Here is a 56,981-nt window from a genome sequence, read left to right as displayed (position 1 = left end):
GGGCGAACAGCACCACCAGTCCGGCGATGCCGCCGCAGACGAAGGCGATCAGCGACAGCGCCACCGTCCATTTGGCGCCTTCGGCCAGGCTGTCGAGCAATGCCCAGATCGAAAATTGCGTCAGCATGGCTCACGCTCCCCTGGTCTGCGGCTTGCGCGCGACGATCACGCGGCGGCCGAACACGTTCAGCGCGTAGCGCACCATCCAGGCCATCGCAAAGTACATCGCCGTCACCACCAGATAGGTCTCGAAAGCGCGGAAGTTGCGCGACTGGATGAAGTTGGCGGCAAAGGTCAGGTCCTCGGCGGCGATCTGCGAGCACACCGCCGAGCCGAGCATGACGATGACGATCTGGCTCGACAGCGCCGGCCACACCTTCTGCAGCGCCGGCCGCAGCACGACGTGGAAGAAGATCTGCAGCCGGCCCATCGCCAGCGACTGCGCCGCCTCGATCTGCCCGCGCGGCGTGGCCTGGATGCCGGCGCGGATGATCTCGGTGGTGTAGGCGCCCAGGTTCACCACCACCGCGAGGAAGCTCGCCTGCCATTCGCTGATCTGCACGCCCAGCGAGGGCAGGCCGAAGAAGATGAACAGCAGCTGCACCAGGAAGGGCGTGTTGCGGATCAGTTCGACGTAGGCGCCGAACAGCCAGTCGAGCGGATGCAGCTTCCAGGCCCGGCACATGCCACCGGCGATGCCGATGGCCGTGCCCACCACCGCGCCCACCGCCGTCATCGCCAGCGTGAATGCAGCGCCCTTCAGCAGCATGTCGCCGTAGTCGAACACCGCCAGGAAATCGAACTGATAAGCCATGGGAGGGATTCCGGTACGTGCGCGCCGATCAGATGCTCGCCGGCAGCGGCTCCTTCAGCCAGCGCAGCGAGAATTCGTTCAGGCGGCCGTCGGCCCGGGCCTTGGCGATGATCGCGTTCACCTTGTCCAGCAGCGCCGTTTCGCCCTTGGCGACGCCGATGTAGCAGGGCGTGTCCTCGACCGCGAACTTGGCCGCCATCGGCCGCTGGCCGGTCTTGTCATTGACGGCGTTGGCGACGATGTTGCCGACCGTCACCAGTTCCACCTGGCCGGTCAGGTAGGAGGCGATGGTGGCGTTGTTGTCCTCGTAGCGCTTGATGCTGGTGCCCTTGGGGGCGAGATCGGTCAGCGCCAGATCCTCGGTCGAGCCGCGGGTGACGCCCACGACCTTGCCGGCGAGGTCGGCCGGGCCGGCGATGGCGGCGTCCGGCGGGCCATACACGCTCTTGACGAAGGGTACGTAGGGCGCGGAGAAGTCGATGACCTTGGCGCGCTCGGGATTCTTGCCCAGGCTGGAGATGACCAGGTCGGCCTTGCCGGTGGTCAGGAAGGGGATGCGGTTGGTGCTGGTCACCGGAATCAGCTCGACCTTGACGCCCATCTCCTCGGCGATCAGGTTCGCCATGTCGATGTCGTAGCCCTGGAGCTTGAGATCGGCGCCGAGCGAGCCGAAGGGCGGAAAGTCCTGCGGAATGGCAATCTTGATCACGCCCGCCTTCTGCACCTTGTCGAGCGCGTCGGCCTGCGCCGCGAACGGCATCGACAGCATCAGCGCGGCAGCGGAGGCGAGACCCAGGTGCTGAAGGAAGGAACGGCGTTGTGTTTTCATGGATGACTCCTGTCGGGGGAAGGGGGACAGGAGCCATCAGCAGGAGTCGTGCCATCCTGCGCTTCGGGCGCAGAAACGCCGTTTGCGGGGCAGGAGGCTAGCGTTCGCCGGGTCGCCGATGCACCGAACGGGTGAGCGGCACGCGGCCGTGCCTGCTCATGGTGCGCTGCAGCGCGAAAAGCGTGAGAGTCAGAGTGCGACCAGCGTCTGCCGGCCCCACCAGCTTTCCCCGGGGGCGAGGCGCACCGGCGTGTGCACCGCAGCGGCTTCGACGCAGAGCATGCGGCGGAAGCCGTCGTCGGGCATGTCGGCGATGGCAGCGCAGCGCTCGACCCACGGGTTCCACACCACCACGTCGGTGAAGCCGTCGGCGTTGATGCCCAGGCTGCGATCGTGTTCGCGCAGCAGCAGCGGGCGTTCGACGCGGCGGTAGATGCGGTCGAGCTCGGCCTCGACCAGCAGCGCGTCGCCGCTGTCGCGCTGGACGCGGCCGGCTTCGAGCTGGTCGGTATAGCTGTAGCCGTGCAGGCCTTCGAGACGGGATTCCTCGACTTCGCGCACCGCCAGATAGGTGTGCAGCGCGGCGGTGAAATCGAAGCTTTCGCCGCCGGTGTTGTTCACCTCGAATTCGAGATCGAGCCGGCTGTCCTCGAGCAGGATGCTGAGTTCGGCGGCGAAGGCATGGGGCCAGCCGGCATGCTTCGCATCGTCGGTGTTCAAGCCCAGCGTGAGCAGCGCGTAGTCCTTGCTGCTGCGCTCGGTCAGCACGCTCCACGTCGCCGTGCGGGCGAAGCCATGGCGCGTCAGCGGGCCGCGGTCGGAGAACTGCGGGAAGCAGACCGGAATGCCGCCGCGGATCGGCGTGCTGCCGTCGAACACCGCCTGCGGGCTCAGGTAGAGGCGTTCGCCGCCGCCGGGCGGTGTCCATGACAGCACCTGGCCGCCGAACAGGCTCACCACGGCGGCCGCAGCGTTGCCGGTGGCCAGCCGCAGCGCGGGCTGGCCGTGGAAGTCGATGCGTTCGATACCGGCTGCCATCGCCATCAGTCCTGCAAGGCCAGCACGCCGAGCTTGACGGTGTTGTCCTCGGGGTCGTTGCTGAGCACGAAGCCGAGCTTCTGCACGAACTTGAGCATGCGCTCGTTGTTCGACAGGAAGACGCCGTTCATGTAGGCGATGCCGCGGCTGCGGGCGGTCTCGATCAGCACGCCCATCAGCTTGCGCGCCAGGCCGCGGTGCTGCCAGTCGTCGGCCACCACCACGGCGAACTCGCAGGATTCGCCGTCCGGGTTGACCGCGTAGCGGCAGACGCCGATTTCCTTTTCCGCGCCATCGACTTCGAGCGTGGCGACGAAGGCCATTTCGCGGTCGTAGTCGATCTGCGTCAGGCGCGCGACCATCGCCGGCGGCAGTTCGCGCATGGTGTTCATGAAGCGGTAGTACTTGGTCTCGGACGACAGGTTGCGCACGAATTCGACTTCGAGGTCGGCGTCCTCGGGCTTGATCGGCCGGATCGTCACGGTGGTGCCGTCGGGCACGATCCAGGTCTGCGTCAGGTGCGAGGGGTAGGGGTGGATCGCCATGTGGTCGTAGCGATCCGCCGTCGGCGAGACGTTGTCCACGATGATGCTGGCGTCGACCGCGACCGCGCCGTTTTCGTCGACGATCAGCGGGTTGATCTCCATCTCGGTGATCCACGGCAGTTCGCAGACCATCTCCGACACCCGTAGCAGCACCAGTTCCAGCGCCGTCATGTCGATCGCCGGCAGGTGGCGGAATTCGCCCAGGCGGTGGTAGATCCGCGTCGAGCGGATCATGTCCTTGACCAGGTAGCTGTTCAGCGGCGGCAGGGCGACGGCGACGTCGCGATTGGCCTCGACCAGGTTGCCGCCTTCGCCGAAGGTGATCACCGGGCCGAACACCGGGTCGCGCTTGACGCCGACGACCAGCTCGCGGCCGTTGCGCTTCTGGATCATCGGTTCGATGGCGATGCCGTTGATGACCGCGTCCGGCTGCACGCGCTTCACTTCATCCAGGATCTCCTGGTAGGTCGAGCGCACCGCCACCAGGCTGCGGATGTTCAGGCGCACGCCGCCGACGTCGGACTTGTGCACGATGCTCGGCGAGTCGATCTTCATCACCACCGGCAGGCCGATCTCGGCGGCGAGCACCATCGCCTCCGCTGCCGAGCGCGCCACCACGGTCTGCGCGATCGGGATGCGGAACGCGGCCAGCAGCGCCTTCGATTCCATCTCGTTGAGCTTCTTGCGGCGCTCGGACAAGGCCATCTCGATCACCAGCCGGGCGCTCTCGATCGACGGCGGAGTCAGGTGCGACAGCGAGGACGGCGTCTGCATCAGCAGCTTTTGGTTGCGGTAGTAGGCCGAGATGTGGCTGAACAGCTCGACCGCCGGTTCCGGCGTGCGGAAATGCGGAATGCCCGCGGCGCTGAATTTCTGGCGCGACTCGGTGACCAGCTCTTCGCCCATCCAGCAGGCGACCACCGGCTTGTCGGCGGTCTTCTCGATCTCGATCAGCGCGTCGGCGACGGCGCTCGGGTTGGTCATGCCCTGCGGCGTCAGCATCACCAGCACGCCATCGACGTTGGGGCCTTCCAGCGTGGCCTTCACCGCCTTGCCGTAGCGTTCGGCATCGGCGTCGCCCAGGATGTCGACCGGGTTGCCGCGCGACCAGTTGGCCGGCAGCACCGCGTTGAGCTTTTCCATCGTGCCTTCGGTGAATTCCGACAGCGGAATGCCGATGTCGGCCGCGCGGTCGGCCGCCATGATGCCCGGCCCGCCGCCGTTGGTGATCACCGCCAGGCGGTTGCCGCGCGGGCGGAAGTGCGAGAACAGTGCGTTGGCGGCGGCGAAGAGCTGGCCGAGGTTGTACAGGCGGATCACGCCGGCGCGGCGCAGCGCGGCGTCGAACACCGCGTCGTCGCCGATCGGCGCCGCCGAATGCGACAGGATGGCGCGCGAGGCCTCGGGGTGGCGGCCGGCCTTGATCAGCAGCACCGGCTTGACCCGCGCCGCGCCGCGCAGCGCGCTCATGAAGCGGCGCGCGTCGCGGATGCCTTCGACGTACAGGAAGATGCTTTCGGTGCGCGGGTCGGAAATCATGTATTCCAGCACGTCGCCGAAGTCGATGTCGGACGAGGTGCCCAGCGACACGACCGCCGAGAAGCCGACGTTGTTGGGCTTGGCCCAGTCGAGGATCGCGGCACAGAGCGCGCCCGACTGGGAGATCAGGCCGATGCTGCCCTTCTGCGCGCGGGTATGGGCGAAGGTGGCATTGAGGCCGAGCTGCGGGCGCATGATGCCCAGGCAATTGGGGCCGAGCAGGCGGATGCGGTGGCGCTGCGCGGCGTCGACGACCTGGCGTTCGAGCAGTGCGCCGCGCGGACCCGCTTCGGAAAAGCCGGAAGACAGCAGGATCGCGGCCTTGACGCCGGCGCGTCCGCAGGCGTCGAGGATGGCCAGCACCTTTTCCGCGCGTACCGCGATCACCACCAGATCCAGGCGCTGGGGGACGTCCTCCACCGACTTGTAGCAGGCGATGCCGCGCACCGATTCATGCTTGGGATTGATGGCGAACAGCTTGCCCTTGTAGCCCGCGTCGAGCATGTTGCGGACCAGCACATCGCCCAGTGAACCCTCGCGTTCGCTGGCACCGATGATCCCCACCGAGCGCGGTTCGAGAAGCGGAGTGAGGTAGTGCGTTTCTTTCATGGCTGCAACCTGTCTGGATGAAATGGCTGGCGCAACCGCCTGTCGTTTCGGGCGTTTGCAGAATCGAGTGTATCGACCGCAGAATTATACTGCAGTGCACAAAATCCGTATCGTTGCCGACGATTAAAGCCTAAAACCTCGTCAAAGGCCGGGCACAGCGTCACGCTCGCACCTCATCGCCCGAGCGTGAACAGGAAGCGGCTGCCTTCGCCCGGTGTGGACTCGGCCCGGATCGTGCCGTCATGGCGCTGCACGATGCGCTGCACCGTCGCCAGGCCGATACCCGTACCCGGGAAAGCCTCGGCACCATGCATGCGGTAGAAGGGCCTGAACAGGTTGCCGGCGTGGCTCATGTCGAAACCGGCGCCGTTGTCGGAGACGCAGAACACGCGGCGGCCATTGATGCGTTCGGCGCTCAGCGCGATCCGGGCCGGTGTGCAGTGCGCGGTGAACTTCCAGGCGTTTCGCAGCAGGTTGTCGAGCAGCGAGAAAGTCAGGGCGCGATCGGCGATGACATCGAGTCCTTCGGTGATCTGGATCGTGACTTCGCGCCCGGGCTCTTCGGCCTGCAATTCCTCGACGATCTGGCGGGCCAGCTCCGACAGGCTGAAGCTTTCCTTCTGCAGCGGCTGCCGCGCCAGCAGGGCGAGATTGATCAGCGCGTCGATCAGGTTCGCCATGCGCTCGGTCGCCTTGCGAATGCGCGAAAGATGCGCGAAGGTATGCGCTTCGGCCTTGCCGTCGAGCTCGTCTTCGATGATGCGGGCGAAGCCGTCGATGGCGCGCAGCGGCGCCCGCAGATCGTGCGAAACCGAATACGAGAAGGCCTCGAGCTCGCGGTTCGAAGCTTCGAGCTCGGCAGTCCGCAGCCGCACGCGCGCCTCCAGTTCCTGGTTGAGGTTGCGCAGGCTCAGTTCGGCCACCTTGCGTGCGGAGATGTCGTCCACCGTGCCGGTCAGGCCGCCTTCGCCCGGCCTCGTGTCCGGCGCCCGATGCGCGGTGACCTCGATCCAGCGGATTTCTCCGCTGCGGGTCCGAAGCCGGAACTCGCGCTCACAGTCGGCACCTGCGCCGACGATCAGGTCGCGGAACAGCTGCGCCGCCGTCTCGCGGTCGTCCGGGTGAAGGAATTCGTGCAGCGGCTTGCCCAGGCTGGCCTCGACATCGTGGCCGCTCAGTTCGCACCACACCTTGTTCAGGTAGATGAGCCTGGCTTCGGCGTCGGTGCGGAAGATGACCTCGCTGACCGATTCGAGCATGTCGAGGTAGAGGCATTCCTTCGCGGAAGGAGCGGGCATCGCCTGCGCCTGGCCGGAGTCCGCCATTGCCGATGTCGCCGATGCTGCCGTGGCCGATGCAGCGGAATGGTCATTCGCATTCCTGCGGCGGCCGAGAAGATATCCCGCCACCAGGCCGGCCAGCAGGCACAGCACCGGCCAGAGCCAGCCCTGCCCATCGGTGGGCCGAAGCAAGCCGTCGGAGGCGAGCGACGGCGGGACGGCAAGCAATGGCGCAAGACCCGTGGCGATACGGGCCGCTGTCCTGATTGGCGCTGAAATCTCCTTGTCCGGAACGCGATCCATTGCCTTGTCGGAAACCACCGATGGGCCAGGCGGGCATGCTGGCGATGGCCTGAATCTATAGCACAGATTCGTTGCGCAATGCGGCGGCATGCCGGCCCGACCCGATGGTCATGACGATCATCGGTACTGCCGGAAACGACGCCGCTGCATTCGGTGGCAGGCTGGTTAGAATGTCCGCCACACGACCCCGCATGACCAGGGATAACGGAAACAGCCCATGCACGACCTCCTGCACACCGCCGCGAGCACGCCTTCCAACTGGGTGACGCGATTCGCGCCCTTGATCGCCTCGGGCGGCGCAATCCTGGATTACGCCTGCGGCAGCGGCCGCCATGCACGCTGGCTGGCGCAGCGCGGCTTCCGTGTCGAAGCGGTCGACCGCGACGGCATCGCGCTGCAGCTTCTGCAGGGCTTGCCCAAGGTCAGCACCCGCGAGGCCGATCTCGAAGGCGAGGCATGGCCGTATGCCGGACGCCAGTTCGACGCCGTCGTCGTCACCAACTACCTGTACCGCCCGTACTTCGGCCACTTGCTCACCGTGCTGCGGCCGGGCGGGGTGCTGATCTACGAGACCTTCATGCTCGGCAACGAGCGTTTCGGCAAGCCGAGCAATCCCGAATTCCTGCTGCGGCCGAACGAGTTGCTCGAACGGCTGCGGGGCGACTGGACCATTGTCGCCTTCGAGCAGGGCGAAGTGCAGTCGCCGCGCCTGGCCGCGGTGCAGCGGATATGCGCGGTGCGCGGGCACGCGGCGACGCTGGTGCTGCCCTAGAAAGGGCGGGCATGCCGCCGTATCGGCGTAGCGCTGGTTTCAGCCGCGTGAACTTCCGCCGTTTGCACTGACTCGCCTCCTGCAGATGCCACCGCCCCGAGCCGGGGAGCATGGCTACGTCAGCTTGCGATCAGGAAAGAGTGCAAAACTGAGAGTGATTCTTATTCGTGAATTCATTCCAAGACAAGGGATGGACAACGAATCCTTCTCCATGCACTCATTTCTGGTACCGATAATGTCTCACGTGCAGTCTCTGATTTCCCCCAAATCCCCGTCGTCCCTGGTGCTGGCCATGCTGGCATGCGCCTCTTCGGCTGCAATTGCGCAACAGGCTGGAAGCGAACGCAGGATGGACGAGATCGTTGTCACCGCGTCCGGTTTCGAGCAGGCCATCGCCGAGGCGCCGGCGACGATCAGCGTCATCACCAAGGAAGAGCTCGAAGGCAAGTACTACCGGGACGTGACCGATGCCTTGCAGGATCTTCCCGGCATCAGCATCGAAGGCGGGTCGGGCGGCAAGATCGAGAGCACGTCCATCAACATTCGCGGCATGGGCGAGAGCTACGTGCTGTTCCTCGTCGATGGCAAACCGCTCGGTGCTTCGTCGGAGGCCTACTACAACGGTTTCGGCGGCGGCGCGCAGGTGGGCTGGCTGCCGCCGATGTCCGCCATCGAGCGCATCGAAGTCGTGCGCGGGCCGATGTCCTCGCTGTATGGCTCCAGTGCGCTCGGCGGGGTGATCAACATCATCACCAAGAAGGTGACCGACAGCTGGACGGGCAGCGTCACGCTCGACACCGTGCTGCAGGAGAATGACGACGCCGGCAAGACCTACCAGGGGCGCTTCTACCTGAACGGGCCGCTGGTGAACGACAAGCTGGCGCTGGTTCTGTACGGCTCCAGGTACAAGCGCAGCGAGGACGATTTCATCGGCGGCTACGCGCGCAAGGAGCGTGAGGACATCACCGGCAAGCTGCGCTGGAAGCTCAGCGAGGCGCAAAGCCTCGAATTCGAGACCGGCGTGGCGGAGCACGAGAACGAGCGCACCGCGAAGACCGGCAGCGCCGGCGACATGGCCAACAAGCGCACCCATTTCAGCCTGATGCACGACATCGACTGGAACTCGGCGATCAGCACGAAGAGCTTCATCCTGCAGGAAAAGGTCGATATCGAGAACGGCAGCCTGGAGTCGGCCTACCGGGCGACGACCATCAATTCCAAGACCGTGGCCAGGCTGGAGCGCCAGGTGCTGACGATGGGCCTGGAGCACAAGAAGGAAGAGACGGATCACGACGCCAGCCGCTTCCCCGGGTCCTCGTCGCTGAAGCTGTCGCGCTGGCAGGCGGCGCTGTTCATCGAGGACGAGTATTACCTGACCGACGACTTCGCGCTGACCGGCGGCCTGCGCTACGACCGGAACCAGCACTACGGCAACGAAGTCACCCCGCGCTTGTACGGCGTCTACCATCTGTCTCCGCAACTGGTGGTCAAGGGCGGCGTCAGCGGTGGCTACAAGACCCCGACCCTCAAGCAGGCCGACGACCGCATCGTCGAGAACGCCGCGCGCGGCGCATCGTGGGACAAGGGCAACCCGAACCTGAAGCCCGAGCGCAGCACGAACTACGAGCTCGGCATCAACTGGACGGATCCGCAGCGGTTCAATGCCGGGCTGACGGTCTACCGGACCAATTTCGAAGACAAGATCGGCACCCACACCATTTGCCAGAGCCCGAGCGGGATGGCCAACTGCCAGGGGCCGGACGGTTCGTGGCGCAACCGCATGAGCCAGTACATCAACCTCGATGCCGCGCGGCTCAACGGTGTGGAGGCGACCTTCGGCATGCCCATCAGCCGGGCTGCCCGCTTCAACGCCAACTACACCTGGTCCGACAGCGAGATCACCGGCGGCGCGAGCAAGGGCAGGCCGCTGAACAACACGCCCCGCCACATGGTGAACCTCGGCCTCGACTGGAAGATCGGCGACCATGCGGGCATGTGGGCCAAGGCAAAGTACAAGAGCAAGACGATCGAGGACGGTACCGCCAGCATTCCCGGCTACACCCTGGTCGATATCGGCGGCTCGTACCGGCTGCACAAGCACCTCAACACCTTTGCCGGCATCTACAATCTGTTCGACAAGGAAGTGAACAGCTCGGACTACGGCAAGACCCTCGACGGCCGTCGCCTGTATCTGGGCGTGACTGCGGAGTTTTGATGAGTAGGGCGCGCCCGGCGGAGCAAGATGTGCGATGAAGGTTCTGGTTGTCGAAGATCACTGCGAATTGCGCGAATTGCTGGTGAATCATCTCGAGTATTCGGGGTTCGCAGTGGACGCGGTGGCGACGGGCGCGCAGGCCCTGACCGCGATTCGGCTGCATCGCTACGACGCGCTCCTGCTGGATCTGGGGCTGCCCGACATGGATGGCATGCAGATTCTGCGCGAGCTGGCCGGCAAGGGTGGAGCAGGACTGCCGTGCATTGCCCTGACTGCGCGCGACGCGCTGGAGAGCCGCGTCGCCGGCCTCAATGCCGGCGCCGACGACTATGTGCTCAAACCCTTCGACATGCCTGAACTGGTCGCTCGCCTGCGCGCGCTGCTGCGGCGCGTGGGGAACGACGGAGAGGTCCTGCTGACACTCGGCAACGTCGCCTACGACCCTTCGTCGATGCAGTTGCGGATCGGCGGCCAGTTGCAGGACCTTGCACGCAGGGAGGCGATGCTGTTCGAGGAACTGATCCGGATCGCGCCCCGCATTGCCGTCAAGGACAGGCTCGAACAATGCATCTATGCCAGCCATGAGCCGGCTTCGCTCAACGCGGTGGAGGCGCTGGTGTCGCGTCTGCGCAAGAAACTCCAGCAACTGGGCGCGGACGTGCGCATCGATACCGTGCGCGGCATCGGCTATCGCCTGGTGGCCGAACAGCGCATGACCGTGCCCGGGTGATGGCGACCAGTCTGCGCTGGCGGGTGCTGTTCTCGATGGTGGTGGTGGTCGCGGTGTGCGCCACCTGCATGAGCCTCTACCTGCACGGTACGCGACGTGCTGCGGCGCGGTCTGGCATTTCTGGAAGCACGCGATGCCGTCGCGGCTTTTGTCGAAAGCCGCGATACCGCGCAGCTCCCGGCCGTGCATGCGGGGGGCGACATGTCCTACACCTTGTATTCCGCGGATGGAGCAGTCCTGTGGATGTCCGCCGACCGCAGCCGCGCCTTGCGCCTGCGGCAGGATTCCCTGGAGGATCTCGCCGAGCGTTTCTGGTTCGGCCGTGACATCGGCCGGATCATCAATGTGCCGGTACCGCTGGACGATGGCGGGGTGCTGATGGTGGCGCGGCGCGACGTCAACGAGCGCGAAGCCATTCAGACTTTGCTGGATGCACGCCTCAGACACAGTCTGCTGGTGTTGATGCCCCTCATGTTGCTGTTCGGCATTCTGCTGTGGGCGCTGATGGCCTGGACGCTGGCGCCCGTGCGCCGCGCGGCACGTCTGGCCGAGGGAATCGGCCCCGATCGAACCGAACGGATACCGGAAGCGTCGCTGCCCGAGGAGATCCGTCCGCTGGGGCGTGCGCTGAATCGCGCAGTCGCCCGCCTGAGCGAAGCCCTGCAGGCCGAACGGCAGATACTCGCCGACGGCGCCCATGAATTGAGGACACCGCTGACGGTGGTGGATTTGCGTCTGCAGAAGTTCGAGCAGGAGGGGCGGGTGGACTGGCGGGTCGTGCGCCAGGATCTCCAGCAATTGAGGCGGGTGACCGAGCAACTGCTGATGCTTGCCCGGCAGGATCACACCCCGGAGGCGAACAAGTCGGACGCTTGCCAGCTCTCGGTCCTGATACGCGAAGTCATCGCCCATCTGTATCCGATGTTCGAATCCCGTGGGCGCGACGTATCGATCGACGAGGAAACGGTGGCGCCACTGGTGCAGGGAACGCCGGGCCTGGTGCGGGAGGTCATCGTCAACGTGCTGGAAAACGCCCTGGTGCACGGTGCGGGAACGGTCAGCGTCCGCATCGGCTGCGATGCGAAGGCGGGACTGGCCCATGTCGAAGTCGAGGACCAGGGGCAGGGCGTGCCGCTGGCGTGCCAGCACGAATACTTCAGGCGCTTCCACAAGGGCAGTGCCGAGTCGCCCGGTTCAGGACTGGGCCTGGCCATCGTCGAGCAGATCATGCGCCAGGTGGGCGGCACGGCGAGCTTCGTCTCCAGCTCGCCGTGCGTGTTGCGATTGAGTTTTGTACTTTGGCAGCACACATGAGGCTGGTGCTGAATTTTCGTTGATTGATTCAACTTCAATCACTACGATTGAAATCAAATCGGATTGAGAAGAGTCGAACCGGATTCAAGGAGAGCATCATGCCAAAAGCCGAAACCCGTGTTCTGACCGCACACGTACTCGTCGGGCGGTACCAGATGCGCTACGAAATTCAGGGCGGGACGATCTACATTCTGCGAATCTGGCATACGCGCGAGGATCGGTAACGAGGGGCAGGACTGTCGCGGCGATCTGTTATCGCATGGATGACGTTGGGACTCTGCCTGGAGGAGTCCATGAGTCGGATGCCGCTGAGCAGCACGGTTCAGAAGCTGTAGCGCAGGTTCAAATAGGCGCTGCGGGGTTCACCGTACCAGCCGCCACTGTTGATGTTGGTGTAATAGCGTTTGTCGAACACGTTGTTGAAGTTCAAGGTGGCGCTGAGTTGGCGGCTGATGACGTAATGCGCCATCAGATCCAGCGTTGCGACGCTGCTCTGCGAGTAGGGGCGCGGGCTGCTGCTCGAAATGGCATTCTGCCAGCGCAGATTGGCGCCTAGCGTCAGGTCTTCCAGCACTTGATAGCTGGTAAACAGCTTCAGCGTCTTGCGCGGGATGTAGGTCAGGCGCGGCTTGCCGTTGGCATCGACGGGCTTGGCATGGCTGAAGCCGCTGGCAATCTGCCATTCGGGTGTCAGCTCTCCGGCGATTTCAAGTTCGAAGCCGGTTGTCTTGGTGCCGTCGATGCCTTCGTATACGTATTCTCCGGTGGGGCCCCTGTTGACCGAGCCGCCGGGGCCGGGCACGTATTCGGGCACGTTGTCCTTCTTGGTGCGATACATGGCGGCGGAAAGGTTCAGCCTGTCTTCGAAGAAGGCGAGTTTGAAGCCGGCTTCCAGATTGGAACCTTCGGCGGGGTCGAGCAGATTGCCGTTGGCGTCGGAACGGGTGGAAGGCTGGAAGATGTCCGTGTAACTGGCATAGACGGAGAGATGGTCGCCAAGGTCGACGACGATGCCGGCATAGGGGGTGACGACGGAGGATTCCTTGCTGGTTTTGCCGCGTGTCGTGATGCCCGCTGCGGTGAATCGATCCGTGCGCGTTTTCCAGTTGCTCAGGCGGCTGCCGATGATGAGCGATACGTCGTCCGTGACGCTGAGCCGGGTGGCGGCATACAGGCCGCTTTGCCAGTCGCGCAGGGTACTGCCGGCGCCGGTCGGACTCATGTCACCTCGGGGGTAGTGGCCGGTGCCGATCAGCCGAAACAGTTCGGCGTAGTCTGGAATCAGCGTATCCATCCGGTGGTGGTTCTTGCCGTCTTCCTTCATTTCGTAATAACTGCCGCCCATCACCAGTTCATGGGTGCGCCCGAACAGGCGATATGGACCGGTGGCGTGTAGCGTGGCCGAGTTCTGCGTAGGTTCGCCGTAATACTTGAATCCCCGGAACGAACCCACATTGCCGGCGCTTGCGTAATTCAGGCTGACGTCGCCGATCGTGATGTCGTATTTTCTGCGTGAGTGTTCGAGATCCAGCCGGATTTTCCAGTCGTTGTCGAAGTAGTGCTCCAGCCCGGCAAAGAGCGTCAGGTTGTCCCGCTGGGTGGATGACCAGTCTGCTGCGATGTTGGTCGAAGGGCCAAAGCCGGTTCTGGAGCCATCCAGGAAGAAGATGGGGGCGCCCGAGAACAGGCTGCCGGCACCCGAGGTTTCGTGCTGCTGGTATTCGACACCTGCCGACAGAATGGTGGCCGGCGTCAGGTCGACTTCGACGATGCCGTAGAAGATCTGTTTCTCCATCTCGACCCGGTCGACGAACATGCCGTTGTCTTGATGAACTGCAACCATGCGGCCCCGGACATTGCCTGTTTCCGTCAGGGGGCCGCCGAGGTCGGCCTCTACGCGGTAGAAATCCCAGGAACCGTACTTGGCGGCGACGTGAGCCTGGAATTCCGCCGTAGGCAGTTTGCGTACCAGGTTCACTGCGCCAGACGGCTCCCCGACACCATTCAGCAGGCCGCTGGCGCCGCGTACGACTTCGACACGGTCGAATATTGCCGTGTCGGCGATGTCGTTCTTGAAACCAAAGCGGTGTGAACGTGGCACGCCGTCCACCTGGTAGTTCTGCAGTTCGAAGCCACGGGAGTAGATAGCGTTGCTGTCGCCTCCGACCACATTGGTGTTGTTGAAATACAGGCCTGTGGTCTGATCCAGCACCTTGCTGATTTCGTCCAGCCCCTGGTCTTCCATGCGTTTGCGGGTCATCACCGTGATCGACTGCGGCGTCTCGCGCAGCGACAGATCCAGCTTGGTGGCGGTGTTGCTCAGGTTGGTGGTGTAGGAGCCCGTGCCTTCGGTGATACCGATCACTCTGACTGCGGACAAGACTGCAGTGCCTGCCGGGGCATCCGGCAGTCTGTGCAGCATGTAGCTGCCATCGTCACGTCGTGTCACCCCCAGGCCGCTGCCGCTAAGAAGGCGATGCAGCCCTTCCTCGATGCTGAAGCTACCGTTCAGGCCGGGGCTGCGCCGATTGGCCACCAGCGTGGGGTCGAAGCTGAGCAGCACGCCGGAAATGGCGCCGGCCTGGTTGAGTGCGGCAGCGAGCGGCCCTGCAGGAATGTCGAAGCGATGGGTGGGCGCGACCTGGGCCATGGCGGTGGCAGGCAGCAGTGTGCCGGTCAGGCCGATGCTGCCCAAAAGCAGGCTCAAAGCGAGGGCAATGGGGCGGCGAAGCGGCCGGGGCGGGCAGCGCTGGGGATCGTGCATCGAAGATTCCTCGGTTTGCGATGAAAGGGGGCTTTCCTTCCATGCCAATCGAGCGCACAAAAAGTACAGCGCCGGAGCGAGTTTTTTATCGACGGCGCACGATGATCTGGCCGCGGCCGGGGTCGCCGTCGTGCAGGGGGAGGATGCGAACCGGCAGAATGTCGGCCAGCACGGACAGGGCCCGGTCGGTATCGGCCAGGGGATAGGTACCGGAGATGCGTAGATCGCGGGTGCTCGGGTCGACGATCAGCGGTGCCTGGCGGTAGCGCGCCAGTTCGGCGATCAGTTCGGCGAGCGGCAGGTCGTCCGCGATCAACATGCCTTGGGTCCAGGCGTTTTCATGGGGGTGGGCGGCGCGTTGTTCGCTCAGTCCGAATCTGTCGAAACGGGCGCTTTCGCCGGCGGACAGGACAGGGGCTGGGTCCGCAGCTGATTTCAGGTGAATGGCGACGCGGGCTTCCTGCACGGCGACCCTGGTGCTGCCTTCGCTCTGCTGGACGGTGAAGCGGGTGCCCAGTGCCTGAACCCGGCCTTCCGCGGTCTGCACCATCAGTGGCGGCCGTGGAGACGGGTTTGCCGGCGCGGTCGTCAGCGACAGCCGGCCGCGCCGCAGGTGGATGAGGCGAAGCTGGCTGGAAAAGGCAAGGTCGATGGCCGAATCGGTGTCCAGCAGCAGCACGCTGCCATCGGCCAGATGCAGACTGCGCTGTTCGCCGATGGCCGTGTAATGGTCTGCCGACCAGTCGCTGCGTCGCCAGCCCTGCCAGCCGATCAGGCTGCTCGCGAGCAGCCCTGCAATACTGCCCAGCACGCGGCGGCGCTTGCGTGAGCGCAGGGCCGGGCGGCGTTCCAGGGCTTCGATCGAAGCGTGGGCCTGTTCGCGCGGAATATCGGCAAACAGGGCCATGGCGGTTTCGGCGCGCTGCCAGCCGGCCTTGTGTCGCGGATCGGCTGCAAGCCAGGACCGCCAGCCTTCCCGCTCGGCCTCTGTCGCCTCGCCGGATGCCAGCAGCACGAACCAGCGTGCGGCCTCGGTCAGCATCTCGGCAGTGGGTTCCTGCGTGGAGAGGGTCACGGCAGTTCGATCTGCATGCAGTGAGTGACGGCTTGCAGCATGTATTTTTTGACCATGCTCACCGAGACCCCCTGACGTTCGGCGATTTCTGCATAAGTCAGGCCTTCGAGCTGTGAAAGCAGGAAGGCGGAACGAACCCTGGGCGGCAGACCGTCGAGTAGCGTATCGATCCGCAGCAGCGCCTCGACGATCAGCGCCCGCTCTTCCGGGCTGGGACTCAGTGGTATCGGCTGGCTGGACAGGGCATCAAGCCAGGCGCGCTCGATTTTCTGGCGGCGGAAGTGGTTGGCAACCAGCCCTTTGGCGATAGTGGTCAGAAAGGCGCGTGGTTCGCGCAGCTCGACCGGTTCATCGCGGTCGATCAGGCGCAGAAAGGTGTCGTGGGCGAGGTCGGCTGCATGCTCCGAGCAGCCCAGCTTCTTGCGCAGCCACACATGCAGCCAGTGATGGTGGTCGGCGTACAGATCGGCAACGGGCTGGACTGGGGCGATGGACACGGAATGCTCTGCGAAAACGGTAACAGCTGGCTGTCCAGCAGGGCGGTTTTCAGATTATTTTGATATCGAGAAGCGTTCTTATTCTCCTGGGCACGGATCGGCCCGTCAAGGATCGTGGCGATGGCGCTGCGCCTGCCAGCGGAGTAATGCTGATTCAAGCTCCTTATGCTTTTGCGGCGGTGGTGCATCTCCGGGTCCTGTTACCGGCTGGACATCGCGAGGATGGCGGACTAAGGTTGACCAAGTTCATGAATCTGGCGGAGGAAGCCATGCAATCGGTCAACATTCACGAAGCAAAGACGCATTTGTCGCGATTCGTCGATCTGGCCGCGGCTGGCGAAGAGATCGTCATCGCCCGTGCGGGCAAGCCGGTAGCGCGGCTTGTCGCACTGGAAACAGTGCATCCGAAGCCGCGCCGTCTGGGGTTGGGGAAGGGGCGTTTCACGATGCCCGAGAATTTCGATGCGCTGGGCGAGGATGAAATCCGTGCGATGTTCGAAGGTGGCGTCTGAGAGCTGGCCGTGTCTGGAAACCGCACTCTGCTGCTTGATACCAATGTTCTGCTCGCCGCGCTGATTGCTCCGGAGCGCTTGCCGGAGAAGGTGCGCAGCGAACTGGAGGACTCCGGCAATACCATCCTGTTCAGCGCGGCAAGCATCTGGGAGATCGCCATCAAGCGCTCGCTCTTGCGTGAGGATTTCGACTTCGAGCCCGAAGATATCGAAACGCTTGCCGTGCAAACCGGCTTTGTCGAACTTCCGGTCATGGCGGCGCATTCCCGGCGTGTCCGCCATCTGCCCTGGCATCACCGCGACCCGTTCGATCGTTTGCTGGTCGCCCAGGCGGAATGCTTGCCGGCCTATCTGCTGAGCACGGATGCCATGCTGGAGAAGTACAGTGCTCTTGTACGGCGGGTAGTGATGCAATGAACGACTCCGGTGTTGCGCTTACCGGGGCCGTTCATTGTCGATCTATTGCCGGTAGCTGAGCGTCAGCATGGCGCCGCGCGGCGTGCCGTACCAGTTGCTGCAGCAGGTATCGCCGATGTTCTCGTAATACTTACGGTCGAACAGGTTGTTGACGTTGAGCGCCAGCGTCCACTTCGGGTCCAGGCGGTACTGCACCATGGTGTTGACCACCGCGTAGCCGCCCTCGCGGAAGTCATAGGCCCGGTCGACACCGTTGAGGGTGGCGGTGCCGCTGACCAGGGTCTTGCTCTGCACGTGCGCGCTGCCGCCCACCTTCCAGCGCGACCACTCACCCGGCAGCGTATAGGCCGTGGACAGCTTGAGCAGATGGCGCGGCGTGATGGTGCTGAAGGTGTTGCCGGCCTTCTCGTCGCGCGTGCGGTTGTAGGTATAACCCAGCGCGGCCTGCCAGCCGGGCAGCAGTTCGCCGCCGATCTCCAGGTCCACACCGCGGCTGGTGACCTCGCCCTGCGGCAGATAGCAGCAGTTGCCCGCATAGGCGTGGTAGTTGGCGGGGTAGCGGGTGTCGAGAAGCGCCGTGCCGGTGCGCTCGACGTTGAACACGCTCAGCGTGGCATTGAGGCGGCCGCCGTACAGTTCGCCCTTCAGGCCGGCCTCGTAGCTCCTGCCCTTGATGGGCTCCAGGGAACCGCTGCCCGGCGGCGGGCCGTACAGCATCAGCGATTGCGGCTTGTAGATGCCGGCATAGCTCAGGTAGGCGGACCAGTTGTCGTCCAGATCGTAGATCACGCCGCCGTAGGGGGTGATCTTGGTGCCGAGGCTGAACGGCAAGTCGGAGGTGGTGGTCCAGGGCGCCGAAGCCGAGGGCGCGGAGGAAATACGCTGGTCGAACTCGTAGCGGCTGGCGCGGGCGCCGGCGACCACGTGCAGGCGGTCGGTGGGATGCAGGCGCAGCACCGCGTAGCCGCCGACCTGTTCCTGGCCCCAGGGGCCGTAGCGGGTGTGGGAGCGCTGGGAAACGTCGTGGTCAGGATTCCAGGCATCGCCGCCGCCGGGCACGTAGGCCGGGTCGCCCCAGTGGCCGGCGAAGGTGGCGGCGATCCAGCGGCTCTTCACCCGCTGCCAGTCCGCGCCCACCAGCAACTCGTGGCTACGGCCGAACAACTGGAAATTGCCGCTGAGGTTGAGGTCGACCAGATCCTGGCGGTTCTCGTATTCATAGTGGCCGCCGGCCCAGACGCCCAGCCCGGTGGCGGGATCGACCGGGCCGCCGACGAAGGCAGTATTGGCTTCCGTGTCGGTCTCGCTGTGGGTCAGGTTGAGCTTGAGCGCCCAGCCGTTGGCGAAGGTGTGGGCGAACTGGGCGAAGACTTCGCTTTCGTCGCTGTCCTTGTAGGCCCAGGGCTGGGTCAGGCTGGCGCTGCGCTTGAGGTCGAGCGCGCGGCCGTCGGCGTAGCGCGGCAGGCCCGAGCCGCCGCCGGTCTCGTTGCGGCGGTTGAAGCTGCCGCCCAGCGTGAACAGCGTGCGCTCGCCCAGGTCGGCCTCGATGACGCCGTAGAAGGCTGGGCGTTCGGTGCTGCGGTGGTCCAGGTGGTAATCGCGGTTCTCGTACAGCACCACGGCACGGCCGCGGATGCGGCCGTCCTCGGACAAGGGGCGGCTGAAGTCGGCCATCGCGCGGTAGTGGTCCCAACTGCCGGCGGACAGTTCCAGTACGGTCTGCGCCTCGGCCAGCGGCTTCTTGCGCGCCAGGTTGATGATCCCGCCGGGGTCGCCCATGCCGCCGAGCAGGCCGGAGGCGCCGCGCATGACTTCCACGCGGTCGTAGAACGCCAGGTCCTGCAGCGGACTGTAGGTGTAGGCGCCGAGCGCCAGCGGGGCGCCGCCGTCCACCTGCATGGCGGTGATCTGGAAGCCGCGCGAGTAGAAGTTGAAGGAATTGTCGTTCATCCGGTTCACGGTGACGCCGGGCATCAGCTTCAGCGCATCGTTGATGTCGACCAGCCTCTGATCCTCGATCTGCGCGCGCGTAAGCACCGACACCGACTGCGGAATCTCGCGGAAGGCCTGATCCGTCTTCGATGCGATGCTGGTCACGCGGCTGGTGTAGGAACCCGTGCCTTCGGTCGTGCCGTCTCCGGCCCGCCGTGCCAGCACGCGCACCGCCGCCAGCCGGGTGGGCGAATCGAAGCTGCCGCTGGCCGGTGCCGGGCGCAGCAGGTAGCCGCCGCCCTGCTGGGGCACGGCTTCGAGCCCGGTATCGCGGAGCAGTTCGTGCAGCGCGCCGGCCGTGGTGTAGCGGCCCTGCAGGCCGGCGCTTTGCCGCCCGGCGGTGAGCTCGGTGGAGAAGGACAGCATCAGGCCGCTTTCGACGCCGAAGCGGTTCAGCACTTCGGCGAGCCTGCCGGCGGCAATGGTGTAGTTACGGGCATCGTCCTGCTGGGCGTGCAGCGCACCGGCTGGCAGCAGCACGGCGGCGGCAAAGCCGCCGTACAGGCCGGCGCGCAGCGCGCGGGCGAAGGCGCGCCGGCGCAGGCGTGCAGATGTGTCGTTCGATGGGGGTGTTGCGGTTTCGCGCATGGAAGGCCTCTTCGTGGATGGCGGAAAACGAGGGGTTCTCCCTATCCATGCCCCGCGAAAAACGAATCGGGATCAGGTCGGCCGAAATTTTTTCTTCAGGCCGGATGGATGTTTGTCCGGCTGCCGCCCCACCAGCGCCGCTGCTGCTCGATGCGGATGGGCAGGGCGCGGGCGAGCAGTTGCAGGATGGCTTGCGGGTCGGCCAGCGGATAGGTGCCGCTGACCTTGAGCCCATCCAGCGCGGGATCGCAGTGCAGGGGCTGGCCGCTGAGCCGTGCAAGTTCGGCAATGAATGCAGGCAAGGGCTGGTCTTCGGCAACGAGGATGCCGCGCGTCCAGGCGGCGTCCGACGCGCGGACGGAAGCAGGGGGCGCCACCTCGTGCGTGGAGAAGCGCGCTTGCCGGCCAGCCGAAAGCAGGAGCCGTCCGCTTTCGTGCGCTCGTGCCGGCTCGAGCGCGACCTGTCCTTCAAGGACTGCCACCTGGGTGTGATCGCCGGTCGTGGCATCGCTGCGCACGGTGTAGCGCGTGCCGATGGCGCGGGCACGGCCGTGAGGCGTGTCGACGAAGAAGGGGCGAGCCGTGTCCTTGGCCGTGACGATGTGGATTTCGCCGGAATGCAGCACCAGCCGGCGCTCCTGCGCATCGAATCGAATATCGAGCGCGGTGTCGACGTTGAGATGGATCCGGCTGCCATCGCTCAGCTCGATTTCGCGGCGCTCGCCCGACCCGGTGCGATGCTCCGCCAGCAGGATGGGCAACTGCTGTGTCGATTCGCGGGCGAGCCAGGCCGTGCCACCCACGGCCAGCAGCACACCGAACGCCTTCAGCGCCCGCCGCCGGCTGCCGCCCGATGGCGCGAGTGCGCTGCGCGCCACTTGCGGCGGAATCCGGCCCAGGCTGTTGCCGAAGGCTTCGAGGCGGCTCCAGGCTTCGCGGTGCTCGGGTGCAGCCTCGTACCAAGTCTGCCAGCGGGCGCGCAATTCGGCATTGTTGCCATCGGATTGCAGCTCGATGAACCAGAGCGCCGCCTGGTGGCGGATGGCATCCCGGCTGGTGGCGGCCTTATCGTGCATCATCGCCAAAGCAGCAGGCGACCAGTGCCTTCGCGAGGTAGCGTTTGACTGTGGGCACGGAAATGCCGAGCGCGGCGGCGATTTCGGCCTGAGGCAGGCCGTCGATCTGCGACAGCAGGAAGACGCGCCTGACCAGCGGCGCAAGCGTGTCCAGGCGGCGGTCGATCTCCACCAGCGTTTCCACGATCAGTGCGCGCGTTTCGGGTGACGACGCTTCCGCTTCGGGTTGCAGCGCCAGGGTTTCGAGCCAGGCGCGCTCGATTTTCTGGCGGCGGAAGTGGTTGGCAACCAGCCCCTTGGCGATGGTGGTCAGAAAGGCGCGCGGTTCGCGCAGCTCGACCGGTTCATCGCGATCGAGCAGGCGCAGAAAGGTGTCGTGGGCGAGGTCGGCCGCATGCTCCGAGCAGCCCAGCTTCTTGCGCAGCCACACATGCAGCCAGTGATGGTGGTCGGCGTACAGATCGGCAACGGGCTGGACTGGGGCGATGGACACGGAATGCTCTGCGAAAACGGTGTCAGCTGGCTGTCCAGCAGGGCGATCTTCAGATTGTGTTGATATCGAGAAGCGTTCTTATTCTCCTGGGCACGGATCGACCCGTCAAGGATCGTGGGGGATGGCGGCTCGACCACAGGCTGCCGGCGGGCCGCGGAACCGGCGTGCCGACAAGCTGCACGGTGCCCCGTAGGGGCACGCGATCTGCTTGTGGGTCAGAAGTCGTAGCGCATGCTGACGTTGAAGCTGCGCGGTGCTCCCCAGGTGTAGAACAGCCCTTGAGCGTTGAAATTGGTGACACCGGCGAAATACTTTTCGTCCAGTGCGTTGTTGATGTTGGCGCTGATGCTCAGCTTGTCGTCGACCTGGTAACGCGCCATCAAATCGAGCAGCCAGTAGGCATCCTGGGCGAGCCTGGCATTGCCGCGCTGGACGGAAATTTCGCTTTGCCAGCGCGTGGCGGCGCCCACCGTCAGGCCGCGCAGCGTGCCGTCGGCGAAGCGGTAGGTACTGCCGAGCTTGAATTGGTGCTTGGGCGTGGCGCTGGAACTGTCCAGGTCGCTGCTGTGCTGCACGTAGCTGCCCTGGGCCTGCCAGTTGCGCGCCAGTTCGCCGGAGAGTTCCACTTCGTAGCCGCGCCGGATGGCGCCCATGACCGCCTTGTAGATGGATTCTCCGCGGTCGTTGAGGCCGACCTCCTCGGCCGTGTTGTCGGTACGCATCCAGAAGTAGCTGGCGCTGGCGTTGAGGCGCTTGTCGAAGAATTCGCCCTTGGCGCCGACCTCGTAGGTCAGCCCTTCTTCCGGGGCCAGGGTGCGCTCGCTCGCATCCTTGGCGCTTTGCGGCTTGAAGATGCTGGCGTAGCTGGCATAGAGGGAGATGTCCTTCGACACGTCCAACACCAGCCCGGCGTATGGGGTGACGACGCCGCTTTCGCGCATGTCGTAGTTGTACCAGCCGATGTCGGTGACGTCCTTCTGCTTGTAATCGCTGGCTCGCGCGCCGACGATCAGCTTGACCGGGTCGGCCAGCGAGAAGCGGCTGGCGGCATAGACGTAGCGGCGTTCGCTGCTGAAATAATCGTCGGAATACGTTGGCGTGCCGCCTGGTTCCGGCACGATGCCGCCGCCTTGGCCGTAATCGCCGCCGGGCAGCACGACATTGGGAAGGCCGGCACGGAGCAGCGTCGTGCGGTGGCGAGAGGCGCCGGCACCAAACAGCAATTGATGCTCCCGTCCGAACAGTTCGAAAGGACCTTGCAGGTCGAGGATGAAGCTCTGGTCGCGCGATTCGATGTCCTTGTAGATGCCGTACTGGGCTGTCACCGCGGGCAATGCGTAGCGCAGCGAGCCGATGCGCATCCTGGGTGTCTCGATGCCTTCGTGAGCTACCTGAAGCTTGCCCGTCCAGCCGTTGGCGAAGCGGTGCTCCAGGCGCGCGAAGGCGTTGAGCGAATCCTGCTCATAACCTGCCCAATCGGCGCCGATGTTGTAGTCGCGCGCCATGCGCGGCACCGCGTTGCCGTTGCCATCGAAGGCCTGGATCGGCGTCGTGCCGGCTGCGCCCCGCAGTTCGCGTTGGCGCCAGGTAAGGCCGGCGCTCAACAGGGTGGATGAGGTCAGATCGTATTCCAGCGTGCCGTACAGCATCGAGCTGTCGTTCTGCTTGCCGTTGAATGATTCTGCATCCTTACGCGCGGCAACCAGGCGGCCGCGCAAACTGGCGTCGGCGTTGAGCGGGCCGGCGATGTCGGCGTCGAGGCGATAGGTGTCCCAACGGCCGGCGCCGACCGTGGCACTGGCCTGGAATTCGCGCGTGGGGCGTTTGCGGATCAGATTGACGGTGGCCCCATAGGCGCCGTCGCCATTGATCAGGCCCGAAGAACCCTTGAGCACTTCGATACGGTCGATTTCCGCCAGGTCGTCCAGCGAGTGCACGATGTGGCTGTTCCATCCCCAGCCATTGGAGAAACGGCGGTTGCCGTCGGTTTGCAGGTTTACCGCCGAGCCACGTACGTTGAAGGTGGTCATCTCGTTCTGATGGCTCACCATGACGCCTGGCGTTTGTTCCAGCACGTCGGTAAGCGTCTCAAGCTTGAAATCGTCCATGCGCTGGCGCGTCATCACCGTGACCGATTGCGGCGTCTCGCGCAGGCTCAGCGCGAGGCCGGTGGCCGTGGCGCTGGGGCCGGTCTGCGTATAGCTGCCCGTGCCCTCGGTGGCGCCGCTGCCGTCGGCGGCCGCAGTGACCGTGACCGGTGCCAGCGCGCTATCCCCGGTGCTGCGGCGGCGCAGCGTGTAGCTGCCATCGCCGCGCAGTACGGCTTCCAGTCCGCTGCCGGCGAGCAGGCGGTCGAGCGCCTGGCTGGTGGTGTGCATGCCGCGCACGCCAGGGCTCTGCAGTCCGTCGGTGATGGCGGGGTCGAAGGCGAGAGCGATGCCCGCGCGGGTGGCAAAACTTGCGAGGCTGCGGCCCAGCGGGCCTGGGGGAATGTCGAAGGATTGGGCCGCAGTCCGGGCCGGGGGCGTGCCCTGCGCGAGCGCAGGACCGTTAAGGGTCAGGCTCAGCAAGCCTGCGCTCAAGGCGAGCTGGAGTGCGGTGGGGGCAAGCTTGCGGGTGCGTGCGTACATGCGTGTTTCCTCGGGTGGCAAACGGGTTTCAACCTGCTTGCCAGCCGACGGCGGCGAAAAGTATCAGCACACCTGAAAAAATTTCAGTTGCGTGGATCGATGCTGATCCACAGGCCATCGAGGCGACGGCGGATGTCCAACGGGAGGGTATCGGCGAGCATGGCCAGCGAGCGCTCGGTGGCGGCTGCGCTGCCGACCGGGAAGGCGCCGCTGATGCGCAGGGCGGCGACGGCGTCGTGGCATTGGACCACACCGCTGCGGTAGCGCGACAGTTCGTCGACCAGTTCGCCGAGCGGCATGTCGTCCGCCATCAGCATGCCGCGTGTCCAGGCCGCGGTGTTGGCGCTGCCAGGGGCGACCGGGCCGAGCGTGCCCGGTGCAAAGCTCGCCTGTTCTCCAGCCAGCAGGACCTGCGATGCCGTGCTGCCGCCGGGTGCGATGTGCACCTTGCCTTCGAGCACGGCGACGTGGGTGGCGGTGTCGCCGAGACGGACATTGAAGCGGGTGCCGATCGGGGTGGCGATGCCGTGCGGAGTGATGACGTGCAGCGGGCGCTCGGCAGCATCGTCGTGCCCGGTATGGACGAGGATTTCGCCCGCGTGCAGCAGAATGTTGCGTGCGGTGCTGCCGAAGCGCACGTCGATGGCGGTGGCGGTGTTGAGCGTGAGCTGCGTACCGTCTTCCAGCAGGATCTCGCGCTGTTCGCCTGCGGCAGTGCGGTAGTCGGACATCAGGCCTTTGCGTTCGAGCAGGCGCCAGCCGCTCCAGCCGATGGGCAGCAAGACCAGCAGTACCGCCAGCTTGCCGGCCTTGGCCAGCACGGCCCGACGTCCGCGTGCCGGCGGACGGTCGAGCGCGGGCAGCGCCAGGGCCGGAGGCAGGGCGCCGAGCTTGCCGAGCAGGGCTTCGGCGCGTTCCCAGGCGCGGCCGTGCTCGGGGCTGAGCGAGCGCCATCGTTCGAAGGCGTGGCGGTCGGCACTGCCTTCCTGCATCAACATCAGCCAGTCGGCAGCCTCGTCGAGCACCTCGGCCGATACGGGAGACGCTGCGGCCCGCTGTTTCACGGCTGTTCGATCATGATGTCGTCGAAGTGCTGCAGGCAGTGGCGGAAGGCCTGCCGCACGTAGCGCTTGACGGTGGGGAGCGAAATACCGAGTTCGGTGGCGATGTCCTCGTACTTGCAGTCGGCCACCTGGGCGAGCAGGAAGCTGCGCTTGACCAGCGGCGGCAGCGCGTCGAGCAGGGCATCGAGTGTGTTCAAGGCATCGAGGATCAGGTAGCGCTCTTCCTCGGACGGCGCCAGCGCCTCGGGCTGGGCGGCAAGGGCTTCGAGCCAGGCCTGTTCGAGCGACTGGCGCCGGTACCAGTTGACCAGGACGCCGCGCGCGACGGTCGTCAGATAGGCACGCGGTTCTTCGATGCGGGGCAGGGTTTCGTTTTTGAGCAGGCGGACGAAGGTGTCGTGTGCCAGGTCGGAAGCCTGGTGGCTGCAACCCAGCCTGCGTCGCAACCAGGCCCGTAGCCAGCCATGATGATTGCGGTAGAGCGCGTCGATGGAGTCGAGCGCAGCGGTGTTCATGCAAATCTCCGTGAGGCGCGGATTGCCGCCTGGCCCAGGCAGCTTTGTGGATAATTTTGAGAAGCGTTCTCATTCTTGCCTTTTTGCCTACAGGCGTCAAACGCTTGCCAGGAGTCTGCGCGGCAGAACACACAGCCGTTAGCCTTTGTAGGTGACGACTGCCTCGTACCTTCCGTACCATCCTGCGCAGCCGTACCTGCTGCCGCCTTCTGCAGATGAGTGGCTGTCCGAAGGCCACTTGGCATATTTCATCAGCGATACCGTGGACACACTTGATTTGTCCGCCTTTCACGCGCGCTATACCAAGGGCGGTCGGCGCAACCAGCCGTTCCATCCGGCGATGACGGTCGAGGTGTTGCTGTATGGCTACGCGACGGGCGTGTTTCCTCGCGCCAGTTGGCACGGCGTCTGCACGACGACGTGGCGTTTCGGGTACTGGCGGCGGGCAATTTCCCGGCCCATCGCACGCTGAGCGACTTTCACGCGCTGCATCTGGAAGGACTATCGGCCTTGCAACGTCAAGGCGTTACGCAGCGTGGGCGCTACGAGAGCGGCGAGGGCCGTCCGCGTACATGTTGTCGGCATTGTGCTGCCGCCGATAACGCGTTCTCGGACTGTTGGAGAAAGGGGCAGGGCATGCACCTCGGATCGCCCTCGATGATGCTATATTGATATCGTGATGCCGGAGTCCTCCCCCTCCCGCAGGAGAGAGCCGGGACGGAGTATTACTGCAATAGGAGACGTCCGATGAAGTGTCCTACTGTTCCGCATGATGAAATCGACCGCCTGCGCGCATTGGCGGACTATGGCCTCAGCGGCGATCGGCCCTTGCCGACGCTCGATCCGGTCGTACAGATTGCCAGCCGCATGTTCGGCACCCCGGTAGCCGCGGTCAACATGATAGGCAGCGATCACGTGTTCCTTGCCGCAAGCACGGGGATCGGCGAGGTGGATCTGCGGCGCGACGTGTCTTTCTGTGCGCATGCGATCAATCAGAAGGACGTCATGGTGGTGAAGGACTCCCGGCTGGATGAGCGTTTCCGTGACAATCCCCTGGTCACCGGACCTGCCAACCTGCGGTTCTACGCGGGGATTCCGCTGATGTCGCCCGACGGACATGCGCTTGGCGCCTTGTGCGTCATCGACGGGCGGCCGCGGGACTTTTCCGCCGAGGACTGCGAACGTCTGCGCGAACTCGCCAGGATGGCCGTCGATCGGCTGGAGCTTCGCCGCCTGGAGATTTCCACCGAAAAGGCCAGACGGTCGTTCGACGAGTTTGCCCGCCATTCGCCGACCGCGGTGGTCTGGTTCGATGCCCAACGCCGGATCGTCGCCTGGAATCAGGCCGCTGCCGCCCTGCATGGCTATGCGCTCGACGAGGGGCCGGGTAGCCTGGTGGACAGGCTGATTCCCGAAGCCGAACGGCCCCTGTTCCATTCGCTGGTCGAGACCGCGGTTGCGGCCGGCACCTTCGATGGCGTCGCCATGCCCAAAACGGCCCACGGCCTGCGCAAGGACGGCAGCCAGTTCGAGCTGGGGCTCGCGCTCTTCTGCTGGCGGGACGGCGAGCAACTGGTATTCAACGCCCACCTGCAGGACATCTCCGCGCAAAAGCGCAAGGAAGAGGAACTGCAGCGGATGGCCAGCACCGATCTGCTCACCGGACTCGCCAACCGGGCGCGCTTTTATCGGGCCGTGGAGGATGTGCTGACGGCGGCCAGGCCCGGCGCGGTGCTGATGTTCGACCTCGATGGTTTCAAGAACATCAATGATGCGCTGGGGCATGCAGTGGGCGACAGCATCCTGTGCGAAGTGGCAAACCGGTTGCACGCAGGAGTGGGGGCGGCCGGGTTGGCTGCACGGATCGGAGGCGACGAATTCGCCGTGCTGCTGGAGGACGTCACCGACGCCAGACAGGCACAGCAGTTTGCAGAGTCCCTGATCGGTAGCCTGTCGCAGGCCATCGCCGTCGATGGCTACGAGGTCAGGGTCACGGCGAGCTGCGGCGTCGCCGTAACGCCGCAGCACGGGCAGGAAGCCGTGGCGCTCATCGGCAGCGCAGACCTGGCCCTGTTCCAGGCCAAACGCCTGGGCGGCGCCCAGTCCTTCGTGTTCGTGCAGGCGCTGCGCATGGAGGCGGTCGCGCGCCATCTGTATGGGCTGGAACTGCACCGCGCGGTACAGGCCGGTGAATTCGTGCTCTTCTATCAGCCCCAGGTCCGCCTGTCCGACGGTGCGCTGGTCGGCGCAGAAGCCCTCATCCGCTGGTGGCATCCGCAGCGCGGGCTGCTCTCCCCGGCGGCCTTCCTGCCTGCGCTGGAACAGGGGCCGCTGGCGGCGACCACGGGGGCGTGGATACTGGATGAGGCATGCGCCCAGCTTGCCCGGTGGCGGCGGGTCGGGCTGACCGATTTCCGCATGGGCGTCAATTTGTTCGGTGCGCAGTTCCGCGTCAATGACCTGGCTTCCTGCGTGGTGGACACGCTGGAGCGGCATGGGCTGCCAGCACAGGCCCTGGAGCTGGAGATCACCGAGAACATCGTGCTTGATCACGATGAGCAGGCGCTCGAATCCCTGCGACGCCTGCGCGATTGCGGCGTCGGCGTGGCATTCGACGATTTCGGCACGGGCTACGCCTCGCTCAGCCTGCTCAAGCGCTACCCACTGAGCCGCATCAAGATCGACCGCTCGTTCGTCCAGGGCATGCTGGAATCCCCACAGGACCGGGCCGTCATCAATGCCGTGCTGGACATGGCCAGCGTCTTCTCGCTGGAGACGATCGCCGAAGGCGTGGAGACGGCCGAACAGCGTGCCGCGCTGATCGAAGCGGGGTGCATGCAGGGCCAGGGCTATCTGTTCGCCCGCCCGCTGCCGGTACTGGAGTTCGAGCAGGCATTCGGCATCCCGTCTCCCGTGAGGCAGTCGATGGGAGCATGAAGCGGTAGTGTGGAAAAGCCCTGGATGTTCACCGCCTTGACCATGTTCGGCGAGGCAGTGGGCGCGGTGTGCGTGGCGCTCATGTGGGCTGCACGGCGCCGTAGCAGCGCGCCGGCGCCTGGTCGGATCAGCCGGCGGCCTTCCCGTGGAAAGCAGCCGGCTGGCTGAAGGGCCGAGCGCTCAGAACGAGTACTGCGCACTCAAGGTGAAGTTGCGCGGTGCCCCGAAGACGTTGCCGCCGGTCGCCCAACCGATGGTCTGGTAGTAGTGCTTGTCGAACAGGTTGTTGATGTTCAGCCGGATTTCCGTCTGCTTGTCCAGGCTGTAGGCGGTGTGCAGGCCGACGACGGTGTAGCCGGACTGCCGTACGCGCGTGTCGTCGCTGGCCCGGATGCCGTTCTGGGCATACAGATTGCCGCCGACCCGCCAGCGATTGAGTTGACCGGGCAGCCGGTAGCTGGTCGACAGCTTCAATTGGTGGCGCGGCAGATCGGGGTCGAACAGCTTGCCGACGATCGATTTGTCGGCATCCTTGTTGAACCTGGCGGCAACGTAGGTATAGCCTGCCATCAACTGCCAGTCCGGCGTCAATGCGCCGGCGATCTCCAGTTCGATCCCTTTGCTTTCCACCTCGCCCGCCGCCCGTTGGCAATAACCCCAGGCGCTGCCGGGGCAGGGGTTGGGCCCGGCGAGGTCGTCGGTGGCACGATTCTGCTGTTTGATGAGGAATGCGGCCAGGCTGGCATTCAGGCGGCCGCCGAAATACTCGCCCTTGATGCCGATCTCGTAATTGGTGCCGGTGATCGGATCGAGCAGCTTGCCGCTGCTGTCGTAGCTGCCCTGCGGCTCGAAGATTTCCGTCCAGCTCGCATAGGCCGAATGCTGGTCGTCCAGGTCATAGATCGCGCCGAAGTAGGGGGTGAGTTCCTGGTTGACCTTGTAGCTCGTATCGTTGCGATGGTTGTCGTGCCGGTACCAGTCGATGCGGGTGCCGATGATGACTTTCAGTGGATCGCTGATGTTCAGTCGCGTGGCTGCATAGACGGCTTTCTGGCGAGTCGTCGCGTCGATGCCCCACAGCGTCATGTCGATGTCCGGCTTGCGAACGGCCGATGAATCCCAGTTGTATGGATCGACGGCAGGCCCGTCTGTCGTCCAGCTGTAGGTCGCCCAGCCGCCCCAGTTGAGGTTGTCGCGGCTGCGGTAGCTCGCGCCCAGCATGAGTTCGTGCGTGCGGCCGAACAGCGGGAAGGGGCCATTGAGGGACAGGTCGTAGCTGTCCTGCTCGTTGTCGAGGCGATAGCTCTGGGTGTTCTGGCGCAGGATGCCGCCATTGCGATACAGGCCGGAGAACACCATGTCCTGCTCGGGGCGCTTCCATACCGCTGCGGCCTTGGCTTGCCAGCCGTTGGCGAAGTTGTGGATCAACTCGGCGAACACGGTCTTGTCGGTCTGTTTCCAGTAGTCGAAATCGTTGGCGAGATTGGTCGAGCGACTCACGCCGGAAAGGAAGCTGCCATCGGGATTGGTCGGTAAACCAGGCAGCAGCCCGTCGTTGTCCACCTTGCGGTAGTGGAAACCGAGGGTGGCCATGGTATCGGGCGTCAGGTCGGCCTCGAGGATGCCGTAGAGCTGGTGGTTGCGGTCGTGGGCGACGTCGTAGAACTTGTCGGAGTCCTGTACGGTGGCGACGGCGCGGCCACGCAGCGTGCCTGCCTCGTTCAGCGGCCCGCCGGCATCGATCATGGCACGGTAGTTATCCCAGCTGCCTGCGCTGAGCATGACACGGCGCTCGATCTCCGCCGTCGGGCGCTTGCGTACCAGATTGATCGCGGCAGAGGGCGTACCGGCGCCGGTGGTCAGGCCGGTGGCGCCGCGCACGACCTCCACCCGGTCGTAGATGTCCAGCGCGTCGTTGTCGGCATTGAAGGTGCCGTTGGCGCCGGCGCTGGTCGGCACGCCGTCGAGCAGCAGATTGGAAACCGGGAAGCCGCGTGCATTGAAGCTGCCGGAATCGCCGGTGTAATAGCCTTTTTGCATCGTCAGGCCGGTGATCTGCTGAACCGCGTCATCCAGCGTGGTGAGATTCTGGTCGTCGATTTGCGCGCGGGTCAGCACGCTCACCGACTGTGGTGTTTCACGTGGTGAAAGCGCCATCCTGGTGGCCGTGTTCATCGCGCCGGTGGTGTATTGGCCGGTGCCTTCCGTGGCGCCACCGAGTCCGTATTGCGCCGTGACCGTCACTGCTTTCAGCGCCGTTTCAGGCGACCTGGTTTGAGCCTGGATGGTGAACGCGTTGCCGGACTGGCTGGCCATCAGCCCGGTGCCGGCCAGCAGCCGGTCGAGGGCCTGGCGTACGGTGTAGCTGCCGCGCAGGGCTGGTGCGCTGAAGCCTTCGGTGGCCGAGGCGGCGAAGATGATCTGCACCCGGGCATGGCGCGCCAGCGCATTGACGGCTTCGCCAAGCGGCTGGGCGGGCTGGTCGAAGGCCAGTACGGCCTGTGTCGTGGTGCCGGTGCGCTGTTGCGCACGCGCGGATGGCGCCGCGGCCATCAGGCTTGTTGCAAGGGCGCACGCCAGCGCCAGTGCATGCAGGGGTAAGGCGTGGTGCCGGGAAGGGCGGAAAGGTCGGACTGTGCTCATGCAGGGCTCCAGCGTTGCCGTGGGTGGGTGATGAACACATGTCGTATGGGCCTCATCCGACCCCTACCTTCCCTTGGAAAAATTGCAGCCTGCCGGGCACAGATGCTTTTGCCCGCATGAGCGGCTGGGAGGGCCCGGCAAGCACGCCACGCTGCTCAGCGGCGCTGGACGTCCACTTCGCCGCCGGGGTGGCGCACGACCTGCACCGGCAGGATGTCGGGCAGCCGGTCGAGCAGTTGATCGGTGCTGCGGCTGTCGAATACGCCCGAGACGTTGGTGTCGCTGCCGAAATTGCCTTGCAGGCGGATCGGCGCCTGGCGGTAGCGCTGGATCTCGGCCAGGGCTTCGTTCAGCGGCGTGTTCTGGAACACGAGCAGGCCCGTCTGCCAGGCGCCGAGACTTTCCGCGTTGGCCCGAGTGCTCGACGGCGGTGAATGTTCGGCCTGGAAAGCGTCATCGAACCGGATCTGCTGACCCGCCGGCAACAGGGTGGAATCCTGCTCGCGTGCGGCGTGCCATACCGCGACCGTGCCTTGCTGGACGACGACCTGGGTGCCGGTGGGCTGGCGCCAGACATCGAAGCGGGTGCCGACGACACGCACGCGGATTTCGCCTGCGGCGACGGTCATCGGACGGAAGGTCGAGGGTTCGACGTCGAAATGGGCGCGGCCCTGCTGCAGCTCGATGCGGCGCGAGCGCAGATGCCAGCTCACCTGGGCTGCGCTGGCGGTATCGAGCACGAGGCGGCTGCCGTCGGCCAGCGGGATTTCACGCAGCTCACCGATGGCGGTGGCGAAGTGCTCGTTTCGATAGGCCGGATCCGCCCACCACAGGGCAGCGGCCAGCAGCACGGCCGCTGCCGTGCCGGCGTTGCGGGCCGCACGCTTGCTTCGAGGGCGTGCCGGTGGAATGGGGAACATCGCCTGCAGCACACTGCGATGTGCATCGATCGTGTCCTCGACCGCGGCGTGGGGGGCGCCTGGGTAGCATTGCCGGCTGCACGCAGCGTATTACTGCGGGAAGGGCGCGGATCGGGGCGCTTGCTCATGGCTGTTCAGGCTTCATCGTCGAGATAGCCCGCCATGGCGACCCGGCAGCAGGCCAGCCCGACGCGGATGTGCTTCTCCACCGCCTTCACCGAAATGCCGAGGTGTGCCGCCACATCGGCCTGCGTCCATTCGTGCACCTTGTGCAGCACGAACACGTCGCGGCAGCGCGGCGGCAGGGATTCGATGGCCTGGGCGAGCAGGGCGATGCGCTGGCGTGCATCGAGCTGGTATTCGGCCTCGCTCGTGCGCGGTGCAGAGTGCGAGAGGAATTCGGGATGCTCGTCGGCACAAACCGCAAACCTGTTCCAGGCCGCTTCGCGGCGCAGTACGTCGATGGCGCGCCGCTGGCTGAGGGTACGCAGGAAGGCGATCGGCACCCGCACCTTGCCGAGCTGCGGTTCTTCCTTCAGCAGTTGCAGGCAGACCTCGTGGAGCGCCTCGTGAGCGAGGTCGCGGGTGGCGCGCGCGTTGCCCTGGGCGAAACCGAGCTTGCGGCACAGATAGGCGACCAGGCCGTCGTAATGATGCGCGAGGGTGACGACCAGCGAGGAAGAAGCGTCCTTGGCGTACATGGCGGGCAAACCAGCCCAGCCGGACGCTGGATCGGGCGCGGCGAGCAAGGTGTCGGTGTATGGCCGCAGGAGTATATCGCTCTGGTTTGTAAATAGGAATTGATATCGTTATCGAGTAAGATACGAAGTCGAATTCTGGTTTCATTTGCTGCCATGACCGCTCCCGCACCTTGTTCTGCTTCATCGCTTCTGCTTGGAGAAGCTGCCGGTGCTTCTTCTTCGCTGAAAGCGGCCGAGCAGGGGAGCGTGCTGCTGCCCGTCTTCCAGCGCCATTACGATGCCTTGTTGCGCTATGCGACGAGACGGCTGGGCAACCACGACGATGCGCGGGATCTGGTGCAGGAACTGGGCATGCGGGTGAGCATGGCGGATGAGCCGGCTGGCCTCGAGGACCCGCGTGCCTACCTGTTCGGCATGGCGCACAACATGGCGGCCGATCACGTTCGCCAGCTCCAGCGCTCCCGCCAGGTGTTCGCCCACCAGTACGGCGACGAACTGCCCGAACCCGAGCACCATGCCAGCGCCGACGTGCTGGAGCAGCAGTTGTACCGCGAGGCGCTGCACACCGTCACCCGCAGCCTCGAAGCCCTGCCGCCGCGCACGCGCGAAGTTTTCCTCGCCCACCGCGCCGAAGGCATTGGCCACGACGAGCTCGCCGCGCGCTACGGCGTCACCCGCAGCACCATCGAGCGCGACATCATCCGCGCCACCGACAGCATCCACCGCGCCCTGAGCCACTGGCGCGGCGAAGGCGCCCGAGGCGAACAAGGGCGTGGCCGCAAGCGGCGCAGCCTGCAAGCCCTGCTCGGCATGCTGGTGCTCGGCGCAGGGGCGGGCGGCGTCGCCTGGCAGACGCGGCGCGACGGCCGCATCGAATGGCGCCAGGCCTGGCGCAACCCGCAACGCTGGGCGCAAGCCCACGACTTGCCGGATGGCTCGCAGATCGTCCTCGACGCCGGCAGCGCCGCCGAAGTCGTCTACGAATCCGGCCGCCGCCACGTCCGCCTGCTGCACGGCAGCGCCTGGTTCGACGTCGCCCGCGCGCCGGAACGGCCTTTCGTCGTCGACCTGGCCGATGTACGTATCACCGTGCTCGGCACCCGCTTTGCCGTCGAAAGCGAGCGCAGCGCACAGGACGAAGGCTGGATCGAAGTCCACGTCGCCTCGGGCCGCGTCTCGGTGGCGCCGCGCGGCTGGCGTGCCTGGCTGGGCGGCCAGCCCGAAGTCGTGCTCGGCGCCGCCGAGCGCCTGCGCATCGTCCCCGGCCAGCCCTGGCAAATCACGGCCGGCCAGCCAGGCGTCACGGCTGAAGACGTCGCGCCGTGGCGGGATGGACGCATCGGCTTCAGCCGCGTGCCCTTGAAGGACGCCGTGCAAAGGCTGGCGCGCTATCACGAGCGCGAGGTGCAAGTCGATGCCAGCGTCGCTGCGCTACCGGTCAGCGGCGATGTCCGCCTCGATCGTATCGAAGACTGGCTGCGCGCCCTGCCCACCGCCTTGCCGCTCGAACTACGGAAAACCGCCGGCGGCTTCGTCATCGACGCCCGCACGGTGCCGCCGCGGCCGCTGGGGTGAGTCCGCCGCCGGGCGGATTTCGTCCTCGATCACAGCCGCAGGCCGAAGATCGAAAAAATTCGTGCTGGAATTTCCGCGCAAATCCGACTTGTGGAAGGTAAGCCCAACCACCACTCATCGGAGTCTTGCCAATGAAGCTGCACACCCGTCGTGAAGCCCGGCCTTTCCCCGCGTTTCCAGCCCGGCGCACGCTCGCCCGGCTCGTTGCCGGCGCACTGCTGGTCGGCGCCCAGGCCGTTCACGCGCAAAGCCTGAACCTCGACCTGCCCACGCAATCGCTCGAAAGCGCGCTCGCCAACGTCGCCCGCCAGAGCGGGCTGCAGCTTGCGCTCGACCCGGCCCTTGCTGCCGGCCGCAGCGCACCGGCGCTGAGTGGGCAGTTCACAACCATGCAGGCCTTCGAGCGCCTGCTGGCCGGTAGTGGGCTGCAGGCGGTGCGGCGAGGGGACACGCTGGTGATCCAGCCAGTGTCGCGTGGGGATACGCAGCTGCCGAGTGTGACGGTGACGGCGGGGGTGGAGCGTAATGCGCTGACCGAAGGCACGGGCTCCTATACCACTGGCAGCGCCAACGCAGCGACCGGCATGAATCTGTCGCTGAAGGAAACGCCGCAATCCATATCGGTGATCACGCGGCAGCGCATGGACGATCAGGGCTTGCAGTCCTTTGGGGCCCTCGCCGAACAAACTCCGGGTTTATATCGCTCGATTCAAGGGCCTGACGTCGGCGGAATGGGGGGTGTGTCTTCCAGAGGTGGCCCGGTCAGCAGCTTTCAGGTCGATGGCTTCACGACGCCGAACTCTGCATGGATCCAGGACGGTACCGGCAATTCGATCAACACCGCCATTTATGATTCTGTAGTGGTCGTTCGCGGCGCGACCGGTCTGATGACGGGAGCGGGGGAGCCCACTGCCAGCATCAATTTTGTACGGAAACGCCCTGGCAAGGACTTCCGGGCATCCATCGAAGGCAGTGTTGGCCGCTGGGACCAGCGTGGAACTGTGGTGGATGTGGGCGGCGCCTTGAACGCAGCGGCGACGGTACGCGGACGCTTCGTGGCTGCCTACGATGAAAGCGAGTCATGGGTAAGGCGCTACGAGTCCGAGCGCAGTATTGCGTACGGCATATTGGAGGCAGACTTGAGCAGCAGTACGCTGCTCAGCCTGTCGCTTGATCACAGCCATGAAAAAAGCAATGCCGGCCTGAATTATGGCGGCTTGTCGATGCTGTACAGCGATGGAACGCCCACGCCTTTTACCCGGCGTGACGGGCAGTTTCCGGACTGGGGGGAGTGGGATGCAAAGCGTACCAATGCATCTGTTTCCCTTGAGCATGCGTTCAACGCCGATTGGAGTGTCAAGTTGAACTACAGCAACATCAAGTTCAAGACTTTTGAAAATAGTGCCGGCTACTATGGATACCCCAGCCCGGATCACATTTTTTCTGAGCTGCTCCTTCGTCGATATAGGCATGACGCCGACACGGATGCTTTTTCCGCAAGCCTGCATGGCCAGTATCGTTTGTTTGGCTTAAGTCATGACTTGACTGCTGGCTTCAGTCGAACCTCTGAGACAATCAAAACTCCTGAAGCCTATTGGGAAAGTGAATACGACATTCATCTTCCGGTGGTGGATGGTGCGTTCCAATACCCGGAGCCGGATTGGGAAACCGGTTACAGGATGTGGGGTACGATAAAAAATAAACAGACCGCTTTCTACCTGGCCACGAAGATCAGGCTGTCGGATCGCTTGTCGGCCATCCTGGGCGGGCGCTGGAACGATTGGGAGACATACCGCGATTGGGTAGGAAATGTGATCGACGACAGGAAGCAAGAAAACATTTTTGTGCCATACGCTGGCATCGTTTTCGATCTGACGCAGCAGCTTTCAGCCTATGCAAGCTATACGGAAACCTTCAGGCCGCAGAATTACCGCGATGCAAAGGGTAACCTGCTCGATCCGGAAACCGGCAAGAACCATGAGCTTGGATTGAAAGGCGAATGGTTTGACGGGCGTTTGAATGCCAGCGTGGCAGTGTTTGAGACCTGGAAGGACAACCTGGCGGTCGTCGATGACTGGAGTGTCATTGGTCCTACCGGCTCTGCTGTTGCAAGAGCTGAGAACAATACCGAAGGCCGCGGCTGGGAGCTGGAAGTGGCAGGTGAGCTGACGCCTCAGTGGAAGGTGCAGGGTGGCTACACTCGCTTCCGATTGGATGACAGTGAAGGAAATCGACTGAATACAAGCATCCCGATACATCAGTTCAAGCTGTTCAGTACCTACGAGTCTAGAAAAATTTCCGGCCTGCTTGTGGGTGGCGGTCTTACTTGGCAAAGCAAGATATATGGCACGAGCTTCGATTCGTACGGCCTGCGCGATTACGCAACACAGAAGAGCTATGCTGTGGTGAATCTGATGGCGCGGTATTCGTTCAGTGAAAATCTGAGCGTCTCGGCGAATATGAACAATGTTTTCGACAAGAACTATAGGGGGGCGGAAATCTTTCCTACCATGGCTCCGGCGCGCCGCGTAATTTGTACGTCACATTGAAGTACCAGTTCTGATCCGTTGACCGTCCCACCCTCTTCGGCCTTTCTCCCCGGCCGGAGAGGCTATCGCCTTCGGTAATGCTTCCCTCTCATCACTCCTTCTGCGCACTTGCTGCCGGCTCAGCAAAAAGCCGCGCAATTGCGCCGGATGCTCCAGCCAATTGCGCGGCTTCCCGCGTGTCTTTGTGTCGGCAGGCTTCAGTTTTCCAGCCCGATCACGCCTTCCAGGGTTTCCGCGGTCAGCACCGCTTCGATCCAGCCTTCGAGCTGCTCCAGCGGCGCTGCCGCCAGCCGCGCTTCCGCCCAGGCGGGCATAGGGCCGAAACGCAGACGCAGCAACTGGCTCAAGGTGCTTTGCTTGCCTTTGAGCACACCCGCGCGCTCGCCTTCCTTTCGTCCCTTGAGTTCCCCTTCCTGGCGAAGTCCCTCAATCCATTCGTCGATACGTTCGGCCAGCATGGTGTCGATCTCCTGCAAGGTACCGGGCAGTTGGATCGTGTGCCCCGGCTTCAGTTTCGACAGGATAGTGTGGTGGTAGAAGGTCGTAAAGATGCGGCGCAGGGAGTCGAAGCCGGGACCTTTGAGCAGTTCGATCAATGCCCGCGTCGTTTCGAGGATGGCCGGATCGTCGGGCAGGTGGGTCTCGAGCTTGATCAGTTGCGCCATCAGGTTGTCGGCCAGATGCTTCAGTTCGTTTGCCGGCACACGCCCTTCGTCGAGCACCTGGTAACGGAAAGCCGGCATCCAGCGCCGGAGGCTGTCCGGCGCGCCGATCAGCCGGGCGACTTCGGTGCTGGCCTGCCATGTGTCCCTGCCGTTGTAGATCACGATCGGGAAGACGGGCGGCAGCTCGCCCGGTTTCAGCTTCTCGCGCTTGACCAGGTCCTGGTAGAGCAGGCAGACGTAGGTGAGCATGCGCAGCGCCATCCAGGGGTCGGTCTTGCTCTGGAACTCGATCAGCAGGAAGAGGTAGAGCCATTCCCGGCCACCGTCGGGCAGGTTCAACTGCACGCGCCAGACGACGTCGGCGCTGCGCTGTTTCTGCGTGTCGCTGACGTAGTGGCTGTTCTGCTTTTTCAGCGTGCGAAAGTCCAGTTGTTCGACCCAGTCCTCGTGCACGAAGCCGCGCAGCAGCGCCTCGACCATTGCCGGATGGGAGAACAGATCCTTTAGCACGCTGTCGTGAGGGATGGCGGCCACGACAGTACGTTGTCATTTAATCTGATTATTATGCCATTGGTAAATCCCCTCGCAAGCCGTCGTGGAAGCCAGAGGAGAGCTGGGCGATGAAGGACGGTTTTCGCCGCAGCATGGCATGGCTGCACACCTGGACGGGGTTGGTCGCCGGCTGGTTGCTGTTCTACGTCTTTGTTACCGGCACGGCCAGCTACTTTATCGATGAGATCACCCGTTGGATGCAGCCCGAGCGGCCGCTGGTACAGGCGCCGGTGTACGACGACAGCGTGCCGGCAGTGGCGGCGATGCTGGAGCGTGCGTTCGACCGGCTGGAGCAGGTTGCGCCGGGCGGCGAACGCTGGTTCGTCAGCCTGCCGCATGACGACTTGGCGCCGCGGGGCCGGCAGGGCTTGTCGATCGCTTGGGAAACGATGCCGCAAGCGGGCGAGGAGCACGGTGACACCGGCCGGGAACGGCTCGATGCGGCCACCGGCGCGGTGCTGCCCAAGGTCGAGACTCGGCAGACCGCCGGCGGACATGGGCTGAGCGCGCTGCACTATGACTTGCACCATAGGCTGCCGCACGACTGGGGCCTGCTCGTCACCGGCGCCGCGGCGATGCTGATGCTGCTGGCGATCGTCAGCGGCGTGATCACGCACAAGAAGATCTTTACCGACTTCTTCACCTTCCGCCCCGGCAAGGGCCAGCGGGGCTGGCTGGACGCGCACAACGCGGTCAGCGTGATGGCGCTGCCTTTCTTCCTGATGATCACCTACAGCGGGCTGGTGTTCTCGCTGTACACCTACATGCCGGCGGCACGGACGGCTTTATACGACTCGTCCCATGCCTATGTTGCCGAACTGTTCCTCCAGGACACCGGGGAAGCCGTCGCGGTGAGTCGTCCAGCTACGGCACTGGCGCCCTTGCTGGCGCAGGCCGAAGCCGAATGGGGCAGGGCGCCAGTCGCTTATGTCTATGTCACCCGCTTCGCAGGCGGCCCTTTGGAGATCAAGTTGGTACAGAAACGGTCCCGGCATCTGGTGCGCTTCTGGGTGCCGCCCAGCCTGCGGTTCGATGCACAGAGCGGCGAGAGGCTGGCGGGCGAAGCGGACAGCAGTAGCGCTCTCGATACGGAGCGGGTGTTGCTGAACCTGCACTTCGGCCTCTTTGCCGGCTGGTGGGGCCGCTGGCTGTTCTTCGTCTCCGGCCTGCTCGGCTGCGCGATGATCGCCACCGGGCTGGTGCTGTGGACGATCAAGCGCCGCAAGCGCCACCTGGGTTCCGGCCAGGAGCATGCCGAAAGCTTTGGCCTGCGGCTGGTCGAGGTGCTGAACGTCACCACCATCGCCGGCCTGCCGATCGCCGTGGCGGCCTACTTCTGGGCCAATCGGCTGCTGCCGGTCGGCATGGCCGATCGAGGCGACTGGGAACTGCACACGTTGTTCGCGGTGTGGCTGGCCACGCTGTGCTACGCCCTGGCCCGGCCGCTGCCGCGGGCCTGGATCGAACTGAGCTGGGGCGCCTGCGCCGCCTTCGCGCTGGTGCCGGTGCTCAACGCGCTGACCACCGACAAACACTTGGGCAGCAGCCTGCCCCATGCACTGGGCGGCGGCGACTGGGCACTGGCCGGTTTCGATCTGACGATGTGGGGGCTGGCGGCCGTGTTTGCGCTGATCGCGCGAAAAATCCAACGCAAGCTCGCACCAGCCCCGTCCACGATGGCACTGAAGGAACAAAGCGCATGAGCCGCAAATCCGTTCCATTGCCGGCGGCGTACCGTTGGTCGGTCGCCTCGCGCGTGATGGCCGCCGCCCTTGGCGGCTATGCCCTGACCTTTGCTGCTACCGTGCTGCTATGGCCGATTCCCCGCGCGCAAGCGGTGCTGGCTGCGACGATGCTGAGCTTCACGCTCTACACCATCGCGGTGATCTGGGTGTACTCGACCCGCAGCGCTGGCCGAGCCTGGGCCGGCATGCTGCTCGGTACCGCGCTGACGGCAGGCGCCGCGTGGCTGCTGATGGCTGGATGCAAGGAATGATGCCCGACGCCGTTGTGCTGCTGGCCAGCCTGGCCGGGTTTCTGCTGCTGGCGCTGGCCACCGAGCGCCAGGCCAAACAGTTGCTGCGCCGCTTACCGGCGCGCGGCTGGCGCTGGCTGTGCCGGGGGTTGGGCGGGCTGTTGCTGGCTGTCGCGCTGGGCCTGTGCATCGCGGCGCTGGGCACCGGGGCCGGCATCGCGCAGTGGTTCGGTTGGATGTGCATGGCCGCGCTGGTACTGGTCTTTGCCTTCCCGAAATGGCCCGGCCAGCCGCCGGCACAGATGATGTCGGCGCGCAAGGCGAGCGGTGCGGGCGAGAACAAGGCGGGAGAGCTTGACGCACCACACCGGCTCGCCCGCCGCTGGCTGGCCGTCGTGCTGCTCGTGGGGGTGGTGCTGGGGTATGGGGTGGCGTTGAGGGGGGCGCTGGCTTGAGCAGGAGTGTGGGTCCCCTATTACATATCCCAAGGATTGAGCAGACGCACGCCGGTTGCCGTGAAGTCACCCACGTTGCGGGTCATCAGGTGCAGATCGTGGGTCAGCGCCGATGTCGCGATGATGGTGTCCGGCAGCTTGATCCGATGGTTTTCACGCAAGCGGATGGTTTCGAGGATGACAGCTTCGGCGAGCACGATTTCTCGCTTTTGAGTGCCTTGGTTTGGAACGGTTTTCTGCAAAGGGAGAGACGAATGCCTGACAGGGTTTCGGGTATGGCGGAGGCTGTGTCGTGAGTGTTCGCAAAGCCTATGGCGCACTGATGACCACGCTGGTGCTGGTTTCGCTGTGCTGGCTGCTGTGGTGGGGGTTCTACCGCACGATCGAGACGATCGACACCGAGCCGGTACGGCGCGGTCACATCGAGGATGCGGTGGCCGCACAAGGCGTGTTGCAGCCCCATCGTTATGTGGATGTGGGTGCACAGGTGTCGGGCCAGATCAAGCGCATCGTGGTGCAGTCGGGCGGCACGGTGCGCAAGGGCGAACTGCTGCTGGAGATCGACCCCGCCTTGCAGCAGGCTGCGGTACAGGCCGACCGTGCGGCGCTGGACAGCCTGCGCGCGGAACTGGCCGAGCAGCAGGCCCAGCGCACACTGGATACGCAGCAGATGCAGCGCCAGACGCGGCTGGCCGAACTGGATTCGACCAGCCAGGAGCAGGTACAGATCGCCCGCGCCAACCTGAACAAGACCGAAGCACGCATCGCCAGCTTGAAGGCCCGCATCGAAGGGGCGCAGTCCACGTTGCGCGGCAACGAAGCTCTGCTGGGCTACACCCGCATCTATGCGCCGATGGATGGCACGGTGGTGACGCTGGAAGCGCGCGAAGGCCAGACGCTGAACGCCACCTACCAGACGCCGAGCGTGCTGCGCATTGCCGACCTGACGCGCATGACAGTGTGGGCGTCGGTGTCGGAAGCTGACGTGGGCCGGGTGCGTGCCGGCATGCCGGTCTGGTTCACGACGCTGGGCTTGCGTGACAGCCAGGGCTGGCCGCGGCGTTGGGAAGGTACGTTGCGGCAACTGCTGCCGGCGCCGCCGACTGCTTCGACGGGGGAAGGCAGCGAATCTACGCCGAGCAGCCAGGTGGTCAACTACACCGCCTTGTTCGACGTGGATAACACCGATGGCGCGCTGATGCCGCAGATGAGCGCCCGTGTGTTCTTCGTTTCGGCCGGCGCACGCGATGTGCTGCTGGCACCGCTGGCCTTGCTCGAGCCGGCCGAGGACGAGACCTTCACGGTACCGGTACTGAAGGACGGCCAAGTACAGCAGCGCCCGGTGCGTATCGGCGTGCGTGACCGCCTGAACGCCGAAGTGCTCTCGGGGCTGGAAGAAGGTGAAGCGCTGGTGACCGGCATCACCACACAGCGCGGATCGCAGAGGCTGCGCTGGTGAGCGGGGAACGTGAAGAAAGGGTGCCGCTGATCGAACTGTGCGGTATCCGCAAGCACTACGGCGGCAGCGGCGGTACGCCTGCGGTGGAAGTGCTGCACGGCATCGACCTGAAGATCGACGCGGGCGAGTTCGTCGCCCTCGTCGGCCAGTCCGGCTCGGGCAAGTCCACGCTGATGCACATCCTCGGCTGCCTGGATCGGCCCAGTTCGGGGCAATACCGTTTTGCCGGACGCGACATCGGCGGCATGAGTCCGGACGAACTCGCCAGTCTGCGGCGCAGCGCCTTCGGTTTCGTGTTCCAGGGTTATCACCTGATCCGCGCACTGGATGCCAGCCACAACGTCCAGGTGCCGGCGGTGTATGCCGGCATGGCACCGGAACAACGCCAGCAGCGCGCCCAGGCCTTGCTGGCACGGCTGGGCCTGGGGGAACGGGCGGGCTACACGCCGCATCAGCTCTCGGGCGGGCAGCAGCAGCGGGTATCGATTGCGCGGGCACTGATGAACGGCGGGCAGGTGATCCTGGCCGACGAGCCGACCGGGGCGCTCGACTCCGGCAGTGGCAAGGAGGTGATGGCGCTGCTGCGGGAATTGGCCGATGCCGGGCACACCGTCATCCTGATCACGCACGACCCGAAGGTGGCGGCACAGGCGCGGCGGGTACTGCGGATACATGATGGGCGGATCGTAGAGGATACGGGGCAGGGCTGCGAGAACAAGGGCGATGAGACGCCAAGCGCAGCGCCGACACGGCAGGAAGGGGGCACCGAACATGGCGCCTCGCTGCGGGCCGACGTCCGCGAAGCCCTGACCGGCACCTGGCGTACGCTGTGGATCAGCCGCTTCCGCACGCTGCTGACCTTGCTGGGCATCGTCATCGGCGTGGCCTCGGTGATCGTGCTGATGGCGGTGGGGCTGGGGTCGAGCGAACGCACCCTGGCCAATCTCGCCGCCTTCGGCAGCACGCACCGGGTCATGATCTGGCCCGACAACGACCCGGTGACGGGCAAGTGGGGGCAACTCAGCGTACAGGACGTCGAAGTCGTGCGGACAGTGCCCAACGTGGAAGCGGTCGTGCCATTCAATCCACGCACGGGCAATCTGGTGGCCGATGAGCACCGCTTCACCACCTGGGTGCTGGCGACCGGCGCGGACGCCTACCGGGTGTTCAACCTGAAGATGGCCACCGGTCGTTACCTGACGGAGAAAGACGAAACCGAGTTGGCCCCGGTCGTGGTACTGGGCATCCGCACCCGCGAACGGCTGTTCCCCGATCCGGCGGTCAATCCGGTGGGGCGCTACCTGCAGATCAACCGCATGCCCTTCCAGGTGGTCGGCGTGTTGCAAGAAACCGGCGACGACGAAGAGGACCACACCGCGATGGTGCCCTTCGCCACCGGCGCGCAGCGGCTGTGGGGTTCGCCCTACGCGGGCGGCATCCAGTTGCGGGTCGGTGATCTCACCCAGGTCGACCAGACCGTCGCCAGCATCGAACAGGTGCTGGAGCAGGCCCGGCAGACGCAGGATTTCCGGGTGTACGCCAATGCGGTGCAGGTGCGCTCGCAGAACGAGGCCAGCCGCCAGCAGGGGCTGATGCTGGCGCTGATCGCGGGCATCTCGCTGGTGGTGGGCGGCATCGGGGTGATGAACATCATGCTGATGTCGGTGAAGGAGCGTACCCGCGAGATCGGCATCCGCATGGCGGTGGGCGCGCGCCAGCGCGACATCCAGCGCCAGTTCCTGACCGAAGCGGTGGTGGTGTCGCTGGTGGGGGGCGTGGCAGGCATCGTGATCGGGCTGCTGATCGGTGTGGCGCTGATCGCCTGGGGCGTGCCGGTGATCTTCTCGCTGCGCGCGATGCTGCTGGCCTTCGGCTGCGCGTTGGCGACGGGCCTGATCTTCGGGCTGATGCCGGCCCGGCAGGCGGCGCGGCTCGATCCGGTGGTGGCGCTGGGGAGCGAGTGACTAGCTTTGGGCAGCTTCCCGCATGCTTTTACGTGAGCATGCGCAGCGCCTCCACTGATCGGCGAGGTCTTCCGGCGTGATGCCGGGGTCGATGACCTCGATCACGTCGATGGGCGGCGCATCGGCCCGCACGGCATTGATCAGGTCGGCGAGCAGCCGGGGCTGCTCGCGAACAGCAGCTTGAAGACGGCGTCGTTCTTGGAGTCGAGCAATGTTGCGTCGGGAACGGAAGATGACATGGCCGGCATGAAATGGTTTGTATGACAAGATGCCATCAAATCTGCTCGACCCGCTGGCGGTGAGTGAATCTGCATCCTGGAGTGACGAGGAATACGAAGGACTTCGAGAACAGTGGCGTTGGTTTGGCCGATCCGTGGGCGTGTATGTGCCGTAGTTCCGTCGTGTTGGGCGCGGCGTGGGCGCAGGCCCGTGGATGGGTTGGGCTGCATAGGCAGAGCGTAGCGAAACCCATCAGTCACGGCCTGCATGACATGATGGATTTCACCTTTGGCTCGGTCCACTCCGCTCAAAAGCTGCCGCGCACGGTCAGCAGGAAGCGGCGCGGCTCGCCGACGTGGTTGTAGTAGTACTGGTCGTCGATGGACGCGTAGTACTTCTTGTCGAACAGGTTGTCGATGTTCAGTGCGGCCGACCAGGTCTTGTCGATCTGGTAGGCCACGCGGGCATTCCAGATCGCGTAGCCGCCCTGCACCGGGTTCAGCATGGTGCTGCTGCTGGTCTTCTGCTGGCTGCGGTAGGTGGTGCCCAGGCCGACCTGCCATGGATGCAGCTCGCCGGGCAGCCGGTAGTTGGACCACAGGCGCAGCATGTGCTTGGGAGAGATGTAGTCGAACGGTTTGCCGACCCGTGCCGGGTCGACGTCGTCGAGATACTCGTTGCGGCCGTAGGTGTAGCCGCCGCTGAGCTGCCAGCCCGGTGCGAGTTCGCCGTGCGCCTCGATCTCGACGCCTTCGCTGCGTACCTTGCCGGCGGCGCGTGAGCAGTACCAGCCGTCGCAGAGCATCGGCGAATCGTAGTCGGTGACGGCACGGTTTTTCTGTTCGGCGCGGTAGACCGCCAGCGAGGTGTTCAAGGCGCCGCCGAAGAGTTCGCCCTTGACGCCAACCTCGTAATGGGTGCCGGTCATCGGCTCCAGCAGGCGCCGCTGGGCGTCCGTGGCGCTCTGGGGGTTGAAGATCTCCGCGTAGCTGGCGTAGGCCGACCATTGCGGTGTCAGGGCATAGACCAGTCCGCCGTAGGGGGTGAATTCACCGCTCTCCTTCTTTGCCGAGGAGAACGTGTAGCCATCCACGCGGCTGATTCCCATGTCGTTGAATTCGTACCAGCTCGCCCGTCCGCCCAGCACCAGGGTCGCGCGCTCGGTCAGGTGGCTGCGCAGCAGCGCGTACAACCCCTTTTGCGTGGTGTCCGCCTGCTGCTCCCAAATGTCTGAAGGCGTGTAGGCGGAAAGGTGCGGCGTGTCGTGATCCGGGTTGAAAACGTCGTAGGTCGTGTAATTCCAGTACTGGACATAGCCATCGTCGCGTTTCTGCTTCGTGTAGTTGCCGCCGATGACCACCTCGTGCGCCAGCCCCAGAGCCTGGAGTTTGCCGCTGAGATGGATGTCCAGCCCCCGGCTGTTCGCCGCATCGTCGTAGGCATAGCCGACGCCGCTGACCGTGCTGCCGCCCACGGCGACGCGCCCATTCGCGTGCGACTCGACTGCATCGTAGTTTTCGTGGACGTAGGCCGCCGCGGCCTTCAGCTTCCAGTTTTCACTGAAGCGATGCTCCAGATCGAGGAAGACCTGGGTTTCGCGCCGGTCGGCCTCGTTCCAGCCGGCGGCGACATAGGCCGAGCGCGGCAGGCCGAGGTCCCGCCCATCGGCGTAGCGGGGCACGCCGGGATAGAGCGCGCTGTTGCCTTTCAGCCGGGCATGCGCCACGCCCACGCCGATGGTGGTGTCCGGCGTAGCGTCGAAATCCAGCGCGGCGTAGAGATTGAGGTTGCGGTCCCACACGGTGTCGAGGAAGGACTGCTTGTCTTCGTAATCGAGCACCGCGCGGCCGCGCAGCGTGCCTTCCCTGTTCAACGGACCGCCGACGTCCAGGCGGGTGCCGTAGTGGTCCCACGAGCCGACCCGGCCCTCGACGGTCAGTGCCCGCTCGGCCAGGCCGCGCTTGCGCACCAGGTTGACCGCGCCGGCCGGGCTGCCCGCGCCTTCCAGCAGTCCCTGTGCGCCGCGCAGCACTTCGACGCGGTCGAGGTGAACCGAGCTTGCCGCCAGGGAATTCCCCCAGTTGTGATAGCGCGACAAAGGGATGCCGTCGTACTGCAGCGTTTCGGTCAGGAAGCCGCGCGCATAGATATCGCTGCCGCCGTTGGGCCGCTTTCTCAGCGTGATGCCGGGCGTCTGTTCGAGCACCTCGGTGAGCGTGTCCAGCCCCTGGTCGTCCATCCGCTGCCGGGTGATCACGGTGACGGACTGGGGAATCTCCTTCAGCGATTGGGTGCCCTTGAAGAGTGTGGCGCCGCGGGCGGCGTAGGCGCCGGTGCCTTCGCTGGTGGCGTCGCGCAGCACCCCGGCGCTCACCGTCACCGGCGCCAGGCGCGTTTCTCCAGGGCGTACCGGCAGCTTTCGCAAGGTGTATTCGTTGCCGCCCTGGCTCACCGCCTCCAGGCCCGAGCCTTCCAGCAGCTTGTCCAGCGCGGTGGTCGGCGTACTCTGCCGTTGATGGCCGGTGCCTGCTTGCCGGCCAGCAGGCTGCTGTCCACGCCGATCAGCAGGCCGGTCTTGGCGGCCAGTTCGGTCAGCGCCTTGTCCAGCGGCTGGGCGGAGATGGACAGGGGAAGCGGGGACGCCAGGGGGCTGCCGGTCTGTGCCGAGGCTGGCGCAGCCAGTCCCAGGCACAGGGCGATCAGCGACAGCCGCGCGGGCAGCCGGCCGTGATGAAGACGATGCACGATGAACTCCTGATGGTTGATGAAAGCTGCTGCTCAACCTCCATGACTGGCGCCGGAAAAAATCGGGCAGTCCATCGTGAAATTATTTTTGCGTCCGGGTTTCCTCCGGCGCCAGCCAGACCACGTACGGCGTGGCCTGTTCCACCGACACGGGCAGCGACCGGGCCAGGATGCGCAGCGCGGCATCGCTGTCCTGCAGCGGCAGCATGCCGGTGAAGCGCAACTCGGCCAGTTCGTCGGCCCGGCGCAGGGTCAGGATGCCGCGCCGGTGGCGCGCCAGTTCGGCAACGACCTCGGGCAGCGGCGTGGCGTTGAAGATCAGCTGGCCGTTGGCCCAGGCCGCGTCGGTGGCGGTGGGTGCCAGAGTCTCCGGCGTGCCCGGCGCTGCGCGCGTATAGCGCACGGTTTGTCCGGCTTGCAGGACGACCGGCTGGTCCGGTCGGGCGCGGCTGGCCACCGCGACGGAGGATTCCAGCACGCTGACCGCCGTGTCGGCGGCCTGCTGATCGACGATGTAGCGCGTGCCCAGCGCCGTTGCCGTGCCGTCGCGGCCGACGATGCGGAAGCTGCGGCCTTGCGGGTCCTTGGCCACGTCGGCCAGCAAGCGGCCGGCATGCAGATGCACCGAGCGCATCTGCCCGTCGAAGCGGATATCGACGCTCGCGCCGCTGTCGAGCGTCAGGCGGCTGCCATCCTCCAGCGTCACCTGGCGCAGTTCACCCGGCGCCACGCGCACGTCGGCCAGCCAGGCCTGCAGCGGCAGCAGCCAGCACAGCACGAGCAGGGCGAGCAGGCCGGCCGCGGCGGCGGTTTTCCCGCCGCGTTTCGGTTTGGCGGGCTGGGCTGCGGCCTGCCACATCTGCTGCATCTGGCGGAAGATGCGCGCGTGCCGCTCGTCCTGCGCACACCACGCCCGGCAGGCCGCCTGCACGGCCTGGCGCTGGGCGTCGTCCAGTGCGTCGTCGAGGCGCACGATCCACTCGGCGGCCTGTTCGCGGATCGCGGATTCGTTCAGCGCCGCGTCAGTCATGGGTGTAGAGGCGGGCATGGCAATACGCCAGGGCTTTGCTCAGGTACTGCTTGACGCTGCTCTCGGACACGCCGAGTGCGGCGGCGATCTCCGCGTAGGACATGCCATCCACGCGCGCCATCAGAAAGGCCCGGCAGGGCTTGTCGCCCAGTTCGCGGGCCAGGACGTGCAGGGTCTCTCCCAGCAGCTGGCGGGTCGCGGCCTGCTCCTCGGGGCTGGCGGCCAGCGCGTCTTCGGCCAGCACCGCCATGGTTTGCAGGCTTTCCTGTTCCAGCTTGCGGCGCCGGTAATGATCGATCATCAGATGGCTGGCGATCACCAGCAGGTAGGCGCGCGGCTCGCGCAGGGCCGGCAGATTCGCGGACGACAGCAGCTTGACGAAGGTGTCCTGCACCAGATCGGCAGCCTGGTGCAGGCAGCCGATCTTCTTGCGCAGCCAGCCCTGCAGCCAGCCGCGATGGCTGGAATACAGTTCGCCGATCAAGCGGGTTTGTTCTGTCGCTTTGTGCTGCAAGGCAGGCTCCGTGCCGGACAGGCCGGGCGCTCGATCCGTACCATTCAGGTACGGAAAGGTGCGAGGCTTGTCATGAGAATCATTCGCAAATGATAGCACCGCTGCCTGTTCAGGCGACTGGCTTGAATTCCTGTTCTCTCGGCCGCTGGCATGCGTTCAGTCAATGTTCCAACGTACAGACATCGGTGGTGCGCAGGGGGCAGAAATGACCATCCACGCTGTTTCAAGCGGTCAGTTCATCCGTGATGTCGGAGCCGCCAAGCGGGCGGCTGCTTCCGGACCGGTATTCATCACGGACCGGGGAAGGCCGCGCTATGTGCTGCAAACCATAGAGGACTAATACGAAGGTCGGGCACGATATGCGCAGCGTCCTGCGCGTGTTGAAGGAAACGGCACCCGCAAGCGGGTGCCGCCGTGGCTGATGTGTGCAGAGCCAGGGGCGCTCGGTATCGGCGTCAGAAGCTGCCGCGCACGGTCAGCAGGAAGCTGCGTGGCTCGCCCACGTAGCTGTGCAGGTAATTGGTGGTGATGTTGGAGTAGTAGCGCTTGTCGAACAGGTTCTCGACGTTGAGCGCGGCACTCCAGGTCTTGTCGATCTGGTAGGCCACACGGGCGTTCCAGACGGCGTAGCCGCCCTGTACCGGGTTCTTCATGGTGGCGCTGTCGGTCTTTTGCTTGCTGCGGTAGTTCACCCCGGCGCCGATGCGCCACTTTTCCAACTCGCCGGCCAACTGGTAGTCGGACCACAGGCGCAGCATGTGCCTGGGTGTTTCGTCGCTGAACGGCTTGCCGACCAGGCTTTCGTCCGCATCCTCGAGGTACTTGTTGCGGTTGTAGGTATAGCCGCCGCTCAGTTGCCAGCCGCGCGCCAGCCTGCCGTGGGCTTCCAGCTCGACGCCCTGGCTGCGCACCTTGCCGGCGGCGCGGGAGCAGTACCAGCCGCCGCACAGCATGGGCGAGTCGTAGTCGGTGACGGCGCGGTTTTCCTGGTCGACGCGGAATACTGCCAGCGAGGTGTTGAGCGCGCCGTCGAACAGTTCGCCCTTGATGCCCAGTTCGTAATTGACGCCGGTCATCGGCGGCAGGACCTTGAACCCGGCGTCGGTGACGCTTTGCGGCTCGAAGATCTCGGCGTAGCTGGCATAGGCGGACCACTGCGGCGTCAGGGCATAGACCAGACCGCCGTAGGGGGTGAATTCGCCGTTTTCCTTCTCCCGGGAACGGGTGACGATGGCGCCGTTGACCGGATTGACGATGGCGCTGCGGTAGTCGTACCAACTCGCACGGCCACCCAGGATCAGCGTGGCGCGATCGGTGAGATGCCCGCGCCACAGCCCGTAGAGGCCGCGCTGGGTGGTCTTGGAACCGAGATCGCGCATGCGGCTGAGCGCGCGGGCGCCGAGCGGGATGATGTCGGCCTTGCTGTCGAAGATGTCGATGGTGGTGTTCGAGTACTCGTGGAAGGCGTCGTCGCGCTCCTGGTTGGAGTAGCTGCCGCCGACGACGATTTCGTGGGCGATTCCCAGCGCCTGGAATGCGCCGCTCAGGTTGATATCCAGGCCCTTGCTCCGGCCGCCGAAATCGTAGGCGAAACCAGGCGCCGTCATCGAGTTGCCACCGACCGGGATCAGGCGGAAGTAGGACAGGGCGGTGGCCCCGTCGAAGGTCTCGTCGATGTAGATGCCGCTGGCCTTCAGCTTCCAGTCCGGATTGAAACGGTGCTCGAAATCGACAAAGAGCTGGGTTTCCTCCCGCGTCGCCTCGCTCCAGTCGGCGTCCATGTTGGCGCGGCGGGAGATCCGGCATGGTGCCGTCGGCATGGCGCGGCAGGCCGTTGTAAATACCGCTGTTGCCTTTGAAGCGGGTATGGGCCAGCCCCAGGCCGAGGGTGGTGTCCGGCGTGGCATCGAGGTCCAGCGCGGCATAGGCGCTCAGGTTGCGGTCCCACACCTTGTCCACGTAGGCGCTCTTGTCCTCGTAGTCCAGCACCGCGCGGGCGCGCAGCGTGCCGGCTTCGTTCAGCGGGCCGCCGGCATCGACGCGGGCGCCGTAGTTGTCCCAGGAGCCGGCGCGGCCTTCCACCATCAACCGGCGTTCGGCCGTGCCTCGCTTGCGCACCAGATTCACCGCGCCGGCCGGGCTGCCGGCGCCTTCCAGCAGGCCTTGGGCGCCACGCAGCACTTCCACTCGGTCGAGATGGACGGAACTGGCCTGCAGCATGTTGCCGTTGGTGTAGGAGCGCGGCAGCGGCATGCCGTCGTACTGGATGGTGTTGGTCTCGAAACCGCGGATGACGATGTCGTTGCCACCGCCCACACGCCGGCGCAGGGTGACGCCGGTGGTGTTGGCGAGTACGTCTTCCAGCGTGTCCAGTCCCTGGTCGTCCATCCGCTGGCGGGTGATGACGGTGACGGACTGGGGAGTCTCCTTCAGCGACTGCACCCCTTTCATGATGCTCGCACCCCGTGCTCCGTAGCTGCCCGTGCCTTCGCTGATGGCACTGCGCTCCACGCTGGCGGTGACCGCCACGGGCGCCAGCGTCGTTTCTCCCTGCCGTGCCGGCAGCTTGCGCAAGGTGTATTCGTTGCCGCCTCGATTCACCGCTTCCAGTCCCGTGCCTGCAAGCAGCGCGCTCAAGGCCGAGTCGATGCTGTACTGACCGCGCAAACCCTTGCTGCCGTGCCCCGCGGTGAGGCTGGCGTCGACCGAAAGCTGGATGCCGGCTTGGCGGGCGAACTGGAGCAGGGCGCCGGCGAGTGCTCCTGACGGCACCTCGTAGCTCTGCCGGGCGATGGTTTCCGCCGCGTGGGCGGCAGTCCGTACCTGGGGCAGGCCGATGAGCAGCGGCAGGCCGAGCAGCGCGGCGCGCACGGCGAGAGCGAGCGCTTGGCGCCGGCGGTTCGGGGGGAGGGGGCTGGAGGGCTTGAACATGAGTTGCCTGCACTCGAAAGGGGTGGATGAAAGGGTTTCATCCGGTAAGCCAATCGAGCGGGGCGAAAAGGGAACCTCGGCGCCGAAAAAAATTACCTGGCGGCCGGTTCCTGCCGCGCTTCGACGACGACCCACCACGGCAGGACGCGCCGCACGCGGACGGGAAGGGTGGCTTCGAGCGCGGCCAGCACGTGGTCGGTGTCGCCGAGCTCGTAGGCACCGACCAGGCGCAGTTCGCCGATCTCGGGCGCGCAGCCGAGATAGCCGGGGCGGTGACGGGCGAGTTCGGCGATGAAGTCGGCCAGGCGGATGTTCTCCGCCAGCAGCAGGCCCTGGCTCCAGGCCTGGCGGGCGCTGTCGGCGTCGGCGGGCGGAGAGGCGCCGTCGCGGCTCATCCGGCTTTGCTGGCCGGCGTGCACGATCAGGGCCGGCGCGCCGGCTGCTTTCGGCTGCAGTTCGACCGCGCCCTCGAACACCGTGACCTGGGTTGCCGCATCCTGCTGCAGCACGCTGAAGCGGGTGCCGAGGGCGCGCATCCGGCCGTGGGTGGTGTGGACGACGAAGGGCGCGGCAGCTGGTGGAGGTCGAGCGCGGTCTGGATCAGGATTTCGCCGGCGTGCAGATGGATGCGGCGCAGGCTGCCGCTGTAATCGACGTCGATGGCGCTGGCGGAGTTGAGCCAGATGCCGCCGCCGTCCGCCAGCATGACCTGGCGCCGTTCGCCGGTGGCGGTCTTGTATTCCGCGTTCCAGGTGGCCCAGGGGGTGTGGCGGACGGCAGTCCAGCCCAAGGTACCGGTGCCGCACAGCAGAAGCAGCATCTTGGCGGCCCGCCGGCGCGTCAATTGCCGCTCGGAGGCCGTGTCGAGGGCGCGGCGTGCGCCGGCCTTGTCGGCCGTGGGGAGATGGCTGAAGGCGCCGCAGATGTTCTCGACCTGCTGCCAGGCGGCCTGGTGGCGGGCATCGGCGTCCCGCCATGCTTGCCAGGCCTGGCGCTGGGCGGGGCTGACGGCAGGTGCGCCGAGAACGGCGAACCATTCGGCGGCTTGCTGCAGTACCTCGAAGTCGGAAGCATCCGGCGGATTGCCGTTGCTCCTGGCCGCCGGGCTCATGGTGCCAGCCCCGACTGCAGGCAATGAAGCATGGCCTGCGCCATGTACTTCTTCACCATGCGTTCGGAAACGCCCAGCTGGCCGGCAATTTCGACGTAGCTCAGGCCGTCGAGCCGTGCCATCAGGAAGGCGCTGCGGGCCTTGGGGTTGAGGCGATCGAGCAGGGCGTCGAGCTCGCACAGGGCTTCGACCAGCAGGGCACGCTCTTCCGGCGAGGGTGCAAGCGGCTCGGGCCGGCTGGCGAGCGTTTCCAGCCAGGCCCGTTCGATCTCCTGGCGGCGCCACAGATTGACCACCAGCCCATGGGCGACCGTCGCCAGGTAGGCGCGCGGCTGGCGCAGGATTTCGACCGGCGTGCCGCGGCGCTCCTGGCTGAGCAGCCGCAGGAAGGTGTCCTGGGCCAGGTCCGCCGCGTGGTTCGAGCAGCCCAGCTTCCTGCGCAACCAGGCGTGCAGCCAGCCGTGATGCTCGGTGTACAGCTTGGCAACGGGGTGGGCTGGGGCGACAGGCACGGCGTGCTCCGGTGGGCGAAGACCCTTGCTTGGTGCGAACGAGCACAGAAGGGTGTTGTTAATCCTTCTTATTTTCATTTGCTGGAGACGGGGTCGTCAATCGCGCCTGCCATACGCATCGAGGCATTCCTTTTCTCGTGAACTTGTAACAATAAGTAAGAAATGTCCGTTTTTCGCCGCCTCAAACGACATACCAGGTGAGAGCGCAGAAGACGGCGAAAAGAGTCGCCTTCGAGCCCGCCGCGCGAATCCAGGGGCGTTCATGCCCCTTCCTTTTTCTCACCATTACCGATGCACAGACAATTTCTCTTCCCACGCGGGCCTGCCCGTCATGCCTGGAGACAGGCATGAAAGAGCATCTCCGCCAGTCGATGGCCTGGTTGCACACCTGGGTCGGCCTCGTGGCCGGCTGGTTGCTGTTTTTCGTTTTCGTCACCGGCACCGCCGGCTACTTCCAGTACGAGATCACCCGCTGGATGGAGCCGGAGCGTGCCATGCAGCTGGACAATCCGGGCGAGGGCGTCGCGACCGGACACATGCTCGAACTCGCGCTGCAGCGCCTGGAACAGGTGGCACCGGTGGCCGCGAGCTGGCGCATCACCCTGCCGCACGAGGCGATGGCACCGCGCGAGTGGCGCGGTCTCGAGATCCGCTGGGAAGAGATGCCCTTGCCGGGCCACGAGTGGGGCGCGAGCGGCAGCGAAAAGCTCGATCCGGCCTCCGGCGCGCTGCTGCCCGCCGGCCCGGAGCCGCGCGAAACCGCGGGCGGCCGCGGCCTGTACCGGATGCATTACGCGCTGCACTACATGTCCTACGACTGGGCCATCCGCATTGTCGGCATCGCCACGATGCTGATGCTGCTGGCGATCGTCAGCGGCGTGATCACGCACAAGAAGATCTTCAAGGATTTCTTCACCTTCCGCCCCGGCAAGGGCCAGCGCAGTTGGCTGGATGCGCACAATGCGGTGAGCGTGATGGCGCTGCCTTTCTTCCTGATGATCACCTACAGCGGGCTGGTGTTCTTCCTGTTCACCTACATGCCGGCCGGCCGGGACGTGTTGTATGGCACCGGCCCGGCGGAGCAGTCGGCATATTACGACGCGCTTTTCGAGCGCGGCGAACACAAGCATGAGCCGATCGGCAAGCCGGCGGTGGCGCTGGCGCCGCTGGTCGCACAGGCCGAGGCGGAATGGGGCGCGGGCCGGGTGGCTTCGGTGACCATCGAGCGCCACGAAGGCGAGCCGCCCGAAATCCTCGTCGCGCAGGTTCCCGGCGGCAGCCTGGATTTCTGGAATCCGGCCACCTTGCGTTTCCATGCCGGGACGGGCGAGCGGCTGGAGCCGGAACCCCGCCCCGGCGGCAGCGCCGGATTGACCCAGAGCGTGATGTTCAACCTGCACGAAGGCCTGTTTGCCGATATCTGGGGCCGCTGGCTGTACTTCGTGGCCGGCCTGCTGGGCTGCGCCATGATCGGTACCGGGCTGGTGCTGTGGAGCGTCAAGCGGCGCAGGCATCACCTGGGCAGCGGTCGCGAAGGTGCCGAGCACTTCGGCGTGCGGCTGGTCGAGGCGCTCAACGTCGCCACCATTGCCGGCCTGCCGCTGGCGGTGGCGGCCTACTTCTGGGCGAACCGCCTGCTGCCGGTCGACATCGCGGATCGGGCGGCCTGGGAATTCCACTCCCTGTTCGCGGTGTGGCTGGGCACCTTGTTCTATGCCCGGGCGCGGCCGCTTGCACGCGCCTGGGTCGAACTGCTGTGGGGTGCCTGCGCAGCTTTTGCGCTGGTGCCGGTGATCAACGCCCTGACGACGGATCGCCACCTCGGCCAGACTCTGCCGGCCGGCGATTGGGTGCTGGCGGGCTTCGATCTGACGATGTGGGCGCTGGCGGCGATGTTTGCCTATACGGCGATCAAGGTGCGGCGCCGCCTGGCCCCGGCGGGCCGGGCCGTGCAGGCTGCGGCGGGCGCCATGCCGAGGAAGGGAGTGGCATGAAAAAGGAAAGCACCTTGACGCCGGCCTATCGCTGGTCGGTGGCCTCCCGCGTGGCTGCCGCCGCGCTGGGCGGCTACGCGCTCACTTCCGCGGCCACCGTGCTGATGTCGCTGCTGTGGCCGGCGCCGCGGGCGCAGGGCGTGCTGTGGGCGACGATGATCAGCTTCACCGTTTACACCGTGGCGGTGATCTGGGCTGTCCACACGCGTAGTGCAGCCCGTGCCTGGACAGGCATGGTCGTCGGCACGCTGCTGCTGTCCGGAATCTCCTGGCTGCTCTGGCTGGCAGAGCGGGGAGGTGGCGCATGAACGCCGTATGGAGCTTGAGCGGGATGCATCTGGGCATCCTGCTGCTGAGCGGACTGGGTTTCTTCGCGCTGGCTTTCGCCACGGAACGGCACGGCAGGCACCTGCTGGGGCACCCGCCTGCACCGAACTGGCAGCGCACGGCGCGGGTGCTGGGCTGGCTGCTGCTGGTGGTCGCGCTGGCGCTGGGCATCGCTGAGCTGGGCAGCGGTGTGGGCATCACGCTGTGGCTGGGCTGGCTGAGCGTGGCGGCGCTGGCGCTGGTGTTCGCCTTCCCCAAGTGGCCCTGGCAGCCGAAGCCACGTGAGCACGCCGGGCGCGGCAGAGCGAAACTCGAGCCGACAGAGACAGAGGCTGATGTCGTTGCCGAACCCCGTGTCCGCCGCTGGATCGCCGCCGGCTTGCTGGTCGCCACGGTCGCGGTGTTCTCGGCCGGCCTCGCCGGTGAGGAAGTCCAGTTGCTCAAGCGCGCCGATGCGATCCAGGGCGAAGTGGGGCCGTGGCCGTTCACCTTTGCCGAGGCCCATCGCGACGTGCCGGAGGTGATGGAGATGGACGTGCCGATGAAGGAGTTCCGCCTGCGCTTCTGCGAGGCCTGCGACGACGACATCCAGCGCGTCCTACCTGAAGGTGAACAAGCCGCGCTCGGAGCGCGCGACCGGCATGGCTTTCATGGGCCAGCGCTGGGAGCGGCGGGTGGAGATTCCGCTGCCGTCGACGACACGGGCGGACAGCGAACTGTGGCTCACCGTGGTGGGCAAGGACGGCAGCGTCCACCAGACCATGATGCGCATGGACCGGGCCTCTCCCGCCACCGTGGCGTGGTTCGACGAACAGCGGAGCAAACATGCAAGGCACTGAACACCGTATCCTCCGCTGGCTGCTGGCCCTCGGCCTGGCGCTGGGCTGCGCGGGAGCTGCTGCCCACGAGCCGGTGGCGCGCTGCTTCCTGCTCGACGAGGGCAGCGTGCGCTGCCGGGGCGCGACCAACGATGGCGACGAGATGCCGGATTCGCGCATGGAAGTCATCGCCGTCGATGGCGGCACGCTGCTCGAAGGCAAGCTGGGGGCGGATTCCACGTGGACATTCAAGAAGCCTGAACAGCCTTTCTACGTGCTGTTCGACATCGGCCCCGGCTTGCAGGTCACGGTCGAACAGGAAGAGATCACCGTACCGCCGCCCGGCCGCATGCCGCGCTGGATGCGTACGCAGTAAAAACAGGAGGCAGGAGAGCCCATGCAGCAGTCCCGTTCGCCCAAACACAAGGTTCTTCGCCGGATCGGCGTGTGCTTTGCCATCGCCGCCGGTGCGCTTGCCGCCTCGCTCGCCCACGCGGACTATCTCTGGCTGCAAGCCGAAGGCGGCCGGACCAGGGTCTATGCGGGCGAACTGCACAAGCCGCTCGGCAGGCTGCCTGCGTTGCAGGACACCAAGGTGGTGCTTGCCGAGGGCAGGAGTGCCGCCTACGAGCAGGCCGCCGACCATTTCAGCCTTGCCGAGGGTGGCGCGGGCGATGTGCGCTTCGCCGCGACGCGCCCCGGGCCGGACGGCGTGCTGACCTACTACCAGGCCCGCTTCGGCCGCACGGAAACCCAGGCCGTCAACGATCTGGA

The 56,981-nt window shown here is 65.4% G+C and carries 49 protein-coding genes and 3 pseudogenes (2 of these 52 cut by a window edge); 22 read left to right on the top strand and 30 right to left on the bottom strand.

Annotated features, from left to right (window positions below; genetic code table 11):
- From AAFL97_RS10385 to AAFL97_RS10360, 6 genes are all read right to left on the bottom strand, one after another.
- Positions 1 to 127, bottom strand: the beginning of a protein-coding gene (locus AAFL97_RS10385) for an amino acid ABC transporter permease (RefSeq protein WP_341644836.1). Its footprint begins 527 nt before the window's first position; only the first 127 of its 654 coding nucleotides appear in the window; it begins with the start codon at positions 125 to 127; the stop codon falls past the left edge of the window.
- A gap of 3 nt (positions 128 to 130) precedes the next feature.
- Positions 131 to 814 carry an amino acid ABC transporter permease gene (locus AAFL97_RS10380; protein ID WP_263462803.1) on the bottom strand — a complete coding sequence of 228 codons (684 nt, stop codon included), beginning with the start codon at positions 812 to 814 and terminating at the stop codon, positions 131 to 133.
- A gap of 28 nt (positions 815 to 842) precedes the next feature.
- The gene (locus AAFL97_RS10375; protein ID WP_341644835.1) at positions 843 to 1,643 is read right to left on the bottom strand and encodes a transporter substrate-binding domain-containing protein; all 801 of its coding nucleotides are present in this window, start codon (positions 1,641 to 1,643) and stop codon (positions 843 to 845) included.
- Between the two features lie 189 nt (positions 1,644 to 1,832).
- The gene (locus AAFL97_RS10370) at positions 1,833 to 2,681 is read right to left on the bottom strand and encodes a D-hexose-6-phosphate mutarotase (RefSeq protein WP_341644834.1); all 849 of its coding nucleotides are present in this window, start codon (positions 2,679 to 2,681) and stop codon (positions 1,833 to 1,835) included.
- Between the two features lie 5 nt (positions 2,682 to 2,686).
- Positions 2,687 to 5,374, bottom strand: coding sequence for a bifunctional acetate--CoA ligase family protein/GNAT family N-acetyltransferase (locus AAFL97_RS10365; protein ID WP_341644833.1), 2,688 nt, complete (start codon positions 5,372 to 5,374; stop codon positions 2,687 to 2,689).
- A 173-nt stretch (positions 5,375 to 5,547) separates the two neighbouring features.
- A complete protein-coding gene (locus tag AAFL97_RS10360; protein WP_341644832.1) occupies positions 5,548 to 6,672 on the bottom strand; it encodes a sensor histidine kinase in 1,125 nt (374 codons plus the stop codon).
- Between the two features lie 502 nt (positions 6,673 to 7,174).
- Between AAFL97_RS10360 and AAFL97_RS10355 the strand changes: the two genes are divergently transcribed.
- The 5 genes from AAFL97_RS10355 (at position 7,175) to AAFL97_RS10335 (ending at position 12,212) form a co-directional block, all read left to right on the top strand.
- Positions 7,175 to 7,729 (top strand): class I SAM-dependent methyltransferase, encoded by a 555-nt coding sequence (locus AAFL97_RS10355; protein ID WP_341644831.1) that lies wholly within the window; start codon positions 7,175 to 7,177, stop codon positions 7,727 to 7,729.
- Positions 7,730 to 8,078: 349 nt separating this feature from the next.
- Positions 8,079 to 9,944 (top strand): TonB-dependent receptor domain-containing protein, encoded by a 1,866-nt coding sequence (locus AAFL97_RS10350; protein WP_341644830.1) that lies wholly within the window; start codon positions 8,079 to 8,081, stop codon positions 9,942 to 9,944.
- 34 nt (positions 9,945 to 9,978) lie between these two features.
- A complete protein-coding gene (locus AAFL97_RS10345; RefSeq protein WP_263462796.1) occupies positions 9,979 to 10,674 on the top strand; it encodes a response regulator transcription factor in 696 nt (231 codons plus the stop codon).
- Positions 10,675 to 10,875: 201 nt separating this feature from the next.
- Positions 10,876 to 11,988: a sensor histidine kinase gene (locus tag AAFL97_RS10340; RefSeq protein ID WP_341644829.1), complete on the top strand. Its 1,113-nt coding sequence runs from the start codon at positions 10,876 to 10,878 to the stop codon at positions 11,986 to 11,988.
- Positions 11,989 to 12,086: 98 nt separating this feature from the next.
- Positions 12,087 to 12,212, top strand: a complete 126-nt coding sequence (locus AAFL97_RS10335) for a hypothetical protein (RefSeq protein WP_341644828.1) — start codon at positions 12,087 to 12,089, stop codon at positions 12,210 to 12,212.
- Positions 12,213 to 12,310: 98 nt separating this feature from the next.
- Here the strand turns inward: AAFL97_RS10335 and AAFL97_RS10330 are convergent, their stop codons facing one another.
- The 3 genes from AAFL97_RS10330 to AAFL97_RS10320 all read right to left on the bottom strand — a co-directional run bounded on the left by AAFL97_RS10330 (position 12,311) and on the right by AAFL97_RS10320 (position 16,318).
- Positions 12,311 to 14,752 (bottom strand): TonB-dependent siderophore receptor, encoded by a 2,442-nt coding sequence (locus AAFL97_RS10330; RefSeq protein ID WP_341644827.1) that lies wholly within the window; start codon positions 14,750 to 14,752, stop codon positions 12,311 to 12,313.
- An 85-nt stretch (positions 14,753 to 14,837) separates the two neighbouring features.
- The gene (locus tag AAFL97_RS10325) at positions 14,838 to 15,794 is read right to left on the bottom strand and encodes a FecR domain-containing protein (RefSeq protein ID WP_341644826.1); all 957 of its coding nucleotides are present in this window, start codon (positions 15,792 to 15,794) and stop codon (positions 14,838 to 14,840) included.
- Positions 15,795 to 15,823: 29 nt separating this feature from the next.
- The gene (locus AAFL97_RS10320) at positions 15,824 to 16,318 is read right to left on the bottom strand and encodes a sigma-70 family RNA polymerase sigma factor (protein ID WP_445954531.1); all 495 of its coding nucleotides are present in this window, start codon (positions 16,316 to 16,318) and stop codon (positions 15,824 to 15,826) included.
- Positions 16,319 to 16,470: 152 nt separating this feature from the next.
- Between AAFL97_RS10320 and AAFL97_RS10315 the strand changes: the two genes are divergently transcribed.
- Together AAFL97_RS10315 and AAFL97_RS10310 are read left to right on the top strand one after the other, a co-directional pair.
- On the top strand, positions 16,471 to 16,836 hold the full coding sequence (locus AAFL97_RS10315) for a type II toxin-antitoxin system Phd/YefM family antitoxin (RefSeq protein ID WP_341644824.1): 366 nt from the start codon (positions 16,471 to 16,473) through the stop codon (positions 16,834 to 16,836).
- Positions 16,837 to 16,845: 9 nt separating this feature from the next.
- Complete coding sequence (locus tag AAFL97_RS10310) at positions 16,846 to 17,253, top strand: type II toxin-antitoxin system VapC family toxin (protein WP_341644823.1); 408 nt, start codon at positions 16,846 to 16,848, stop codon at positions 17,251 to 17,253.
- 42 nt (positions 17,254 to 17,295) lie between these two features.
- Here the strand turns inward: AAFL97_RS10310 and AAFL97_RS10305 are convergent, their stop codons facing one another.
- The 6 genes from AAFL97_RS10305 to AAFL97_RS10280 all read right to left on the bottom strand — a co-directional run bounded on the left by AAFL97_RS10305 (position 17,296) and on the right by AAFL97_RS10280 (position 25,611).
- Positions 17,296 to 19,833 (bottom strand): TonB-dependent siderophore receptor, encoded by a 2,538-nt coding sequence (locus AAFL97_RS10305; RefSeq protein WP_341644822.1) that lies wholly within the window; start codon positions 19,831 to 19,833, stop codon positions 17,296 to 17,298.
- A 95-nt stretch (positions 19,834 to 19,928) separates the two neighbouring features.
- The gene (locus AAFL97_RS10300) at positions 19,929 to 20,912 is read right to left on the bottom strand and encodes a FecR domain-containing protein (RefSeq protein ID WP_341644821.1); all 984 of its coding nucleotides are present in this window, start codon (positions 20,910 to 20,912) and stop codon (positions 19,929 to 19,931) included.
- On the bottom strand, positions 20,899 to 21,396 hold the full coding sequence (locus tag AAFL97_RS10295; protein ID WP_442806673.1) for a sigma-70 family RNA polymerase sigma factor: 498 nt from the start codon (positions 21,394 to 21,396) through the stop codon (positions 20,899 to 20,901). The genes AAFL97_RS10300 and AAFL97_RS10295 overlap by 14 nt, the downstream gene beginning before the upstream one ends.
- 221 nt (positions 21,397 to 21,617) lie before the next feature.
- A complete protein-coding gene (locus tag AAFL97_RS10290) occupies positions 21,618 to 24,032 on the bottom strand; it encodes a TonB-dependent siderophore receptor (protein ID WP_341644820.1) in 2,415 nt (804 codons plus the stop codon).
- An 83-nt stretch (positions 24,033 to 24,115) separates the two neighbouring features.
- Positions 24,116 to 25,096 carry a FecR family protein gene (locus AAFL97_RS10285; RefSeq protein ID WP_341644819.1) on the bottom strand — a complete coding sequence of 327 codons (981 nt, stop codon included), beginning with the start codon at positions 25,094 to 25,096 and terminating at the stop codon, positions 24,116 to 24,118.
- Entirely contained in the window at positions 25,093 to 25,611 is a 519-nt protein-coding gene (locus AAFL97_RS10280; RefSeq protein WP_341644818.1) for a sigma-70 family RNA polymerase sigma factor, read from the bottom strand. Before AAFL97_RS10280 ends, AAFL97_RS10285 begins: the two co-directional genes overlap by 4 nt.
- 151 nt (positions 25,612 to 25,762) lie before the next feature.
- Between AAFL97_RS10280 and AAFL97_RS10275 the strand changes: the two are divergent.
- Positions 25,763 to 26,124 (top strand): annotated as a pseudogene (locus AAFL97_RS10275) (transposase); the annotation flags it as partial.
- 234 nt (positions 26,125 to 26,358) lie between these two features.
- The gene (locus tag AAFL97_RS10270; protein ID WP_341644817.1) at positions 26,359 to 28,548 is read left to right on the top strand and encodes a putative bifunctional diguanylate cyclase/phosphodiesterase; all 2,190 of its coding nucleotides are present in this window, start codon (positions 26,359 to 26,361) and stop codon (positions 28,546 to 28,548) included.
- A 180-nt stretch (positions 28,549 to 28,728) separates the two neighbouring features.
- Here AAFL97_RS10270 and AAFL97_RS10265 read toward each other — a convergent pair whose 3' ends face one another.
- The 3 genes from AAFL97_RS10265 to AAFL97_RS10255 form a co-directional block, all read right to left on the bottom strand.
- Entirely contained in the window at positions 28,729 to 31,191 is a 2,463-nt protein-coding gene (locus AAFL97_RS10265) for a TonB-dependent siderophore receptor (protein ID WP_341644816.1), read from the bottom strand.
- Positions 31,192 to 31,346: 155 nt separating this feature from the next.
- Positions 31,347 to 32,111, bottom strand: a complete 765-nt coding sequence (locus tag AAFL97_RS10260) for a FecR family protein (protein WP_341644815.1) — start codon at positions 32,109 to 32,111, stop codon at positions 31,347 to 31,349.
- Between the two features lie 134 nt (positions 32,112 to 32,245).
- Entirely contained in the window at positions 32,246 to 32,812 is a 567-nt protein-coding gene (locus tag AAFL97_RS10255) for an RNA polymerase sigma factor (protein WP_263459705.1), read from the bottom strand.
- Between the two features lie 246 nt (positions 32,813 to 33,058).
- Between AAFL97_RS10255 and AAFL97_RS10250 the strand changes: the two genes are divergently transcribed.
- Positions 33,059 to 34,387 (top strand): sigma-70 family RNA polymerase sigma factor, encoded by a 1,329-nt coding sequence (locus AAFL97_RS10250; RefSeq protein ID WP_341644814.1) that lies wholly within the window; start codon positions 33,059 to 33,061, stop codon positions 34,385 to 34,387.
- 131 nt (positions 34,388 to 34,518) lie between these two features.
- Positions 34,519 to 36,936 (top strand): TonB-dependent siderophore receptor, encoded by a 2,418-nt coding sequence (locus AAFL97_RS10245; protein WP_341644813.1) that lies wholly within the window; start codon positions 34,519 to 34,521, stop codon positions 36,934 to 36,936.
- Between the two features lie 197 nt (positions 36,937 to 37,133).
- On the opposite strand, the gene AAFL97_RS10240 is transcribed toward AAFL97_RS10245, so the two are convergent.
- Positions 37,134 to 38,135 (bottom strand): Rpn family recombination-promoting nuclease/putative transposase, encoded by a 1,002-nt coding sequence (locus AAFL97_RS10240; protein ID WP_341644812.1) that lies wholly within the window; start codon positions 38,133 to 38,135, stop codon positions 37,134 to 37,136.
- A gap of 86 nt (positions 38,136 to 38,221) precedes the next feature.
- Between AAFL97_RS10240 and AAFL97_RS10235 the strand changes: the two genes are divergently transcribed.
- Genes AAFL97_RS10235 through AAFL97_RS10225 form a run of 3 tightly spaced genes read left to right on the top strand, consistent with a single transcriptional unit; the run spans position 38,222 to position 40,583 of the window.
- Positions 38,222 to 39,856 (top strand): PepSY-associated TM helix domain-containing protein, encoded by a 1,635-nt coding sequence (locus AAFL97_RS10235; RefSeq protein WP_341644811.1) that lies wholly within the window; start codon positions 38,222 to 38,224, stop codon positions 39,854 to 39,856.
- Positions 39,853 to 40,149 carry a DUF3649 domain-containing protein gene (locus tag AAFL97_RS10230; RefSeq protein WP_341644810.1) on the top strand — a complete coding sequence of 99 codons (297 nt, stop codon included), beginning with the start codon at positions 39,853 to 39,855 and terminating at the stop codon, positions 40,147 to 40,149. The genes AAFL97_RS10235 and AAFL97_RS10230 overlap by 4 nt, the downstream gene beginning before the upstream one ends.
- Positions 40,146 to 40,583 carry a DUF3325 family protein gene (locus AAFL97_RS10225; protein ID WP_341644809.1) on the top strand — a complete coding sequence of 146 codons (438 nt, stop codon included), beginning with the start codon at positions 40,146 to 40,148 and terminating at the stop codon, positions 40,581 to 40,583. Before AAFL97_RS10230 ends, AAFL97_RS10225 begins: the two co-directional genes overlap by 4 nt.
- 20 nt (positions 40,584 to 40,603) lie before the next feature.
- On the opposite strand, the gene AAFL97_RS10220 is transcribed toward AAFL97_RS10225, so the two are convergent.
- Complete coding sequence (locus AAFL97_RS10220) at positions 40,604 to 40,780, bottom strand: hypothetical protein (protein ID WP_341644808.1); 177 nt, start codon at positions 40,778 to 40,780, stop codon at positions 40,604 to 40,606.
- Between the two features lie 95 nt (positions 40,781 to 40,875).
- On the opposite strand from AAFL97_RS10220, the gene AAFL97_RS10215 reads away from it, so the two are divergent.
- Together AAFL97_RS10215 and AAFL97_RS10210 are read left to right on the top strand one after the other, a co-directional pair.
- The gene (locus tag AAFL97_RS10215) at positions 40,876 to 42,042 is read left to right on the top strand and encodes an efflux RND transporter periplasmic adaptor subunit (RefSeq protein WP_341644807.1); all 1,167 of its coding nucleotides are present in this window, start codon (positions 40,876 to 40,878) and stop codon (positions 42,040 to 42,042) included.
- A complete protein-coding gene (locus tag AAFL97_RS10210) occupies positions 42,039 to 44,006 on the top strand; it encodes an ABC transporter permease (RefSeq protein WP_341644806.1) in 1,968 nt (655 codons plus the stop codon). Before AAFL97_RS10215 ends, AAFL97_RS10210 begins: the two co-directional genes overlap by 4 nt.
- On the opposite strand, the gene AAFL97_RS10205 is transcribed toward AAFL97_RS10210, so the two are convergent.
- The 10 genes and pseudogenes from AAFL97_RS10205 to AAFL97_RS10160 all read right to left on the bottom strand — a co-directional run bounded on the left by AAFL97_RS10205 (position 44,007) and on the right by AAFL97_RS10160 (position 53,068).
- Positions 44,007 to 44,273: a hypothetical protein gene (locus AAFL97_RS10205; protein WP_341644805.1), complete on the bottom strand. Its 267-nt coding sequence runs from the start codon at positions 44,271 to 44,273 to the stop codon at positions 44,007 to 44,009. It lies immediately after the preceding gene.
- A gap of 259 nt (positions 44,274 to 44,532) precedes the next feature.
- On the bottom strand, positions 44,533 to 46,677 hold the full coding sequence (locus AAFL97_RS10200) for a TonB-dependent siderophore receptor (protein ID WP_341644804.1): 2,145 nt from the start codon (positions 46,675 to 46,677) through the stop codon (positions 44,533 to 44,535).
- The gene (locus tag AAFL97_RS10195) at positions 46,674 to 46,970 is read right to left on the bottom strand and encodes a hypothetical protein (RefSeq protein WP_341644803.1); all 297 of its coding nucleotides are present in this window, start codon (positions 46,968 to 46,970) and stop codon (positions 46,674 to 46,676) included. The genes AAFL97_RS10200 and AAFL97_RS10195 overlap by 4 nt, the downstream gene beginning before the upstream one ends.
- An 82-nt stretch (positions 46,971 to 47,052) precedes the next feature.
- Complete coding sequence (locus AAFL97_RS10190) at positions 47,053 to 48,000, bottom strand: FecR family protein (protein ID WP_341644802.1); 948 nt, start codon at positions 47,998 to 48,000, stop codon at positions 47,053 to 47,055.
- Positions 47,993 to 48,514: a sigma-70 family RNA polymerase sigma factor gene (locus AAFL97_RS10185; RefSeq protein WP_341644801.1), complete on the bottom strand. Its 522-nt coding sequence runs from the start codon at positions 48,512 to 48,514 to the stop codon at positions 47,993 to 47,995. Before AAFL97_RS10185 ends, AAFL97_RS10190 begins: the two co-directional genes overlap by 8 nt.
- 455 nt (positions 48,515 to 48,969) lie before the next feature.
- Positions 48,970 to 50,334 (bottom strand): TonB-dependent siderophore receptor, encoded by a 1,365-nt coding sequence (locus AAFL97_RS10180; RefSeq protein WP_341644800.1) that lies wholly within the window; start codon positions 50,332 to 50,334, stop codon positions 48,970 to 48,972.
- A 367-nt stretch (positions 50,335 to 50,701) separates the two neighbouring features.
- Positions 50,702 to 51,445, bottom strand: a pseudogene (locus AAFL97_RS10175) (TonB-dependent receptor plug domain-containing protein); the annotation flags it as partial.
- A 92-nt stretch (positions 51,446 to 51,537) separates the two neighbouring features.
- Positions 51,538 to 51,981, bottom strand: a complete 444-nt coding sequence (locus AAFL97_RS10170) for a FecR family protein (protein WP_445954486.1) — start codon at positions 51,979 to 51,981, stop codon at positions 51,538 to 51,540.
- Entirely contained in the window at positions 51,867 to 52,556 is a 690-nt protein-coding gene (locus AAFL97_RS10165; protein ID WP_341644798.1) for a DUF4880 domain-containing protein, read from the bottom strand. The genes AAFL97_RS10170 and AAFL97_RS10165 overlap by 115 nt, the downstream gene beginning before the upstream one ends.
- Complete coding sequence (locus tag AAFL97_RS10160; protein WP_341644797.1) at positions 52,553 to 53,068, bottom strand: sigma-70 family RNA polymerase sigma factor; 516 nt, start codon at positions 53,066 to 53,068, stop codon at positions 52,553 to 52,555. Before AAFL97_RS10160 ends, AAFL97_RS10165 begins: the two co-directional genes overlap by 4 nt.
- Positions 53,069 to 53,415: 347 nt before the next feature.
- Here AAFL97_RS10160 and AAFL97_RS10155 point away from each other — a divergent pair, with 347 nt between their 5' ends.
- The 6 genes and pseudogenes from AAFL97_RS10155 to AAFL97_RS10135 all read left to right on the top strand — a co-directional run.
- Positions 53,416 to 55,062 carry a PepSY-associated TM helix domain-containing protein gene (locus AAFL97_RS10155; protein ID WP_341644796.1) on the top strand — a complete coding sequence of 549 codons (1,647 nt, stop codon included), beginning with the start codon at positions 53,416 to 53,418 and terminating at the stop codon, positions 55,060 to 55,062.
- Positions 55,059 to 55,370: an iron transporter gene (locus AAFL97_RS10150; RefSeq protein ID WP_341644795.1), complete on the top strand. Its 312-nt coding sequence runs from the start codon at positions 55,059 to 55,061 to the stop codon at positions 55,368 to 55,370. The genes AAFL97_RS10155 and AAFL97_RS10150 overlap by 4 nt, the downstream gene beginning before the upstream one ends.
- Positions 55,367 to 55,591 (top strand): annotated as a pseudogene (locus AAFL97_RS24620) (DUF3325 family protein); the annotation flags it as partial. The gene AAFL97_RS10150 and the pseudogene AAFL97_RS24620, both read left to right, overlap by 4 nt.
- 439 nt (positions 55,592 to 56,030) lie before the next feature.
- Positions 56,031 to 56,228, top strand: coding sequence for a hypothetical protein (locus tag AAFL97_RS10145; RefSeq protein ID WP_341644794.1), 198 nt, complete (start codon positions 56,031 to 56,033; stop codon positions 56,226 to 56,228).
- Entirely contained in the window at positions 56,215 to 56,583 is a 369-nt protein-coding gene (locus AAFL97_RS10140; protein ID WP_341644793.1) for a RodZ domain-containing protein, read from the top strand. The genes AAFL97_RS10145 and AAFL97_RS10140 overlap by 14 nt, the downstream gene beginning before the upstream one ends.
- Positions 56,584 to 56,604: 21 nt before the next feature.
- On the top strand, positions 56,605 to 56,981 hold the 5' portion of the coding sequence (locus AAFL97_RS10135) for a hypothetical protein (RefSeq protein ID WP_341644792.1). 274 nt of this gene lie beyond the right edge of the window; only the first 377 of its 651 coding nucleotides appear in the window; its start codon is at positions 56,605 to 56,607; its stop codon lies off the right edge, out of view.

This window comes from Thauera sp. SDU_THAU2, assembly GCF_038260575.1.
Lineage (GTDB): Bacteria > Pseudomonadota > Gammaproteobacteria > Burkholderiales > Rhodocyclaceae > Thauera.
Note: the sequence above shows the minus strand (reverse complement) of the source record. Positions and strands in the feature narration are given on the sequence as shown.

Coding starts and splice junctions, on each gene's coding strand:
- AAFL97_RS10305 (WP_341644822.1), bottom strand. CDS start 19,833: ATGCGCGAAACCGCAACACCCCCATCGAACGACACATCTGCACGCCTG.
- AAFL97_RS10280 (WP_341644818.1), bottom strand. CDS start 25,611: ATGAACACCGCTGCGCTCGACTCCATCGACGCGCTCTACCGCAATCAT.
- AAFL97_RS10370 (WP_341644834.1), bottom strand. CDS start 2,681: ATGGCAGCCGGTATCGAACGCATCGACTTCCACGGCCAGCCCGCGCTG.
- AAFL97_RS10330 (WP_341644827.1), bottom strand. CDS start 14,752: ATGCACGATCCCCAGCGCTGCCCGCCCCGGCCGCTTCGCCGCCCCATT.
- AAFL97_RS10140 (WP_341644793.1), top strand. CDS start 56,215: ATGCAAGGCACTGAACACCGTATCCTCCGCTGGCTGCTGGCCCTCGGC.
- AAFL97_RS10150 (WP_341644795.1), top strand. CDS start 55,059: ATGAAAAAGGAAAGCACCTTGACGCCGGCCTATCGCTGGTCGGTGGCC.
- AAFL97_RS10235 (WP_341644811.1), top strand. CDS start 38,222: ATGAAGGACGGTTTTCGCCGCAGCATGGCATGGCTGCACACCTGGACG.
- AAFL97_RS10335 (WP_341644828.1), top strand. CDS start 12,087: ATGCCAAAAGCCGAAACCCGTGTTCTGACCGCACACGTACTCGTCGGG.
- AAFL97_RS10290 (WP_341644820.1), bottom strand. CDS start 24,032: ATGTACGCACGCACCCGCAAGCTTGCCCCCACCGCACTCCAGCTCGCC.
- AAFL97_RS10230 (WP_341644810.1), top strand. CDS start 39,853: ATGAGCCGCAAATCCGTTCCATTGCCGGCGGCGTACCGTTGGTCGGTC.
- AAFL97_RS10260 (WP_341644815.1), bottom strand. CDS start 32,111: ATGTTCCCCATTCCACCGGCACGCCCTCGAAGCAAGCGTGCGGCCCGC.
- AAFL97_RS10360 (WP_341644832.1), bottom strand. CDS start 6,672: ATGCCCGCTCCTTCCGCGAAGGAATGCCTCTACCTCGACATGCTCGAA.
- AAFL97_RS10365 (WP_341644833.1), bottom strand. CDS start 5,374: ATGAAAGAAACGCACTACCTCACTCCGCTTCTCGAACCGCGCTCGGTG.
- AAFL97_RS10145 (WP_341644794.1), top strand. CDS start 56,031: ATGGCTTTCATGGGCCAGCGCTGGGAGCGGCGGGTGGAGATTCCGCTG.
- AAFL97_RS10375 (WP_341644835.1), bottom strand. CDS start 1,643: ATGAAAACACAACGCCGTTCCTTCCTTCAGCACCTGGGTCTCGCCTCC.
- AAFL97_RS10345 (WP_263462796.1), top strand. CDS start 9,979: ATGAAGGTTCTGGTTGTCGAAGATCACTGCGAATTGCGCGAATTGCTG.
- AAFL97_RS10255 (WP_263459705.1), bottom strand. CDS start 32,812: ATGTACGCCAAGGACGCTTCTTCCTCGCTGGTCGTCACCCTCGCGCAT.
- AAFL97_RS10190 (WP_341644802.1), bottom strand. CDS start 48,000: ATGACTGACGCGGCGCTGAACGAATCCGCGATCCGCGAACAGGCCGCC.
- AAFL97_RS10180 (WP_341644800.1), bottom strand. CDS start 50,334: ATGCCGACGGCACCATGCCGGATCTCCCGCCGCGCCAACATGGACGCC.
- AAFL97_RS10315 (WP_341644824.1), top strand. CDS start 16,471: ATGCTGATTCAAGCTCCTTATGCTTTTGCGGCGGTGGTGCATCTCCGG.
- AAFL97_RS10155 (WP_341644796.1), top strand. CDS start 53,416: ATGAAAGAGCATCTCCGCCAGTCGATGGCCTGGTTGCACACCTGGGTC.
- AAFL97_RS10350 (WP_341644830.1), top strand. CDS start 8,079: ATGGACGAGATCGTTGTCACCGCGTCCGGTTTCGAGCAGGCCATCGCC.
- AAFL97_RS10265 (WP_341644816.1), bottom strand. CDS start 31,191: ATGAGCACAGTCCGACCTTTCCGCCCTTCCCGGCACCACGCCTTACCC.
- AAFL97_RS10355 (WP_341644831.1), top strand. CDS start 7,175: ATGCACGACCTCCTGCACACCGCCGCGAGCACGCCTTCCAACTGGGTG.
- AAFL97_RS10245 (WP_341644813.1), top strand. CDS start 34,519: ATGAAGCTGCACACCCGTCGTGAAGCCCGGCCTTTCCCCGCGTTTCCA.
- AAFL97_RS10170 (WP_445954486.1), bottom strand. CDS start 51,981: ATGCGCGCCCTCGGCACCCGCTTCAGCGTGCTGCAGCAGGATGCGGCA.
- AAFL97_RS10380 (WP_263462803.1), bottom strand. CDS start 814: ATGGCTTATCAGTTCGATTTCCTGGCGGTGTTCGACTACGGCGACATG.
- AAFL97_RS10325 (WP_341644826.1), bottom strand. CDS start 15,794: ATGCTGACCGAGGCCGCACGCTGGTTCGTGCTGCTGGCATCCGGCGAG.
- AAFL97_RS10300 (WP_341644821.1), bottom strand. CDS start 20,912: ATGATGCACGATAAGGCCGCCACCAGCCGGGATGCCATCCGCCACCAG.
- AAFL97_RS10225 (WP_341644809.1), top strand. CDS start 40,146: ATGATGCCCGACGCCGTTGTGCTGCTGGCCAGCCTGGCCGGGTTTCTG.
- AAFL97_RS10270 (WP_341644817.1), top strand. CDS start 26,359: ATGAAGTGTCCTACTGTTCCGCATGATGAAATCGACCGCCTGCGCGCA.
- AAFL97_RS10165 (WP_341644798.1), bottom strand. CDS start 52,556: ATGAGCCCGGCGGCCAGGAGCAACGGCAATCCGCCGGATGCTTCCGAC.
- AAFL97_RS10340 (WP_341644829.1), top strand. CDS start 10,876: ATGTCCTACACCTTGTATTCCGCGGATGGAGCAGTCCTGTGGATGTCC.